The sequence below is a fragment of the Thermococcus kodakarensis KOD1 genome, assembly GCF_000009965.1.
Lineage (GTDB): Archaea > Methanobacteriota_B > Thermococci > Thermococcales > Thermococcaceae > Thermococcus > Thermococcus kodakarensis.
In genome coordinates, this window is record NC_006624.1 from 1,049,106 (window position 1) to 1,102,132 (window position 53,027).

Annotated in this window: 69 protein-coding genes and 1 tRNA gene (2 of these 70 cut by a window edge); 29 read left to right on the forward strand and 41 right to left on the reverse strand. The window is 52.2% G+C overall.

Features of this window, described 5'->3' with window-relative positions:
- Positions 1-439, forward strand: partial view of a hypothetical protein gene (locus TK_RS05875; RefSeq protein WP_011250143.1) — the end only. 443 nt of this gene lie to the left of the window's left edge; 439 of the gene's 882 nt are visible here — the last part of the coding sequence; the start codon falls outside the window, past its left edge; its stop codon occupies positions 437-439.
- Here the strand turns inward: TK_RS05875 and pyrG are convergent.
- From pyrG to TK_RS05890, 3 genes are all read right to left on the reverse strand, one after another.
- On the reverse strand, positions 436-2,037 hold the full coding sequence (pyrG, locus tag TK_RS05880; protein WP_011250144.1) for a glutamine hydrolyzing CTP synthase: 1,602 nt from the start codon (positions 2,035-2,037) through the stop codon (positions 436-438). The genes TK_RS05875 and pyrG overlap by 4 nt on opposite strands.
- 109 nt (positions 2,038-2,146) lie before the next feature.
- Complete coding sequence (locus TK_RS05885; protein ID WP_011250145.1) at positions 2,147-2,542, reverse strand: DUF555 domain-containing protein; 396 nt, start codon at positions 2,540-2,542, stop codon at positions 2,147-2,149.
- Positions 2,543-2,547: 5 nt separating this feature from the next.
- Positions 2,548-2,835: a DUF357 domain-containing protein gene (locus tag TK_RS05890; protein WP_011250146.1), complete on the reverse strand. Its 288-nt coding sequence runs from the start codon at positions 2,833-2,835 to the stop codon at positions 2,548-2,550.
- Positions 2,836-3,040: 205 nt separating this feature from the next.
- On the opposite strand from TK_RS05890, the gene TK_RS05895 reads away from it, so the two are divergent.
- The 6 genes from TK_RS05895 (at position 3,041) to TK_RS05925 (ending at position 7,235) form a co-directional block, all read left to right on the forward strand.
- Positions 3,041-3,541, forward strand: coding sequence for a hypothetical protein (locus TK_RS05895; RefSeq protein ID WP_011250147.1), 501 nt, complete (start codon positions 3,041-3,043; stop codon positions 3,539-3,541).
- Between the two features lie 60 nt (positions 3,542-3,601).
- Positions 3,602-3,862 carry a hypothetical protein gene (locus tag TK_RS05900; RefSeq protein WP_011250148.1) on the forward strand — a complete coding sequence of 87 codons (261 nt, stop codon included), beginning with the start codon at positions 3,602-3,604 and terminating at the stop codon, positions 3,860-3,862.
- A 9-nt stretch (positions 3,863-3,871) separates the two neighbouring features.
- Positions 3,872-4,633, forward strand: a complete 762-nt coding sequence (locus TK_RS05905; RefSeq protein WP_011250149.1) for a 7-carboxy-7-deazaguanine synthase QueE — start codon at positions 3,872-3,874, stop codon at positions 4,631-4,633.
- Positions 4,634-4,791: 158 nt separating this feature from the next.
- The gene (locus TK_RS05910) at positions 4,792-6,114 is read left to right on the forward strand and encodes a RuvB-like helicase (protein ID WP_011250150.1); all 1,323 of its coding nucleotides are present in this window, start codon (positions 4,792-4,794) and stop codon (positions 6,112-6,114) included.
- An 83-nt stretch (positions 6,115-6,197) separates the two neighbouring features.
- Positions 6,198-6,503 (forward strand): hypothetical protein, encoded by a 306-nt coding sequence (locus tag TK_RS05915; protein WP_011250151.1) that lies wholly within the window; start codon positions 6,198-6,200, stop codon positions 6,501-6,503.
- Between the two features lie 42 nt (positions 6,504-6,545).
- Positions 6,546-7,235, forward strand: a complete 690-nt coding sequence (locus TK_RS05925; RefSeq protein WP_011250152.1) for a hypothetical protein — start codon at positions 6,546-6,548, stop codon at positions 7,233-7,235.
- Here the strand turns inward: TK_RS05925 and TK_RS05930 are convergent.
- From TK_RS05930 to TK_RS05940, 3 genes are read right to left on the reverse strand one after another with little or no spacing between them, the layout of a single operon-like run.
- Positions 7,232-8,212, reverse strand: a complete 981-nt coding sequence (locus TK_RS05930) for a PIN domain-containing protein (RefSeq protein WP_011250153.1) — start codon at positions 8,210-8,212, stop codon at positions 7,232-7,234. The two genes, TK_RS05925 and TK_RS05930, sit on opposite strands and share 4 nt — an antisense overlap.
- A complete protein-coding gene (locus TK_RS05935; protein ID WP_011250154.1) occupies positions 8,202-8,675 on the reverse strand; it encodes a DUF1887 family protein in 474 nt (157 codons plus the stop codon). The genes TK_RS05930 and TK_RS05935 overlap by 11 nt, the downstream gene beginning before the upstream one ends.
- Positions 8,672-9,133 (reverse strand): DUF2284 domain-containing protein, encoded by a 462-nt coding sequence (locus TK_RS05940; protein WP_011250155.1) that lies wholly within the window; start codon positions 9,131-9,133, stop codon positions 8,672-8,674. The genes TK_RS05935 and TK_RS05940 overlap by 4 nt, the downstream gene beginning before the upstream one ends.
- A 201-nt stretch (positions 9,134-9,334) precedes the next feature.
- On the opposite strand from TK_RS05940, the gene TK_RS05945 reads away from it, so the two are divergent.
- Positions 9,335-9,883 (forward strand): YbhB/YbcL family Raf kinase inhibitor-like protein, encoded by a 549-nt coding sequence (locus tag TK_RS05945; protein WP_011250156.1) that lies wholly within the window; start codon positions 9,335-9,337, stop codon positions 9,881-9,883.
- Between the two features lie 3 nt (positions 9,884-9,886).
- Here TK_RS05945 and TK_RS05950 read toward each other — a convergent pair whose 3' ends face one another.
- Together TK_RS05950 and TK_RS05955 are read right to left on the reverse strand one after the other, a co-directional pair.
- Positions 9,887-10,138: a hypothetical protein gene (locus TK_RS05950; RefSeq protein ID WP_011250157.1), complete on the reverse strand. Its 252-nt coding sequence runs from the start codon at positions 10,136-10,138 to the stop codon at positions 9,887-9,889.
- Between the two features lie 100 nt (positions 10,139-10,238).
- Complete coding sequence (locus tag TK_RS05955; RefSeq protein ID WP_011250158.1) at positions 10,239-10,703, reverse strand: hypothetical protein; 465 nt, start codon at positions 10,701-10,703, stop codon at positions 10,239-10,241.
- 57 nt (positions 10,704-10,760) lie between these two features.
- Here TK_RS05955 and TK_RS05960 point away from each other — a divergent pair, with 57 nt between their 5' ends.
- Both TK_RS05960 and TK_RS05965 read left to right on the forward strand, forming a co-directional pair.
- Positions 10,761-11,357, forward strand: coding sequence for a glutaredoxin family protein (locus TK_RS05960; protein WP_143598686.1), 597 nt, complete (start codon positions 10,761-10,763; stop codon positions 11,355-11,357).
- Between the two features lie 64 nt (positions 11,358-11,421).
- Positions 11,422-12,150, forward strand: a complete 729-nt coding sequence (locus tag TK_RS05965) for an electron transporter (protein ID WP_011250160.1) — start codon at positions 11,422-11,424, stop codon at positions 12,148-12,150.
- Here TK_RS05965 and TK_RS05970 read toward each other — a convergent pair.
- Positions 12,147-12,608: an Lrp/AsnC family transcriptional regulator gene (locus TK_RS05970; protein ID WP_011250161.1), complete on the reverse strand. Its 462-nt coding sequence runs from the start codon at positions 12,606-12,608 to the stop codon at positions 12,147-12,149. The two genes, TK_RS05965 and TK_RS05970, sit on opposite strands and share 4 nt — an antisense overlap.
- A gap of 121 nt (positions 12,609-12,729) precedes the next feature.
- Here TK_RS05970 and TK_RS05975 point away from each other — a divergent pair, with 121 nt between their 5' ends.
- Positions 12,730-14,061, forward strand: a complete 1,332-nt coding sequence (locus TK_RS05975; protein ID WP_011250162.1) for a leucine/methionine racemase — start codon at positions 12,730-12,732, stop codon at positions 14,059-14,061.
- A gap of 76 nt (positions 14,062-14,137) precedes the next feature.
- The gene (locus TK_RS05980; RefSeq protein WP_011250163.1) at positions 14,138-15,439 is read left to right on the forward strand and encodes a uracil-xanthine permease family protein; all 1,302 of its coding nucleotides are present in this window, start codon (positions 14,138-14,140) and stop codon (positions 15,437-15,439) included.
- A gap of 56 nt (positions 15,440-15,495) precedes the next feature.
- Here TK_RS05980 and TK_RS05985 read toward each other — a convergent pair whose 3' ends face one another.
- From TK_RS05985 to TK_RS06055, 15 genes are all read right to left on the reverse strand, one after another.
- Positions 15,496-16,119 (reverse strand): DUF996 domain-containing protein, encoded by a 624-nt coding sequence (locus TK_RS05985; RefSeq protein WP_011250164.1) that lies wholly within the window; start codon positions 16,117-16,119, stop codon positions 15,496-15,498.
- Positions 16,120-16,209: 90 nt separating this feature from the next.
- A complete protein-coding gene (gene nuoI / locus TK_RS05990) occupies positions 16,210-16,854 on the reverse strand; it encodes an NADH-quinone oxidoreductase subunit NuoI (RefSeq protein WP_048053711.1) in 645 nt (214 codons plus the stop codon).
- Positions 16,855-16,859: 5 nt separating this feature from the next.
- Positions 16,860-18,044 carry an NADH-quinone oxidoreductase subunit D gene (locus TK_RS05995; RefSeq protein WP_011250166.1) on the reverse strand — a complete coding sequence of 395 codons (1,185 nt, stop codon included), beginning with the start codon at positions 18,042-18,044 and terminating at the stop codon, positions 16,860-16,862.
- A gap of 10 nt (positions 18,045-18,054) precedes the next feature.
- A complete protein-coding gene (locus TK_RS06000) occupies positions 18,055-18,642 on the reverse strand; it encodes an NADH-quinone oxidoreductase subunit C (protein WP_048053712.1) in 588 nt (195 codons plus the stop codon).
- A complete protein-coding gene (locus tag TK_RS06005; RefSeq protein ID WP_048053713.1) occupies positions 18,633-19,223 on the reverse strand; it encodes a NuoB/complex I 20 kDa subunit family protein in 591 nt (196 codons plus the stop codon). The genes TK_RS06000 and TK_RS06005 overlap by 10 nt, the downstream gene beginning before the upstream one ends.
- Before the next feature lie 10 nt (positions 19,224-19,233).
- Positions 19,234-20,127: a respiratory chain complex I subunit 1 family protein gene (locus TK_RS06010; RefSeq protein WP_011250169.1), complete on the reverse strand. Its 894-nt coding sequence runs from the start codon at positions 20,125-20,127 to the stop codon at positions 19,234-19,236.
- Positions 20,128-21,978 (reverse strand): proton-conducting transporter membrane subunit, encoded by a 1,851-nt coding sequence (locus TK_RS06015; RefSeq protein WP_011250170.1) that lies wholly within the window; start codon positions 21,976-21,978, stop codon positions 20,128-20,130.
- Positions 21,975-23,462 (reverse strand): proton-conducting transporter membrane subunit, encoded by a 1,488-nt coding sequence (locus tag TK_RS06020; protein WP_011250171.1) that lies wholly within the window; start codon positions 23,460-23,462, stop codon positions 21,975-21,977. The genes TK_RS06015 and TK_RS06020 overlap by 4 nt, the downstream gene beginning before the upstream one ends.
- Positions 23,459-23,803, reverse strand: a complete 345-nt coding sequence (locus TK_RS06025; RefSeq protein ID WP_011250172.1) for an NADH-quinone oxidoreductase subunit K — start codon at positions 23,801-23,803, stop codon at positions 23,459-23,461. Before TK_RS06025 ends, TK_RS06020 begins: the two co-directional genes overlap by 4 nt.
- Positions 23,800-24,507, reverse strand: a complete 708-nt coding sequence (locus TK_RS06030; RefSeq protein WP_048053840.1) for a Na(+)/H(+) antiporter subunit B — start codon at positions 24,505-24,507, stop codon at positions 23,800-23,802. Before TK_RS06030 ends, TK_RS06025 begins: the two co-directional genes overlap by 4 nt.
- A 2-nt stretch (positions 24,508-24,509) precedes the next feature.
- Complete coding sequence (locus TK_RS06035; RefSeq protein WP_011250174.1) at positions 24,510-24,794, reverse strand: DUF4040 domain-containing protein; 285 nt, start codon at positions 24,792-24,794, stop codon at positions 24,510-24,512.
- Entirely contained in the window at positions 24,791-25,183 is a 393-nt protein-coding gene (gene mnhG, locus TK_RS06040; protein ID WP_011250175.1) for a monovalent cation/H(+) antiporter subunit G, read from the reverse strand. Before mnhG ends, TK_RS06035 begins: the two co-directional genes overlap by 4 nt.
- The gene (locus tag TK_RS06045) at positions 25,180-25,434 is read right to left on the reverse strand and encodes a monovalent cation/H+ antiporter complex subunit F (protein WP_011250176.1); all 255 of its coding nucleotides are present in this window, start codon (positions 25,432-25,434) and stop codon (positions 25,180-25,182) included. Before TK_RS06045 ends, mnhG begins: the two co-directional genes overlap by 4 nt.
- The gene (locus tag TK_RS06050) at positions 25,431-25,964 is read right to left on the reverse strand and encodes a Na+/H+ antiporter subunit E (RefSeq protein WP_011250177.1); all 534 of its coding nucleotides are present in this window, start codon (positions 25,962-25,964) and stop codon (positions 25,431-25,433) included. The genes TK_RS06045 and TK_RS06050 overlap by 4 nt, the downstream gene beginning before the upstream one ends.
- 235 nt (positions 25,965-26,199) lie before the next feature.
- Positions 26,200-26,700 carry an ACT domain-containing protein gene (locus TK_RS06055; protein ID WP_011250178.1) on the reverse strand — a complete coding sequence of 167 codons (501 nt, stop codon included), beginning with the start codon at positions 26,698-26,700 and terminating at the stop codon, positions 26,200-26,202.
- Between the two features lie 158 nt (positions 26,701-26,858).
- Between TK_RS06055 and TK_RS06060 the strand changes: the two genes are divergently transcribed.
- A complete protein-coding gene (locus tag TK_RS06060; protein ID WP_011250179.1) occupies positions 26,859-28,118 on the forward strand; it encodes a radical SAM protein in 1,260 nt (419 codons plus the stop codon).
- Between the two features lie 198 nt (positions 28,119-28,316).
- Positions 28,317-28,826: a hypothetical protein gene (locus TK_RS06065; protein WP_143598687.1), complete on the forward strand. Its 510-nt coding sequence runs from the start codon at positions 28,317-28,319 to the stop codon at positions 28,824-28,826.
- 84 nt (positions 28,827-28,910) lie between these two features.
- Here TK_RS06065 and wecB read toward each other — a convergent pair whose 3' ends face one another.
- Positions 28,911-30,044, reverse strand: a complete 1,134-nt coding sequence (wecB, locus tag TK_RS06070; RefSeq protein ID WP_011250181.1) for a non-hydrolyzing UDP-N-acetylglucosamine 2-epimerase — start codon at positions 30,042-30,044, stop codon at positions 28,911-28,913.
- Positions 30,041-31,249, reverse strand: a complete 1,209-nt coding sequence (locus tag TK_RS06075; protein ID WP_232500641.1) for a UDP-N-acetyl-D-mannosamine dehydrogenase — start codon at positions 31,247-31,249, stop codon at positions 30,041-30,043. The genes wecB and TK_RS06075 overlap by 4 nt, the downstream gene beginning before the upstream one ends.
- Before the next feature lie 349 nt (positions 31,250-31,598).
- On the opposite strand from TK_RS06075, the gene TK_RS06080 reads away from it, so the two are divergent.
- Positions 31,599-32,702, forward strand: coding sequence for a DUF354 domain-containing protein (locus TK_RS06080; RefSeq protein WP_011250183.1), 1,104 nt, complete (start codon positions 31,599-31,601; stop codon positions 32,700-32,702).
- Here the strand turns inward: TK_RS06080 and TK_RS06085 are convergent.
- Both TK_RS06085 and TK_RS06090 read right to left on the reverse strand, forming a co-directional pair.
- On the reverse strand, positions 32,649-33,197 hold the full coding sequence (locus TK_RS06085) for a stage II sporulation protein M (RefSeq protein ID WP_011250184.1): 549 nt from the start codon (positions 33,195-33,197) through the stop codon (positions 32,649-32,651). The two genes, TK_RS06080 and TK_RS06085, sit on opposite strands and share 54 nt — an antisense overlap.
- A 5-nt stretch (positions 33,198-33,202) precedes the next feature.
- Positions 33,203-33,481, reverse strand: coding sequence for a lipoate protein ligase C-terminal domain-containing protein (locus tag TK_RS06090; protein ID WP_011250185.1), 279 nt, complete (start codon positions 33,479-33,481; stop codon positions 33,203-33,205).
- Positions 33,482-33,550: 69 nt separating this feature from the next.
- On the opposite strand from TK_RS06090, the gene TK_RS06095 reads away from it, so the two are divergent.
- Entirely contained in the window at positions 33,551-35,479 is a 1,929-nt protein-coding gene (locus TK_RS06095) for an arginine--tRNA ligase (RefSeq protein ID WP_011250186.1), read from the forward strand.
- Here TK_RS06095 and TK_RS06100 read toward each other — a convergent pair whose 3' ends face one another.
- Positions 35,480-36,556 carry an AAA family ATPase gene (locus TK_RS06100; RefSeq protein ID WP_011250187.1) on the reverse strand — a complete coding sequence of 359 codons (1,077 nt, stop codon included), beginning with the start codon at positions 36,554-36,556 and terminating at the stop codon, positions 35,480-35,482.
- 103 nt (positions 36,557-36,659) lie between these two features.
- Here TK_RS06100 and TK_RS06105 point away from each other — a divergent pair, with 103 nt between their 5' ends.
- The 3 genes from TK_RS06105 to TK_RS12350 all read left to right on the forward strand — a co-directional run bounded on the left by TK_RS06105 (position 36,660) and on the right by TK_RS12350 (position 38,094).
- Positions 36,660-37,538, forward strand: coding sequence for a dihydrodipicolinate synthase family protein (locus TK_RS06105; protein ID WP_011250188.1), 879 nt, complete (start codon positions 36,660-36,662; stop codon positions 37,536-37,538).
- A 63-nt stretch (positions 37,539-37,601) separates the two neighbouring features.
- Positions 37,602-37,826 carry a DUF5646 family protein gene (locus TK_RS06110; protein ID WP_011250189.1) on the forward strand — a complete coding sequence of 75 codons (225 nt, stop codon included), beginning with the start codon at positions 37,602-37,604 and terminating at the stop codon, positions 37,824-37,826.
- A gap of 160 nt (positions 37,827-37,986) precedes the next feature.
- The gene (locus TK_RS12350; protein WP_394295120.1) at positions 37,987-38,094 is read left to right on the forward strand and encodes a type II toxin-antitoxin system RelE family toxin; all 108 of its coding nucleotides are present in this window, start codon (positions 37,987-37,989) and stop codon (positions 38,092-38,094) included.
- A 1-nt stretch (position 38,095) separates the two neighbouring features.
- On the opposite strand, the gene prf1 is transcribed toward TK_RS12350, so the two are convergent.
- The 7 genes from prf1 to TK_RS12330 form a co-directional block, all read right to left on the reverse strand.
- Positions 38,096-39,343, reverse strand: a complete 1,248-nt coding sequence (gene prf1, locus TK_RS06115) for a peptide chain release factor aRF-1 (protein WP_011250190.1) — start codon at positions 39,341-39,343, stop codon at positions 38,096-38,098.
- Positions 39,344-39,407: 64 nt separating this feature from the next.
- The gene (locus TK_RS06120; protein ID WP_011250191.1) at positions 39,408-39,644 is read right to left on the reverse strand and encodes a pro-sigmaK processing inhibitor BofA family protein; all 237 of its coding nucleotides are present in this window, start codon (positions 39,642-39,644) and stop codon (positions 39,408-39,410) included.
- Positions 39,645-39,654: 10 nt separating this feature from the next.
- Entirely contained in the window at positions 39,655-40,215 is a 561-nt protein-coding gene (locus TK_RS06125; RefSeq protein ID WP_011250192.1) for a hypothetical protein, read from the reverse strand.
- A 108-nt stretch (positions 40,216-40,323) separates the two neighbouring features.
- Positions 40,324-40,719, reverse strand: a complete 396-nt coding sequence (locus tag TK_RS06130) for a type II toxin-antitoxin system PemK/MazF family toxin (protein ID WP_011250193.1) — start codon at positions 40,717-40,719, stop codon at positions 40,324-40,326.
- A 29-nt stretch (positions 40,720-40,748) separates the two neighbouring features.
- On the reverse strand, positions 40,749-41,375 hold the full coding sequence (locus TK_RS06135; RefSeq protein ID WP_143598689.1) for a hypothetical protein: 627 nt from the start codon (positions 41,373-41,375) through the stop codon (positions 40,749-40,751).
- A gap of 150 nt (positions 41,376-41,525) precedes the next feature.
- On the reverse strand, positions 41,526-41,921 hold the full coding sequence (locus TK_RS06140) for a hypothetical protein (protein ID WP_011250195.1): 396 nt from the start codon (positions 41,919-41,921) through the stop codon (positions 41,526-41,528).
- A 36-nt stretch (positions 41,922-41,957) separates the two neighbouring features.
- Entirely contained in the window at positions 41,958-42,365 is a 408-nt protein-coding gene (locus tag TK_RS12330; protein ID WP_011250196.1) for a class III signal peptide-containing protein, read from the reverse strand.
- A gap of 120 nt (positions 42,366-42,485) precedes the next feature.
- On the opposite strand from TK_RS12330, the gene TK_RS06150 reads away from it, so the two are divergent.
- Positions 42,486-43,037, forward strand: a complete 552-nt coding sequence (locus TK_RS06150) for a hypothetical protein (RefSeq protein WP_011250197.1) — start codon at positions 42,486-42,488, stop codon at positions 43,035-43,037.
- A gap of 8 nt (positions 43,038-43,045) precedes the next feature.
- On the opposite strand, the gene TK_RS06155 is transcribed toward TK_RS06150, so the two are convergent.
- The 3 genes from TK_RS06155 to TK_RS06165 are packed head-to-tail and all read right to left on the reverse strand — an operon-like array spanning position 43,046 to position 45,967.
- Positions 43,046-44,356: a site-2 protease family protein gene (locus TK_RS06155; protein WP_011250198.1), complete on the reverse strand. Its 1,311-nt coding sequence runs from the start codon at positions 44,354-44,356 to the stop codon at positions 43,046-43,048.
- A gap of 39 nt (positions 44,357-44,395) precedes the next feature.
- A complete protein-coding gene (locus TK_RS06160) occupies positions 44,396-44,797 on the reverse strand; it encodes a DUF126 domain-containing protein (protein ID WP_011250199.1) in 402 nt (133 codons plus the stop codon).
- Positions 44,798-44,806: 9 nt separating this feature from the next.
- On the reverse strand, positions 44,807-45,967 hold the full coding sequence (locus TK_RS06165) for an aconitase X catalytic domain-containing protein (RefSeq protein ID WP_011250200.1): 1,161 nt from the start codon (positions 45,965-45,967) through the stop codon (positions 44,807-44,809).
- 93 nt (positions 45,968-46,060) lie between these two features.
- On the opposite strand from TK_RS06165, the gene TK_RS06170 reads away from it, so the two are divergent.
- From TK_RS06170 to TK_RS06210, 9 genes are all read left to right on the forward strand, one after another.
- Positions 46,061-46,138: transfer RNA gene (locus TK_RS06170), tRNA-Met, on the forward strand.
- A 102-nt stretch (positions 46,139-46,240) separates the two neighbouring features.
- On the forward strand, positions 46,241-47,155 hold the full coding sequence (locus TK_RS06175; RefSeq protein ID WP_011250201.1) for an LAGLIDADG family homing endonuclease: 915 nt from the start codon (positions 46,241-46,243) through the stop codon (positions 47,153-47,155).
- A gap of 68 nt (positions 47,156-47,223) precedes the next feature.
- Positions 47,224-47,679, forward strand: a complete 456-nt coding sequence (locus TK_RS06180) for a 30S ribosomal protein S15 (protein ID WP_011250202.1) — start codon at positions 47,224-47,226, stop codon at positions 47,677-47,679.
- Positions 47,680-47,709: 30 nt separating this feature from the next.
- Entirely contained in the window at positions 47,710-49,143 is a 1,434-nt protein-coding gene (locus TK_RS06185) for a DHHA1 domain-containing protein (protein ID WP_011250203.1), read from the forward strand.
- Entirely contained in the window at positions 49,121-49,378 is a 258-nt protein-coding gene (locus TK_RS06190; protein ID WP_011250204.1) for a KEOPS complex subunit Pcc1, read from the forward strand. The genes TK_RS06185 and TK_RS06190 overlap by 23 nt, the downstream gene beginning before the upstream one ends.
- A gap of 15 nt (positions 49,379-49,393) precedes the next feature.
- Positions 49,394-49,996 (forward strand): 30S ribosomal protein S3ae, encoded by a 603-nt coding sequence (locus TK_RS06195; protein ID WP_011250205.1) that lies wholly within the window; start codon positions 49,394-49,396, stop codon positions 49,994-49,996.
- A 63-nt stretch (positions 49,997-50,059) separates the two neighbouring features.
- Positions 50,060-50,326 carry a hypothetical protein gene (locus TK_RS06200; protein WP_232500564.1) on the forward strand — a complete coding sequence of 89 codons (267 nt, stop codon included), beginning with the start codon at positions 50,060-50,062 and terminating at the stop codon, positions 50,324-50,326.
- Positions 50,323-50,748, forward strand: coding sequence for a type II toxin-antitoxin system VapC family toxin (locus TK_RS06205; RefSeq protein ID WP_011250207.1), 426 nt, complete (start codon positions 50,323-50,325; stop codon positions 50,746-50,748). Before TK_RS06200 ends, TK_RS06205 begins: the two co-directional genes overlap by 4 nt.
- 15 nt (positions 50,749-50,763) lie before the next feature.
- Positions 50,764-51,831 carry an SPOUT family RNA methylase gene (locus TK_RS06210; protein WP_011250208.1) on the forward strand — a complete coding sequence of 356 codons (1,068 nt, stop codon included), beginning with the start codon at positions 50,764-50,766 and terminating at the stop codon, positions 51,829-51,831.
- A gap of 81 nt (positions 51,832-51,912) precedes the next feature.
- On the opposite strand, the gene TK_RS06215 is transcribed toward TK_RS06210, so the two are convergent.
- Both TK_RS06215 and TK_RS06220 read right to left on the reverse strand, forming a co-directional pair.
- Positions 51,913-52,632: a DUF92 domain-containing protein gene (locus TK_RS06215; RefSeq protein WP_048053841.1), complete on the reverse strand. Its 720-nt coding sequence runs from the start codon at positions 52,630-52,632 to the stop codon at positions 51,913-51,915.
- A 75-nt stretch (positions 52,633-52,707) separates the two neighbouring features.
- Positions 52,708-53,027, reverse strand: partial view of an Lrp/AsnC family transcriptional regulator gene (locus TK_RS06220; protein ID WP_048053714.1) — the 3' portion only. Its footprint extends 130 nt past the window's final position; 320 of the gene's 450 nt are visible here — the last part of the coding sequence; its start codon lies beyond the right edge, outside the window — the gene reads right to left on this strand; it ends in the stop codon at positions 52,708-52,710.

Consider the following 53,027-nt stretch of genomic DNA (forward strand, 5'->3'; position numbering starts at 1 on the left):
CGGTATCGGCCTCCTGACCCTTCCTGCGGGCGGTATTCTGGTGCTTATAGGAATAGGCCTCATCATACTCACTGCGGCAATGCTGACTACCATGTCGGTGCTCGCAGTTCCGCTGTACGCTGACAGAGAAGACCTCGGAGCCGCGTTTGAAGCCTTTGGAGCCGTCCTAAAAAACCTTCCATCCAGCGTGGGCTTCGGATTTCTCCTTTGGATCGGCGTTTTGGTGATAGGTCTCATATCGGGTACGGTTTCCCTCGTATCACTGGCGTTCCCTGAGAATATTGCCGGTTATGTGTCGGCCTTTCTGGGTGCGCCCTTTGAGGCGGTTGTGTATGAGCTGTTGTGGATAGGCGGCGTCGAGTTCTACAGGGAGCTTAAGAGAAAAGAGGAGCTGAAAAAATTCGAAGAAGAAATGAAGGAACTCGGAATTGAGCTTTAGCTTCCATACTTCTTTTTCTTTGCCGCTTCAACGAGACCCCTGAAGACTGGAGCTGGCCTCATCGGTCTCGACTTGAACTCCGGATGGAACTGGGTGGCTATGAAGTAGCTGTGTCCCGGAAGTTCGAGTATCTCCATCCTTCTCTCGTCGTCTCCGGCTATGCCGCTGAAGACAAGCCCAGCCTCCTCGAACTTCTCAACGTAGTCCGGGTTAACCTCCCAGCGGTGGCGGTGCCTTTCGTAGACTATCTCCCTGCCGTAAAGCCTTCTCGCGAGGGTGTTCGGCTTGATGTGGACTGGATATGCCCCAAGCCTCATGGTGCCGCCGAGCCTGTCAAGGTCCCTCTGCTCCGGCATCAGGTCAACAACCGGATAGGGTGTCTGAGGGTCTATCTCAGTTGAATGTGCCCCCTCAAGTCCGAGGACGTTGCGGGCGAACTCAACAACGGTAAGCTGGAAGCCGAAGCAGATGCCGAGGAACGGGATGTTATTTTCTCTCGCGTACCTTATCGCCATCATCTTGCCCTCTGTACCCCTAGCCCCGAAGCCTCCGGGCACGATTATCCCATCAACGCCCTCAAGGAGCTTAACTCCCTGCCTCTCAACGTCTTCGGCCTCAATCCACCTTATCTTTACCTTGACGTCGTTCGCCACGCTGGAGTGCTTCAGCGCCTCCTTGATGCTCAGGTAGGAGTCAGCCAGCTTGACGTACTTGCCGACTATCGCTATCTCGACCGTGTCGGTGAGGGACTTGTACTTCTCCACCATCTCGCGCCAGGCTTCCAAGTCGGGTTCTCTCTCGGGAAGGCCGAGCCTCCTGGCGAGGTAAGCGGGCAGGCCCTCCTTTTCGAGCATCAGAGGGACTTCATAAGTATCTTCGACATCGTAGGCGCTTATGACGGCCTCTTCTGGGACGTTGGTGAACAGGCTTATCTTCCTCCTCGCTGAATCTTCCAGCGGATCCTCTGAGCGGGCCACAATGGCGTCAGGCTGTATTCCGAGAGAGCGCAGCTCCTTGACGCTGTGCTGGGTTGGCTTTGTCTTCTGCTCGCCGACGACCCTCAGCCTGGGGACGTAGGTAACGTGGACGAAGGCGACGTTCTCCCTGCCCTCCTCTATCTGCATCTGTCTAGCTGCCTCAAGGAAGGGCATGCTCTCGATGTCGCCGACCGTTCCACCTATCTCGACCACAACAACGTCGTAGTCCCTGGCTATTCTCCTTATGCGCTCCTTGATCTCGTTGGTTATGTGCGGTATGACCTGGACAGTGGCTCCGAGGTACTCTCCTTTACGCTCCTTCTCGATGACTGCAGAATAGACCTTTCCGGTGGTTATGTTGTGGTCGAAGCTCAAACTGGTGTCCAAAAAGCGCTCGTAGTTGCCGAGGTCGAGGTCAACCTCTCCCCCGTCGTCGAGGACGAAGACTTCACCGTGCTGGTAGGGGTTCATCGTCCCCGCGTCGTAGTTGAGGTAGGGGTCTATCTTGATGTTCGTCGTCCTGAAGCCGCGAGCCTTGAAGAGCATGCCTATAGAAGCGCTGGTGATGCCCTTTCCGAGACCGCTAACAACACCACCCGTGACAAATATGAACTTCGTCATGGCAAAACCTCCACCGGTTATGTCGGTGGTTGATTGGGGAGTGCTTAAAAGTTTTTGTTTGCGATATGGAGACACCACATTAAAAAGTACAAAAAAGTTAACTACGATGTCAAACGTCCTCCCCGTTCAGCTCCTCCGCCTCGATCCCGTTTTCTCCGTCGTGTTCAAGCTCTCTTATCTCAAACACCTTCAGGGGCACTTTCTTTAGGGCCTTACCCACAACGGCCTTGGCAATCCTCTCAGCGTGCTCGATGCTCTGGGCGTTGTAGACCTTGAGCGTCAAGTACATCCCGACGAGGCCGACGCTTCCTATGACGAAGGCGCTCTCGAAGTGCGCCCCGCAGACCGGACACTGGGAGTAGCCTATTTCCACCCGCACAAAGTCGAGCTTCTCCTTGTTGAGGGCCTTGGTGACTTTGCTCACTGCGACGTTTATAGCGTCTTCGCTCGTCTCAACGTCCTTTACGATTATCGGTGCCTCAAGAACGACCACGTAGTCTCCCATTTCCATCACCCAAAGGCGAAAAGCCTGTCGTCTTCACCCTTAAACACTCCGAGCCTCACTCCAGCGTCAATAAACCCGTGGGCATAATTGAGAGCGGCGAAAGCGGTCACGTAGTCGCCCTTCTCGTAGTAGTACTTGGCGTCCTCAAAATAGCTCCTCGCCATGGTTAAAAAGTCGCGGGCGACGCTCATAAGAAGGCTCTTCTCGTGGACGGCTATTTCAAGCCTCTCAAGGGCCTCTTCGGTTATTTTGAAATACTTCTGGAGCTTCTCATCCGTTATCTCGCGCCCCACCGGTCTCGCCTCGTCAGACCTTTTACAAGTCTCTTATAAACCTTACTTCAAAGGGGGGCAGTAGGGATGTCGCCCCCCTGGGGGTCCCGACGTCATCGCAACCCAATACTCGTCGGGCACTTGGGGTTATCGCGCGACCAAATAAAAGGCTTGCCCATTCCAAACCCTTATAACCCCTCCAGCCCTTCTCCCACCGGTGCGAGGTATGGCTGGAACAGTGAGCAGGATAGTCCACTTTGAGGATGAGGAGAAGTTTATAGACGACATTGACTTTGCCCTTGAGCGCTTTTCATACTTGGCGAGCAGATACGGCCACAATCCCATCAAAGGCGTCGTCCTGTGGGACTACATAGCTATAGAGGACAATGAAGATGTCAAGGTCTTCCGCGTCGGCGAGTTCCCCTTCGTGGAGGGTATGCTTAAGCTCGACCTCGAAAAGATACGGACGCTTGAGGGATACTTTGACGAGATGGAGAGCAAGTGGGACGAGCTGACGGTTGAGGAGATAAACGCCTACGTGGAAATGATGAACGAGGCATTGGGCGAGAGGAGGGTCTTTTACGATGCATACTCCCTCGGCCTCGACAGGAACACGGCGTACATAATCATAGACATACACGCGCTCCACTACCTTGCTGGAATCCTCGAGGGCGAGGAAAAGGAGCTTTTAGATGAGGCCGCTGAAGTCCTGCTCAGGTACATTTGATTGCCTAATTATGTAATTACGTAATTGTTGGATTAAACAACTAAAGCTTTGGTGGTCGCCATGCTGTTCAAGAAGAGGGGCGTCTTTACCGAGGAAGACGCCAAAAAAGTCGTGGAGTGGATGGGCGCCCATCCCGAGGAGAAGGAGCTCATAGTGATGGCAGAGGTCGTTGAAAACACCGCGAAGAGAAGGTTATGGGACTTTGCCAGGGCGGTGAAGCTCATGGCCGACATGACCGGTGAGGAAAGGGAAGTGAGAGTGGAAATACTTGAGGGGTTCGTCAGCGAAAAGGTAAAGGGAATTGACGTTGAGGAGCTGTGAGGTGTCAGAATGAGGGTGATAATGGCCGAGGTCTTCAACAGCTGGCAGGGAGAAGGAGGGAGCGTCGAAGGCTCTGCCTTCGGAAGGAGGCAGATTTTCGTCCGCTTCGCCGGCTGCGACCTTCATTGTGCCTGGTGCGACTCAAGGGAATACATAGATGCCTCACGAGTTTCCAGCTGGAGGTACGAGGTCAAGCCCTTCACGGGGCGATTTGAATACAGGCCGAACCCAGCGAGCGTTGAAGAAGTGGTTGAAGCTGTTCTCAGGCTCGATACTGGGGATATACACTCGATAAGCTATACCGGCGGAGAGCCGACGCTCCAGGTGAAGCCTCTAATGGCCCTGATGGAGAGGATGAAAGAGCTCGGCTTCGACAACTTCCTAGAGACCCATGGCGGCCTTCCAGAGCTGATTAGAGATGTAGCACCGCTGACGGACTACGCGAGCGTCGACATAAAGGACGAGAGCGCGAAGGCAACGGAAGACTGGAAAGGCCTCGTCCTCAGAGAAGTTGAGAGCATCAGAATCCTGAAGGAAGCTGGAGCGAAGACCTACGCAAAGCTCGTCGTTACCAGCGAGACGAAAGTAGAGAACGTTCAGTGGTACGCCTCACTTCTAAAGGGCCTCGCTCCTCTCGTCATCCAGCCGAGGGAACCCATAGAGGTTTCTCAGGCAAAGCTCATGGAGTTCTACCGTGAGGCGGCAAGGATAATGGGCAGGAAGAACGTCGGTCTCAGCTTCCAGGTTCACAAGTACCTGAACGTGCTTTGAGAGAGTTTTTAAGGCCCCCAACCAAACCCTTCCGGCAATGATGAGATTGGCCTTTGGGGTCATGGATGCCCGGGATCGACGGCCTGAGCCTCCGTCAAATTTTTAAGCCCCCCTCTTTTAGTAACCTTCGGTATTCTAAAGGAGCTGGGGGTGAGAAAATGCCAGTGATCGAGGAGGTGGCCACCAAGAGCTTCGAGAGGATTGGAATGCACTCCCACATAAGGGGCCTTGGCCTCGACGAGAACGGAAAGGCGAAGTTCATGGCCGACGGAATGGTCGGACAGATAAAGGCAAGGGAAGCGGCCGGAATAGCCGTTGAGCTCATAAAGCGCGGCAAGCTCGCGGGAAAGGGAATCCTTCTCGTTGGCCCAACCGGAAGCGGTAAGACGGCGATAGCCATGGGAATCGCGAGGGAGCTCGGTGAGGACGTCCCCTTCGTCCAGATAGCGGGCAGTGAGATCTACTCCGCGGAGGTCAACAAGACGGAGTTCCTCAAGCAGGCCATGAGGAGGGCTATAGGCGTCAGGATAAGCGAGGAGAGAAAGGTCTACGAGGGCGAGGTAAAGTCCATCGAGGTCAGGAAGACGAGGCACCCCTTCAACCCGTACGTCGAGATTCCGGAGAGCGTCATCATAACCCTCCGCACGAAGGACGACGAGAAGACGATAAGGGCGGGAAGGGAGATAGCCTACCAGCTCATGGAGATGGGCGTCGAAGAGGGCGACGTTATCCAGATAGACGCTGAGACAGGTAGAATATCGAAGGTAGGAACCACGAAGGAGGAAGAGGGGCTCTTCTTCAAGAAAAAGGTCAACCTTCCGAGCGGGCCAGTTCTGAAAATCAAGGAGTTCACCTACACGGTCACCCTACACGACCTCGACGTTGCCAACGCCAGGGGCAACATCTTCGGTCTGCTCTTCAGCACCGGTGCGGAGATAAGCGATGAAGTGAGGCAGAGAGTTGATGAGACCGTTAAGAAGTGGATCGAGGAGGGCAGGGCCACACTCGTTCCCGGTGTTCTGTTCATAGACGAGGTTCACATGCTCGACATCGAGGCGTTCTCGTTCCTCGCCAGGGCCATGGAGAGCGAGCTCGCGCCGATACTAATCCTGGCTACCAACCGGGGCAGAACGAAAATAAGGGGCACCGACATCGAGGCGCCACACGGAATCCCGATTGACATGCTCGACAGGCTCCTCATAATCAACACCGAGCCGTACAAGAAGGAGGAGATCAGGGAGATAGTCAAGATAAGGGCGAAGGAGGAGAAGATAGAGGTCAGCGAGGAGGCGATAGAGTACCTCGCGGAGCTTGGGGAAAAGACCAGCCTAAGGTATGCAGTCCAGCTTCTCGCACCGGCGAGCGTTTTAGCTAAGGGTGGCAGGGTCGAGAAGGAGCACGTCGAGAGGGCCAAGGAGTACTTCGCCGACATAAAGAGGAGCATCCAGTTCGTTGAGAAGCTTGAGGGCATGCTGCAGTGAGTTTCCTCCTCTCCTTTTATGGTTTTTAGCCAGGCAGAAGAATTTTTATAAGGAGTTACGTTTTAACTCTGTCCGGTGGTAGTATGAGGCGGCTCTATTACGCGCTTCCCTTCTTGCTCATCGCGACGGGTTATGTGCTCTGGAACGTCAGAATAACACCCGGAATAATAGCACTCTTCAACTGGCTGACGTTTTTCCTGGAGCTTAGGTACGGCGGAGAATCAAAAGAAGGGGAAGAGCTTGTTACTATGAGCATAGCCGTGAGTTCTTTACTTGGGCTTGGCAAGGGTACTCTAGCGTCCATTGGTGAGTTTCTAGCGCTCTTCACATTCATACTCGAGCTTACAGCCCTGATGATTAAAGTCAGAACTCCATCAAGGGCCAGGTGACGCCAAAAACTTTTTATGGCCTAATTGTTACTTCAGTATGAGATGATAACAATGCGGACTAAAGATTGGAAGTCAATAAGCGGGACAATCCTCGTACTCATTGCGGTAGCTTTAGTGGTAATCTCGGCGGGATGTTCAAAAGGCCCGAACACCGAAAACACACCCACGAGCACGAGTGTTGAGAACACAAGTATGTCCTCTACCCAAGACAGCACACTCATGTTGAAACTCAACGGCACGTTCTCGGGCCAGCTTAGCGTTCCAGCATCACTAGCCGAGGAAGTCAGGGAGTACTTCGAGAAGAGCAACACCACCCTGTACTCCTTCGAAGTTGAAGTTGTGAATGATAACGGCAAGCCCCAGGCGAGCATTACACTGTATCTCCTGAAAATCGTGCCGCCGTTTGAGCCGAAAGACTTTGAAGTTCTCATTAATGGCAAACCCGTTTCCAGAGAAACATACGTACCTGTCTACGAGGATGTTCCCGTGGTCATTGAGTACTCTGGAAAACAGTACCCCAGACAGTTGACTGCAAAAGTCAAAGAGAAGTCCCGTGCAAGGTTCACAGCCAAAAAGTCCGAACTTGATAAGCATCCCGGCGAGACCATTAAACTAGGAACAGTGGAGGGTTTTGCCCTGCTCGCTCACGTGAACGATGCCGGGAACTACACCTTCATAGTTAAGGGGAGAAACGGCGAAGAGCTTGCAACAGGCGGACTTGTTGTTGGTTAACCTTCCATAATTTTCTCCAGCTTCCTGCACAGGTTCAGATGGAAGAGAAACTCCCTTTGAAGCTCCCCATTCCTGAAGATAAGCTTGAGCTCGTTCAGCCTCTTCTTCCCTCCGAACTCGCCGTAAACCAGTGTCCCGTTCACCTCAACCAGCCCCAAAACCGCCGCGAGGTTGAAGATGAGCGTCCTGAGCTGGTAGGCGGAGACCTCGTGGGTGCCGAGCCTTGCAGTTGGATATTCAAAGTAGAAGTATTCGAGACCCTCTATTCTAGCAACGTCGGTTATGGCAAGGTCGGCCGTCAGAAAGACCACCATCGCCGGGCTCATCTCGTCGTAGTGCTTGAGGGTCTTCACTATGCGCTCGTCGTTGTTGTGACCCTCTCCGTAGCGCTCAACAACGATTATCCTATCCCTCAGGGCCTCAAACTCCTTTAGGGCTATGTACGCGGCTTTTCTGGCCTTCTTCGTCCTCCTGTTGCTCAGCTCACGCAGGAGATGGCCGTTTTTGACTGTGCTCATAATCTCGTGAAGGTAGTTTGAGCGGTACTTGTAGTTCATGGCGCTCTCTATCTCGTTTTTGACGTCCTCGGCGACGACGATCTGGTATCCATCGAGGGGACGATAGTTGGATATAAAGCGGTGGTAGAATATGTTGGTGTCGGGAGAGAACACAACACCTTTTCTAAGGATACGGTACAGCTCCAGCATTTCCTTAAAGTCCTCTATGTTGTCGTACGTGATCACTCCCGAGGAGATAAACGCCTCGTAGAAGTCGGAGTATGAAGGCAGTTCTGGGTGCCTGACATGGAAGTCCCGCTTTTCAGCCTGGACTTCCAGCAGATAGCCCCTCTCTGTGGGGCTGGCTGTAAAGAGAAGCGTGCCGTAGATTGGAAAACTCACCCGGATTTTTTCCCGTTCTTGGAGGAGGTTGATGAGTATCTGAAGTTCGGGCTTTTCGATAACCACTTCACCCGCCATTTCCGTCACCCAGGAAGTTCTTGAGAACCTGCATGTGCGTTGGGAGCATCATGTAAGGCCTGTTCGGGAACTGGACGTCGAGAAGGGCCATGTAGAGTATCTCCCTAACGTTCGACTCCCGGCTGTGGATTATCGCGGCGGCAACCAGCGCCTTCCTCCCGGAGGTCATGTTGAGGACGATGTCGCCGTCCTTCTCCTTCAGCTTGGAGAAGAGGTTTTTCAGAACCTTATCTGCCTCCTTGAAGTCGTCATCTGGTATGACGAGGGTCTTCACTTCGGGAGAGAAGCCGTATGCCTCTGAGATCGTCTTTATTGCCTCCGTTATTTTCGGCAGGCTGTGGGAGTATCTCCTTTCGGTTACGATATAAACTTCCTTTGGGCGTTCTCCCCTCATAACGGAGGCGTAGTATGTGTTCACCAGCGCCCAGGGCGTTCTCCCGAGCAGAGCTATGTGGACGCTCATTCGACCATCACCATCCCGTAGAGGACGCTTTCCGAGAAGTCTATCTCAACCAGTGAGCTTATCTCAATTCCAATAGCGTCTATGCTCGGCCTCACCTTCTCAGGCATCCTGCATGGCTCACCGTGCTCAAATGGACAGTCGTCGCAGAGGTTGCAGTTGCCTGGGAAAAGGGCCATTGCGTAGAGCTTCCCCTGTTTAAAGAGCTCTGCTTCCTTCTTCAAAAGCCACAGGAGAACCTTCCTCTTCTCGTTTTCGAAGTCGTTCATATCGACCTCAAACTTCACGAGAAGGGCTTTTTTGAAGGATCTGACCCACTCTTTTGCTTCCTTCCAGTCGGGGGCGTATGGCGGACAGCTCGGCCTCTTTCCGTACATCGGACAGGTCCTGCACTTCCAGACAGGCCTCGGTGAGACGGTTATCTTCTCCGCCGGAATTTCCTTCTCCCACACCACGCGCATCGTGCTCACAAAAAGATGTTAGGACGAAGAAGGTTAAAACGTTTCCCCGTCGGATTTCCAACAGTTGATTATTTCTCGGTGCAACTATCCTTTGAGATGCCACTAACTACGGAAACTTCACCCCAGCTCGACTTTGGCATATCCCTTCAGAATTTTGACCTTTTCCAAAACCTTTTTACCCTCAATGACGTAACTAAAACCATGAAGAGGCCGCTCCCGTTACTGCTGGCCTTGCTGGTTGCCACTGCAGGGTGCATGTCCGAAGGGGGTGTAAAGATGGAAAAGACCCTTGAGGTGGGCTCCGTCTTCCACGACGGGGAGTTCATACCGAAGGAATACACCTGTGAGGGCGACGATACGAACCCGCCGATTTACATCGGCAACATCCCGGCCGAGGCCAAAAGTTTGGTCATTATCGTAGATGACCCCGACGCGCCAGCTGGAACCTTTACCCACTGGATAGCCTGGAACATACCGCCCGTTGGGGAGATACCTTCATGGGTGCCTAGGAAACCCGAAACCGACGAGCCGTTCCACATCGTCCAGGGAAAGAACGACTTCGGGAGGATAGGATACAACGGCCCCTGCCCGCCGAGGGGACACGGGGTTCACCACTACCACTTCAAGGTCTACGCCCTTGACACGGAACTTAAACTCGAACCCGGCTCCTCAAGAAAAGAGTTAGAAAAGGCCATGGAAGGCCACGTGATAGCCTGGGGAGAGGTCGTTGGGCTCTACGAGAGGAAGTGAGGTTTACTTTTCCATAAGCTTAACCACGAGGTTTATGGCGCTCTGGAAAGCCGAGAGGAAGTTCAGCGTGAAGAATATCCAGTCGCCTATTATCCAGGAGTATATCGTCAGCAGGGTCGCCGCCGTGACGTAAATCACTATGAACTTCATGTTGAGGGGGCACTTCCTCGTTTTTACCGTTTCCCATGTCTGGGGAACCCACGCGCTCACCAGCAGGAGCATTCCAAGAAGTCCGATTATCTCTCCGCCGTTCATTTTTCTCACCGGGCCCAGAAAAGGAAAGCCCTAAAAAAGCCTTGTGGAGGGATTCTTGTAAAATTCATCCAGCCAAATGTGAATCTTTGAAAAAAGAAAGTTAAAGCTTGTTCGCGAGCCTTGAGGTCGCCCAGGTCTTAACGTCCTCATCGAGGATGTTCTCTATTATCTCCATGGCCTGTGCAACCTCACCTTTCTCGGCCAGCTTCAGGGCAACCTCCGCCTCGACCTTTGCCCTGTTCGATAAGTCGGAAATGTACTCGGCTATTTTCAGGGCGTCGTCAACCATTCCCAGCTCAAGGAGGTCAAAGGCCAGCCCCATCAGCGTCTTGGTGCTCTCGTTCTGGCCGGTGACGTTCATAGCGGCCTCTATTGCCCTGGTGAGTGCTTTAGAATAATCCTCTCCAGCTTTGACGAGCTCGACAACAATCTGGTTCAGGGCCATTGACTTGACCTTGTTATCTGGAATCTTTTCAACGAGTTCAAGGGCCTCATCAAACCTGTGGGACTTTACGAGCTTCATGACCCCATCGTAAAGTGCCCGAGAGCGGTACCATTCCTGCATGGGAGTCCCCCACAATTATTAACGCCCAAAGTTTATAACGTCTTTCCCGAGCTAATAATGGTGGTAAACGTGAAAAAAACTGGAATACTGCTGATGCTCCTGGTCTTGGTGGGGTTTGCCTCCGCCTGTCTGAGTTCTGATTCAAATACCTCCAGCCAGACGTCCACAGAATCTCCAAAATACGTGGACGTGAATGGAACGAGAATTTACCTGGATCAGATACATTTTTACATGTACGGTATGAAGACCTGTCCTCACTGCAGGCATATGAAAGAGTGGATTCCTGAAGAATTTGGGGCAGATTCACTCACGTATTATGAGCTTGTAAATGACGAGACTAACTCAGAGCTTTTTGGACAGCTTGCACAGCTAACAGGCATAACCGGTGTTCCCGCTATCGCAATAACTTACAACGGTACTATACAGGCAATATTTGAGGGGGAGTTCAACGTCTCTGCAACACCTGAGATTGTTGCAACTGCTATGAATGCAAATGGAGTTATCCTTTTCATTGGGGGTGAATGGTATCTTTTGGCCCGGGATAATCCAAGGTCAGAGACGCTCATCGATGCCCTTCAGACGATTTTCGTAGAGCACGAAAGCGTCGATGTTCAGAGCGTTCTGACAAAGCTGAAGTCTAACTCAACGGGTTGAAACCTCTTGTTCTCAACTTTTTGTTTTAGAAATCCAGAAAAAGGACCGTTCCGAGCATACCATCATGAGGGGAGAAATTAAACTGCTGTCAGTAATCCTAGTGCTGTCCTTCGGAATCAGCGCACTTGCTCTATACCTGCTGGGAATCCCCTGGTTCATCCCCCAGTTCTATGCCCTATCAATGAGCGACTCCATAAACCCCTGTACCTTTGTAATATACACAATGCTCCTGATAGCGCTGTCAGTTAGAAAAGTTGAGAAGAAGCAGCTTTACATCGTTGGCTCCGCGTTCATCCTGGCCGTCTACATCTCATACTACCTTCTCGGAGTCGGTCTCCTGTACCTTGGACAGTACATCCCCCTCTGGTTCGCGGGCTTCCTGGCAATAGCGTTTGGAGTTTACACCATTGTTACCGGTATCATGGAAAAGTCGAGGATAGCTGACAAGAAGGGCATTAGGAAGAAGATGTTCAGTACAGAGGCAACTTTTATGAGCTCTTTCTTCCTCGGTGTCGTGGTCTCGACCACGCTACTTCCGTGCTCCGCGGGAAGTTATCTCGTCTATGCAACGATTATATCCCACGGCAGCAGGGCGCTCGCCTTCCTTCTCCTGGCCCTCTACAACGTAATTTTCGTCCTGCCGTTGGTGCTCATCCTGCTCACTATGGGAAGCATCTCGGAGAGCAAGCGCTTCTCCCAGGCCCTCGTCAGGCACAGCAGGGAGCTTTCGGTCGTCGCTGGAATACTCCTGATAGGAATTGGAGTGTGGGTTCTCATGGGGGGCTCGGTTTAGAACACCCTCGCGTAGCCCCACTTCCTGACACTGGTCAGTATTGAGGTCTCCGTGCTCTTTATCCCATCTATGCTCCCCAGCTTCTCGATTAAGAAGTCTTCAAGCTCCTTCAAATCCCTAACTGTGACCTGCATCAGTATGTCGTGAGCCCCCGTGGCAATACCGAGAACATCCACCTCTGGGAGCTTGCTCAGTCTCTCTACAGCCTCCTTCACCTTACCCGGCTCGGCATCGACCGCTATGAAAGCCACTATTGAATAGCCTGCCTTAAACGGGTTTATGAGGGCCGCAAACTTTCGTATAACTCCTTTTTCTACGAGCCTCTTGACCCTGAGCCTGACGGTGGATTCCGGAACTCCTATTCTCCGCGCAATCTCGGAGTAGCTCGCCCGTCCGTCCTCCTGGAGGATACGGAGTATTGACCTGTCGAGTGCATCAAGCTCTTCTGTATTCGCCATTATTTGCCCACCATTTTGACTAATTTAGCATTTAGTTCATAAGTATTTCTACTAAATTCGCAATTTTTAGGCGAAAATGCTATTAGTTTCAAACGCATATAACAGTTAGGTGAGAACCGGCATGACTCCTGAAGAGGTCGTTGAGAGGTATTCACAGGTCATCTCCCGGGCGTCCCACGTTACGTACGTGCCCATTGTTCCGTCCCGGGCCGAAAACGCCCTCGTGTGGGACATTGAAGGGAGGGCATACATAGACTTCCTTGCAGATGCCGCCGTCCAGAACGTTGGACACAACAACCCCAGGGTTGTTGAGGCTGTGAAGAAAACTGCCGATAGATTGCTCCACTTCACGTTCATTTATGGGTTCCCGGTCGAGCCTCTTCTTCTCGCCGAGAAGTTAAGGGAGATAGCGCCGCTCGAGGGGGCAAAGGTCGCCTTTGGCCTGAGCGGGAGCGACGCAAACGACGGTGCGATAAAGTTCGCCAGGGCCTACACTGGCAGGCGTTCGATCATCGGATATCTTAGGAGCTATTACGGTTCCACCTACGGTGCAATGAGCGTTACAGGCCTCGACTTCGAAGTGCGCTCAAAGGTGGGACAGCTCAGCGATGTCCACTTCATACCTTTTCCAAACTGCTATCGCTGTCCGTTTGGCAAAGAACCGGGAAAATGCAGGATGGAATGCGTCTCCTTCCTAAAGGAAAAATTTGAGGGAGAAGTGCACGCCGAAGGAACTGCCGCGCTGATAGCGGAGGCAATTCAGGGCGACGCGGGAATGGTGGTGCCACCTGAAAACTACTTCAAGAAACTCAAAAGGATACTTGATGAACACGGCATACTGCTCGTCGTTGATGAGGTTCAGAGCGGTCTGGGAAGGACTGGAAAGTGGTTCGCCATAGAGCACTTCGGCGTCGAGCCCGAGATCATAACACTCGCAAAGCCCCTGGGCGGCGGACTTCCCATAAGCGCAATAGTCGGTAGAGGGGAGATAATGGACTCGTTACCCCCACTGGGACATGCGTTCACGATGTCGGGCAACCCGGTTGCGAGCGCCGCCGCTCTGGCAGTAATCGAGGAGATAGAAGAGAAAGAGCTGCTCAAAAGGGCTCAAATACTTGGAGAGAGGGCAAAGAGAAGACTGGAGAAAATGAAAAAGAAACACGAGCTGATAGGTGATGTCCGCGGACTGGGCCTCATGTTGGGTGTTGACCTCGTGAAGGATAGGGAAACAAAGGAAAGGGCATACGATGAGGCCAAAAAGGTTGTCTGGAGGGCCTACGAGCTGGGCCTGATTGTGGCCTTTCTCCAGGGCAACGTCCTTAGGATTGAACCACCTCTGACCATCGAGGAAGAAGTGCTTGATGAGGGATTAGACAAGCTCGAGGAGGCAATAGAGGACGTTGAAGAAGGTCGCGTACCTGATGAAGTCATTGAGAAAGTGCAGGGATGGTAATTAACAATTTCCTGTTTATTCTTACCTCATCCGAAAACTTTTTAAACAAAAACCAACACAGCCCGAGCGGGCTTTAATGGAGAATGTCGAAGTTGTTGAGAAGCCGGTTCTGAAAGTTGGAATAGAGGAAAAGGTCGAGCCTGCGAAGGCTTTCGTTTTTGGGCTTCAGCACGTCCTTGCAATGTTCGGAGCCACAGTTACAGTGCCGCTGGTCGTCGGCGGAGCAGTTGGGCTCAGCGGAGACCAGATAGCCATGATGATACAGGCGGTTCTTTTAGCTATGGGCATAGCGACGCTCCTTCAGACTATCATCGGAACCCGCTACCCAATAGTCCAGGGATCGAGCTTCGCCTTCATTCCCGGGCTGATATCGATAGGTTCGACCATCGGCATGGCTGCCGTTCAAGGTGCACTGATAGTCGGCGGACTGATAGAAGGGCTTGTGGGCTGGCTCGGCATCATAGGTAAGGTCAGAAAACTTTTCACGCCGCTCGTCACTGGGGTAACAATAACCCTCATAGGCTTCAGCCTCGCCAACGTCGCGCTGATGAACTTCTTCAACGCGTACGCAGACCCGAACGGCACAAACGTCTGGAAGGCAGTGCTCGTAGCCACGGTCACGTTCCTCACGACCGTCTTCGTGGCACTCAAAGCGAAGGGAAGCCTAAAGGCCATGCCTGTGGTCGTGGGCGCGGCTGTAGGATACTTAATCAGCATTCCACTCGGGCTTACCAACTTCAGCCTCATCGAGAGCCTTCCTATGCTCAGCATCCCCAAGCCGTTTCCATGGGGAGCGCCTGTCTTTGATACAGCTGCAATAGCCATACTGCTCTTCGCATTCATGGTCAGCATAATCGAGAGCGTCGGTGACTACCACGCCATAGCGACCGTAACGGGCGCGGAGATAACGGAGAAGCACATCGGAAGGGGCATAGGAACAGAAGGGCTGGCGTGCTCGATAGCTGGCTTTCTCGGTGCCTGCGGAACAACGAGCTATTCCGAGAATATAGGTGTAGTCGCTTTAACGAAAGTGGGTAGCAGGCACGTGGTTCAGGTTGGGGCTATAATACTGATATTCCTCTCCCTGTTCCCGAAGTTCGCGGGATTGCTCGCCTCGATGCCGGCTCCGGTGCTCGGCGGCCTGACCCTGGCACTCTACGGGATGATAAGCGTCACTGGCCTTAGGCTGATAAAGGAAAAGGTGGAGTTCACTGACAGGAACGTCCTCATTCTAGCAGCGGCGCTGATAGCGGGCCTCGGCGCACCCCAGCTCCCAGAGAGTCTGTTCCACGCTCTACCAAGAATACTCTCCAGCATACTCGAGTCCGGGATGGCCGTTGGGGCGATAACGGCGATAATTCTTGAGAGAATTCTCTAATCCTTTTCTTCTTTTGCATCTTTACCACTCTAAAAGCCAAAAAGGAATGAAAAACCTCAATAAACAACTATCCGAGTATCGTACTCTGGCTTCTGGCCTTTCGGCTCCAGTTCATCCGGAAGCTTTGAGAAGGCAATTATCTGGAATACTTGTGCTATCAGGAGCAGAAGGACGCCAACGAGGATTATCAGGGTTATAGCGCCCCATTTGAGAAACGTTGCGACCTGGTTGAACTCCTCAACGCCGGTTATTTCGTAGGTCGCGCGCCAGGCCTGAATCTGAAGGTACACCGCCAGAATCACGACCAAAAGTATCAGAAGCACTCCAGATATCGCCATTATTAGCCCGGAGATACCCAGATGGTTGTGGATATTCCTGAAAGCTATCATTGAATTGGACACAAAAAATACGCCCACCACAAGAAGGACCAGTGCCAAAACCATTCCTATTATGATAACGACCGTGGAGTAGAGGTAGTATCTGAATGGTCTGTCGTCATTGAGCTTGGTGCTGATGCCGTGGAGTGCCAGGAGAACAAGGATAAACCCAATGAATGAAACCAAGTTCGAGAAAGCAACAACCGGCCATGTTTTAATTGCTCCGTCACCCAAACCTCCCAGCAGAGTTAGAATCGAGCCGAGGAGGCCGAGTGTCTTTTCGGTTCTTAAATCAACGGGCATAATACCACCGGTATTAATACGATGCTTGGCTTAAAAATACTATCGCCAGAAGTTGTAAGAATAGAGGCCGCGGAAAAGAAAATGGGGAAGTCACTCCTTCTTCTCCTCAGCCTTGGGCCCTTCCTTTTTCTCCGCGGGTTTGGCCGCGGGCTTCGCCGGCGGCTTCGGCGGCCGGAGGCCGTAGCCGAGTATCTTGAACTGTATCGTTGAGCCGTCGCGGAGGTAGTAGGTTACCTCCCTCGTCTCTTTGTTGAACTTTATCCTCTCAACCGGGAAGCGGTAGTCGTTGAACTTCTCGTTGAGCTCTCTAACCTTGTCGGGGTGGATCGGGACCCAGTCGTAAAGCTCCAGATCTTCTTCAAGGCCGCCAGTGGTCAAGTAGTAGTTCTCGCTGAAGCCGAGCGCTCCCGTCGGACAGACGTCAACGCAGAACTGGCAGAAAGTACACCTGCCGTAGTCCACCTTCGGGTGAGGCCTGGTGGCGATGTGGCCGTTCACTTCTATCCAAGTCATCTCTATTGCCCTTGCCGGGCATATCTGGCCGCAGAAGTTACAGCCCACACACTTCTTCCAGTCGAGTGTGTGGAAGCCCCTGTACTTTGGTGCCGGCTCTATCTTCTCGTAGGGTATCTTTATTGTGACGGGCTTCTTGAAGAGGTACTTGATGCCCATCCAGGGCTTGATGAAGGACTTCTTGAGCTTGACCTTTTCCTCACCAACGACTCTCGCGGGCATCTTCATCACCTGTCTATGTCCGGCGGACAGTTGTCAAGGGTCTTCAATATGACCGGGACATCAGCGAGGCGCGCTCCCTTCAGGAGCTCTTCAAGTACCGTAACACCGTGGCTCTGGCTTGGCCCCCTGACGTGGACGCGGTAGGGCTTGTGTGTTCCGTCGCTGACAACGAAGGCCCCAAAGTCGCCCTTGGTGCTCTCTACGTGGGCGTAGGCCTCCCCAGCTGGAGGCTTGAACCTCGGGAGGGCCTTAAGGCGGGCGTCCTGAACCATGTAAGGCCCGCTCGGCGGCCCCATGTCGAGGAGCTGTTCGAGTATGTAGAGGTCCTGCTCCATCTCGTACCTTCTGACGAGAACCCTCGCGAGGCTGTCCCCTTCCTTGAGGACTGGAACCTCGAAGTCGAGCTGGTCGTAGAGGTAGTACGGGTCGTCCTTCCTGACGTCGTAGGGAACGCCGACTGCTCTGAGGTTCGGCCCGGTTACCGCGTGCTTAAGGGCGAACTTCTTGTCCATAACACCGACTCCCTCAGTCCTCTCGAACATGATGTAGTTGTCAAAGAGTATCTCGTCGAAATCCTTGAGCTTGCCCTTTAGGTACTCGACGGTGTCCCTGAGCTGGCGGAGCCACTTGTCTCCAGGTATGTCCCTCCTCACGCCGCCTGGAACGGTGTAGATGTGGTAGACTCTGCCTCCGGTGAGTTCTTCGTACAGACGCATGAACCTCTCACGGTAGGCTGCCGCCCACTGGCCGGCGGTGTAGAGGCCTATCTCGTTTCCAAAGCCCATTATCCAGAACATCCATGCGCTGAGCCTTGCCATTTCCAAGACGACCGTCCTTATCCAGATGGCCCTCTCTGGAACCTCCCAGCCGACGATCTCGTCAACGGCCATTGAGTAGATGTTCTCTGGGACATCGCTCTCGGGAACACAGATACGGAGGAGCAGGGCGATGTTGGTGAAGTATGGCCTCTGCTCGGCGAGCTTCTCAAAACCCCTGTGGAGGAAGCCTGGATTGACTATAGCTTTCTCGACCCTGTTGCCGTCCATCTTCAGGATTATGCTGAAGTTCTCCGTTGCCATGTGCTGTGGACCAAAGAACAGCTCGTAGGTGTCCTTGTCTATCGGGTGCAGGTACATGTCGTGGGCCTTCGCCTCTTCCCTAAGCTCTCTCGGAACTTCCAAATTAGCCATGATCATCACCTCATATCACGTAGTTAGTCTTGCTCTCGTCATACCTATCGAAGTCCTCACCGTAGATTTCCTTCACGTAGGAGAGCATGTTGAAGTCCTTCCTGAGCGGGTGCTTCTCGTACTCCCTCGGCTCCAGGATGAACGGCCCAAGTCTCGGATTGCCCTCGAAGATTATTCCGAAGAACTCATGTGCCTCCCTCTCGTAGGTCTCAGCAACCGGCCAGATGTCCATGACCGTCGGGAGCTTCGCCTCGTCCCTTGGAACCCTTGTCTTCACGAACGCGTGAACGCTCTCGCTTACGCTCCAGAGCTGGTAGTTGACCTCGAACTGGCCCTCCTTGAGCCAGTCCACGACGCTTATCTGCATGAGCATCTCGAACTTCTCGCTTGCTAGCTCAAGGAATTCGTGTATTCTATCCGCTGGAACGATGAACTTGATGCGTCTCTCGCGGATTACCTCTCCCTCGGCGTAGGGGGCCTTTTCAAGGAGCGCCTTCACGAGCTTTCCTTCCTTTGTGTCCGGAAGGGTCGGCTTCTCCTCCACGGTTGCCTCCTCCTGAACCTTCTCCTCGACTTTGGGCTTCTCGTTCATATCCATGCGAGCCACCTCCTTGCATCCTTCTCACGCCATCCTTCGCCGAACAGCTCATCCTGGTTCTTCTTGTACCACTCGTAGTTCTCCTTGTACCTCTTCCAGCCGTCGGCTTCACCGTTCTCAATCTTGCGCATTATCTCCATTATTCCGTCCATGACAGCTTCCGGCCGCGGCATGCAGCCGGCTATGGCAACGTCAATCGGTATGTACTTGTCGAGCTGTTTAACCACGTTGTAGGAGTCCCAGTAGACGCCACCGTTTATCGGACAGGAGCCGTGGGCGAGTACGTACTTCGGATCCTGCATCATCTCGTAGGTTATGATTATCCTCTTGAGTGTCTTCGGCGTGACGTAGCCCGTGATGAGGAAGAGGTCTGCCATCCTGGGGGCTGGGTTGGGCATTATTCCGAAACGCTCGAAGTCGTACCTGGCGGTGGCTAACGGCGGCATCTCGATACCGCCACAGCCGGTACAGAAGGCCACTATCCAGAGGCTCTTCTTTCTAGCCCACCTGAAGAGGGGCTCGAAGAGCTGGAACTCCTTCAGTTCGTAGTGTATTACATCACCGTTCTGCATCTCGCTCATCACCATCACCTCACATCGTCAGGAGGACGGCTATTATTCCGATTATCGTGGGCCACTTCCAGAAGAACTTCGCCGCTTGGTCAATGGTGAACCTCGGGTAGATGCTGGCTATGAAAATCGATATGAACAGCACTGCAATCTGCTTGATGAGGAGTTCGAGGAGGTTGCTCGCTCCACCGAGGAACAGCACAGCGAAGAACGCTGTTTCAGCAAAGAGCTGAACTGCGTGCTGGGTGAAGAGCAGTGCCGCGTGCTTTCCACCGTACTCAACCATCGGACCCATGGAGATTTCCGCCGGTGCTGGAATGATGTCAAACGGCTCGAGACCTAGCATTGCCTGGAAGACTATGTCAAAGACTATCAGCGCTAGGAGCAGTGCTGGGACCGTTATGCTCCATCCATGGGCCTGCTGGAGAGCAACTATATCGTTCAGCTTGAAGGTTCCCCAGTGCTGGATGAGGGCTATCAGAGCTAGGCCGTATGGGAGCTGCATGGCAACCATTGTGAGGAGTCCACGCTGGACACCGACCGCTGAATACGGGTTTCCTGAGCTCATTGCACCGAGCATTATTCCGAGCATCGGGACCTCAAGGAGGTAGGCAACGACGATGAGGTCTGCGTTGGTGCTGAACAGCTGGAAGTTGGCTATTGGTATGAAGAGGAGCGCTGCTATGCTGGCTCCGAGGGCAAACACGGGGCCGAAGTCATAGATGAAGCCGTGGCTGACGCTCTCCTTCTTGCCGAGCAGTTTAAGGGTGTCTATGATGGGCTGGTATATCGGGGGTCCAACCCTTCTCTGTATCCTCGCCATCGCCTTTCTCTCGATACCCATGAAGATGAAGCCCATGAAAGTCGCGTAGATGAGTATCCCAATCGTCTCAAGTATGAGCTTCCAGTCTATCATTCACAGCACCCCCCAGAGAGCCAGGATTACGAGTACTATGGCCAGATACCATGAGTAGGCCTGCACGTTCCCGTTGTAGAACCCTTCCCTCAGTGTGTCAGCGAAGTCCTCGCTGAGCTGGGCAATCCTCTCGTAGAATTTGTCGAAGCTGTACCTGAGCCAGAACGCTAAGGCTTCTTTGAGCGGAAGGTAGAAGTTCCTCCTTATGCTGAGGTTGAATTCCTCGGTTACGGGGTTACCCGACTGGTATGTGTTGGTAACCGGTATTCTCCTTGCCTTCGCGCCGTAGAGGTAGATGAGACCAGCTATGGCCAGGCCAACCACGAGCAGGAGGGCAACGGTCAGGGCGTTGTAGGTTCCGGTCTGAGTAACGAGCTTGTAGTAGTTGCCGCCCACGACCTCTCCACCGAGGGCCTTGTTGAGGTAGTTCGTGACAAGTCCCGGAGCTATTCCGAAGACGATGTTCGGGATTGCTAGTATTGCCATCGCTATGAGGAGCGGTAGCGGGGCTTCCTTCACATCTTCAAGGTCGCTGGGCCTCTGGCCGAACCACACCGCGTAGAGGAACCTGACGACGTAGGCAAAGGCCAGCGCGCTTCCGAGGAATATGGCTCCAGCTACAAGGGGCATGTGGGCGCTGATAGCGGCCTCGTAGATTAGCCACTTGCTGGCGAAACCAGCCATCGGCGGTATTCCTGCGAGGCTGAGGACTGCTATGAGTCCCATCGCGAAGGTAAAGGGCATCTTCTCAGCTAATCCGCCGAAGTCCTTGAACTGAGTCTTGCCTGTCTGGAGGATTATAGCGGCTGTGACGAGCCAGAAGAGACCCTTGAAGACGGCGTGGCTGAGGACGTGGAAGAGACCTCCAGCGAAGCCAAGCCCCGTGCCAAGTCCGAAGGCGAGGAGGATGTAGCCAACCTGACCGACTGACGAGTACGCGAAGAGCTTCCTTATGTCCTCCTGCAGAACGGCTAAGAAGCTGGCGACGACGACCGTTATAGCTCCTATCCACGCTATTATGTACGCAAAGGTGAGGTGGCCGTGGAAGGTTCCGAGGGCGTAGTAGAGCTTGGCACCCATCAGGATGTAGAGGAGCAGGAATCCATAGGCCCCTGCCTTGCTGAGGGCGCCGCTGAAGAAGGTCGTGTAGCTCTGGTCGGTCTCGCTGTAAGCTCCTGGTGCCCAGACGTGGAGCGGCCAGGCACCAGCCTTAACGCCGAACGCCGTGAGGAACAGAACGAAGATTAGAGCGGTCTCACCCTTGCTGATTGAGCCGAGCATCGCGTCCATGTAGAGGGCCTGCCTTATTGAGTCAAAGTCGAGGGCCCCTGTCTTAGCGTAGATAAGCGCTATTGCCAGAAGCATAGCGTAGGCTCCGATAACGCTCAGCACGAAGTACTTGAGGGACTCGTGCCTGTTCCTCTTGAGAACCATCATGAAGCTGGCGAAGGTCATAAGCTCCCAGAGCAGGAAGAAGCTGACGAAGTCCCAGCTGAGGAAGACGCCAAGGACTCCAGTGTAGCTCATAAGGGCGAAGAGCCAGTCGTAGCCGTTCTTGCTTGTTGAGACCATGCCGAATGCCATAGCCAGGCCGACTAGGGAAGCTATGGCGGCAAAGTACCAGTTCAGCATTCCCAGAGTGAAGGTTACCTTAAACCCGCTCACGGTCATCTGGTAAGTTATCGGGTTGTTCGGATTGTTGACGATAGTCGGGTAGAGCTTGGCGAGGAACGCCAATGGAGTGGCTGCACCGATGACTCCGATAAGCTCGCGGACTCCCTTCACGTTAATCAGCCAGGCGAGCACTCCAGCAAGGAGAGGAGTAAAGAGGATAATCGGTATTTCGTTCATGCTCCCACCCCCATTAGAGGAACGTTCTTGATGTAGTTGGCCACGTTAAAGATGTCCTGACCGGCCTTTTGGACGATAGTCCAGACGTCGTTCGGGTAAACGCCTATGACTATTATCAATGCAGCGAGGAAGATTGCTATGACGCCTATGGCGAAGTTCTCCCTGACCCTCTCGCCGCCTTCGACGAACCATATCGTATGGATCAGCCTGAGGTAATAAACCGCCTCGACGACGCTGGCACCGAGGATGAGGGCGACGCTCCAGGAGTAGCCAGCCTCGACACCGGCGAGGAGTATCCTGACCTTGCTCCAGAAGATGTTGAAGAGCGGTATTCCGACGGCGGCGAGGGAACCTATGGTGAGTGTTAAAGCCGTTAAAGGCATCCTCTTGCCGAGTCCCTGGAAGTTCTCGATGGTGGTCCCGCCGAGGGCAACGCCGACGTATCCGACCGTGAGGAAGAGAAGGGCCTTAACGATGGCGTGGTTGACCATGTGAAAGACTCCCGCGTCAACGCCTGCCTGAGTGCCGAGGGCGAGGGCAAAGGCAATCATTCCCACCTGACTGATCGAGGAGTAGGCTATCATCCTCTTGACGTCCTTCTGTCTCAGTGCCGAGAACTCGGCAACGACTACTGTCAAGGTGGCCATTATTATGACCAGCTTAAGGACGCCGCTCCATCCGTTTGCGTTCTGGAGTATGTAGAGGAGCCTTGCTATCGCGTAGAGGCCAGCTTTGACGACGAAGGCTGAGAACATAACGGTTATCGGGTGCGGTGCGGCCTGGTAGGCATCCGGCGCCCAGGCATTGAGCGGGAACAGTTCAGCCTCGACTGCCAGGCCGAAGATTATCAGTGCGAGGCCGACCTGTGCAACAGTCGGGTCAATAGCTCCCGCAAGCTGAGCGAGGTGAGCCATGTTGAGGGTTCCAGTCGCCCCATAGATGAGGGCAACGCCGATGAGGAAGAAGCTTGAGCCTATTCCACCGAGGACGATGTACTTCATTGAGGCTTCAGCCGCTTCGCCGGTCTTGTTGTAGGCGGTGAGGGCGTAGGCAGTTATTGAGGTTATCTCCATGAAGACGAACAGGTTGAAGAGGTCTCCCGTCGCTATCATTCCCGTCGCACCGAGCATCAGCAGGAGGAAGAGCATGGCGTACTTGTCAACCGGTTCGACGGTGACTGCTCTGAAGCTGAAGAACGCCATGAAGAAGCTGATTACTGCTATTATGAACACGAAGAGCGCCGCAAAGTGGCCGATGTAAAGGTTAATGCCGACTGGCGGCTTCCAGCCACCTGCCATGACTATTATCGGCTTCCCTGTGGAATAGACCTCGTTTGCCACCCAGCCGGCTATTGCAGTCTGGAGTGCGGTGATGAGCACTAGGTAGCCCATCACGGCCTTCCTTCCAAGTCCCTTTATCAGCGGGACGAAGAATGCGCTGATGAGCGGTAAAGCTATGAGGAGTGAAGCGTACTGACCGTTCATCCTCTCAACCTCCTTATTTCCTCAACGTTAAGGGTTCCGTACTTCTCATAGATCAAAATGGCAGCGCTAAGGGCCATAGCAGTTGTGGCAACACCGATAACTATTGCCGTGAGGACGAGAGCCTGCGGGATTGGGTCAACGGCCTGGTTCCACTTTATTCCCTCGCTCAGAATGGGTGCGCTCTTCCCTGAGACGTAGCCAACGCTTATCAGGAGAAGGTTGACGCCGGTCTCCATGATGCTCAGGCTGATGAGTATCTTCATGAGGTTCTTCTTGACGAGGACCCCGTAGAGGCCTATGAGGACGAGTGCTATCGCGCCGAAGTAGTAGACTGAAATCATTCTCTCACCTCCTCCTTGAGCATGTTGTCAACGATACCGCTGAGCTCCGTTCCGACCTTGATGCCGATTATCGTGTAGATTATCGGTATGAAGCCGCCGCTGAAGAGTCTGCCGATGTTGTCAGTGCCCCAGTGCCAGGTCTGCCATATCCAGTCGAAGAGGAAGTAGCCGCCGATTGCAAGCCCGATGAGGCCGACGAGGACGTAGCTCATTCCAGCTAGACCTTCGACCTTTTCAAAGGCCTTGTGGGGAATCTCGTAGATCGTGAACGCCATGTACAGCAGCAAGAATGCCGTGGCTATCGTCGCTCCACCTGGGAAACCTCCACCAGGGGTGAGGTGTCCGTGGATGAATATGTAGGCACCGAACATGACTATGAACGGGAAGAGAAGCTCCGCACCAGTTGTGAGGACGACGGAACCCTCGACCTTAGCTGTTCTCTCCCTCTTCTTCCTCCAGAGAAGGGCAGCGACACCAGTCGAGGCTATGAAGAGAACGGTGACCTCACCGAGGGTATCGAAACCACGGTAGTTAACGACTATCGCCGTTACCGCGTTAACGGCTCCCGTCTGTTCCTTAACGTGCTGGAGGTAGTAATGGCCAACGAGCATCTTGTCCTCGCCGAATGGGACTCCAGCGAGGCCCTGGGCCAGCCAGTAGCCAACTATCAGGAGTGTGATTATCGCGAGCGACCTCTTGAGTATGCTCACCATCTCACCCACCACCCTGGCTTCTCCTCTTCCTCAGTCTCAAAGCGCTGGGTTCTCTTAACGGCGAAGATAACTATAGCGCCGCTCAGTGCGGCACCTATGGCAGCTTCGGTCATTGCCACATCGGGAGCCTGAAGCATGAAGAACAGGATCGACGCGAACAGGCTCACCGCGGCCATACCGACTGCTGCAGCAAGCAGATCCCTCCACTCAACTGCGAGTATTGCCGATATGATCATGAGGGCAACTACTATGTATTCAATACAGGTTATACAGTTCATTCCTCACCACCCTCCTTTGAGGCTTCGGTTTCGGCTTTTTCCTTGGCCTCCAGGTGCTCGCGGTACTTGTCAACCACACTGCCCTGCCAAAGCGGGATTCCGCTCTTGTAGGCTGCTCTGATAAGCGCGTGGGCGCTTATCGGGTTGGTCAGCAGAAGGAAGAGCGCTATGACGACGCTCTTGGTGAACCAAGACCACGAGAGGCCGTCGCCAACCGCCCAGAGGCCGACTCCCACCATGACGCCGAGGGATCCGAGGGTGGCGCTCTTCGTTGATGTCTGCATCCTGTTGTAAACGTCTGGCATTCTGATGAGACCCAGGGCTGAGAGGAAGTAGAAGAACGTTCCAATTAAAACCAGAGCTTCACCAAGTGCTGAGAGCACGTTCATAGACCTCCCTCCATGTAGCGTGCGAACGCTATGACACCGCCGAAGGCCAGGATTGCATAAACCAGAGCAACGTCGAGGAAGATGATGCGCTTGTAGTAGAGCGCGAAGAGCACCATCAGTCCCGTTGTTATCGTGGTCATGATGTCCACTGCCACCAGCCTGTCGGGGGTCGTTGGGCCGACCATGAAGCGGTACATGCTGAGCAGTGTTGCTATCGCTATGAGTGCCAGATAAACACCTATCCCTATCATCCGAAGATCACCTTCAGGAATTTTTCAAAGGGTCTTGTGATGTTCTCGGAGGCCTTCTCAACGTGAACCTCCTCGCTTTCAGCGTGGAGAACCTCGTCCGGAACCCATATCCAGTGGATGAAGTAGTCGTCCCCATCGACGTCGAGGGTTATCGTACCCGGCGTGAGGGTTATTGAGTTTGCCAGTGAGAGTTTCCCAGGGTTTGTTTTGAGGATGGTCTTGCAGTGAACTATCCCCGGCCTTATCGGCCTCTTGGGGTGGAGAACCCTGTAGGCAACGTCTAAGTTTGCCATGATCATCGCCCACAGGAAGTAGGGAGCGTAGGCTATCGCGTAGGCGACCCTCTTCGGATGGAGGTTCGCCAGTCCTCTCGTTGTGAATATTGGGTATGTTATCGCCGCCACTATCGCTGAGAGAACGAAGCCGAAGATAAGCTCCTGCTGGTCGAGGCTTGCCGTCAGTGCCAGCCATATTAAAAACAGGATTATCAGGGTGTATAGGTACCTGCTAATCTTACTCGCTTCCTCCATTCATCAACCCTCCAGAGAGTCTCAGCAGTTCTGGACTGCTAACCGAGGGTTTCTAACGATACCTTATAAACGTTATCTGCAAAGAACAAAGGTTTAGAACTTTTGGTTAAAATGGAGGTATCTAATTTGTCCAGCAGTCCAAAAAAGCGGGCATCAAAGTCCCTTCCCGTCGAAAAGCCCCAAAATCTTCTAAAAATCTTAGTAATGAGAATAGGAAAAGAAGCAGAAACTTCGACTAATATATGGATATTCTCTTGACACCTTCGAGCTTGGAGAGCTCGTTTATTAAGTCTCCCGGTATGGGCCTCTCAGTGATTATCGTAAGGGTAGCCTCAGGGTAGAGTTCAGGATCTTCTGCGACTACCTGTATGATGTTTATGTCATGCTCCGCTATCTTCTGGGCTATCTTCGCGAGTATTCCCACTGCCCTCGGTTCGGGTTCTATCTCGATGACGCCGTAGCCAACGTGCCTGCCGACGTACTTCATGTGGACGGTCGGCTCGAGGTTCGTGTATATGTCCCTCAGCTCGGGAACTTTGAGAATCATTCCAACGGTCTCTTTAACGACTCTCCTGTCAACATCGAGGGCCTTGGCTATCTTGGTGTACGGGACTTCAATGTCCCCGGCCTTTATCTTCATATCATCGGAGACCCTAAGACCATACTTCAGGAGGGTTTTCGCTATGAGTTTCCTCACAGGATATTCGTCAAAGTAGTGCTCGATCCTTCCCCACATCCTGCATCACCCACTTAAGTTCACCACTATACTTTTTGCATCATTGATATTAAAATGTTTCCATGTCCGCATAATGACAATCTCAGGGGTTTAAAAATTTTGAGGATGGATAAAACCTCCATCGTCGAGTTTTTAAAAGCGGATGAAAACCCGTGGACATGATTGAAGTCTCACTGCCCCACGTGACCTTTGAAGATGTCGGCGATAGCATAAGGCTGGTATGGAGAGAGACACTTTACGCGGACTTCGACAAAAAAGAGCTGATCAGAGTAATCAAGCGTAAGTACCGCGTAAAGCCCGAGTTAATTATAAAAGATGGGAGACTTTTCATTGACACTGATTATCCTGGAATTGAAAAGTACATTGCAATCTACATTCAGAACAATCTAGGAGCCCTTCTCAGGAACAGATACACCAAACGGAAAGTTCTTTACATCCACGAGGGCCTCGATGTCCCTCTCCTCGGCTACAACGCCTTTGGCCTGATCGACAGGGGAACTAACCTGATTCAGGTCAGGGGAGTGAGCGGCTGCAATCTCAGCTGCGTTTTCTGTTCCGTTGACGAGGGTCCCTATTCAAGAACAAGGAAGCTCGACTACGTTGTTGACATAGACTATCTGATGAAGTGGTTTGATGAGGTTGCCCGGATAAAAGGAAAGGGCCTTGAGGCCCACCTCGACGGTCAGGGCGAACCTCTCATATATCCCTTCCGTGTAGAGCTCGTCCAGGCCCTCCGCGAGCACCCAAACGTCTCGGTTATTTCAATGCAGAGCAACGGGACGCTCCTGAACGACAAGCTGGTTGAGGAGCTGGCCGAGGCTGGCCTCGACAGGGTAAACCTCTCGATCCATTCCCTCGACCCAGACAAGGCGAAAATGCTGATGGGCAGGAAAGACTACGATCTCCAGCACGTCCTCGACATGGCGGAGGCCCTTGTGAACGCAGGAATAGACGTTCTCATTGCACCCGTTATCATTTTCGGGGTGAACGACAACGAGGCTGAGGCCTTCATAGAGTTCGCCAGAAAGATCGGCGCCGGAAAGCGCTGGCCCGCGCTGGGCTTCCAGAACTACGTTCCCTACAAGTTCGGTCGAAACCCTGTCATAGCCAAGGTCAAGCCCTTCAAGGAATTCTATGCCTGGCTTAGGGCCCTTGAAGAAAAGACTGGAATGAAGCCCCTCGTTCTAAAGCCCGAACACTTCGGGATGGAGAAGAGGGAGTTCATTCCCCTTGCATTCAGACCGGGAGAGGTCGTTAAGGCAGAGGTAGTTCTCCCAGGCAGGATAGAGGGAGAGATGATAGCAAAAGCCAGAAACAGACTCATCGAAGTCATAAATACCAGAGCGGAAGTTGGGGACAGGATAAGGGTTAGAATAGTGAGAACCAGGCATGGAATATACATCGGGACCCCCGTGTAGTTCAAGATGCTCCAACATTCCAGACAAGATTTGTAACATTGTGAGCAATCCAAACTAATTGGGCGAACATTTGTAAAATTTCCAATAAAATACCTTTCTAATAGCATAATCCTTAAATACGATGAAAAGTTTAACTACAATTGGGGGAGGGGAATGAAAAGGGCCATAATTTCGATAGTTATGTTAATTTTGCTCATAATGGTGTACACTAACGTAATGTCTGCACTTGGTTCTATCTCCAACGTGCTCAACGGAATCACCGACCCCCTCCAAGACCCGGACAAGCTCGTCAACGGCATCAATGTGGGGAAAAACAACATGCCCCAGTTAAACCCCGCTGGCAACCAGATAGAATATCTAGCGGAGAACACACCGCTTCCAGGATCGGGGGTGTATACTGTAGATCAGATGAACGAGAGTCTCCTCAGGGAAGTCCTAGACCCAACCGACTGGTACGTGGGAAACACCTCCCTCAGCTCAGACTACGCGTACAGAGTGTACAACGACACTCTGAAGGTCGTGAAGAACTCGACCGAAACATCGAAGTCAATAATAGAGAAGTTTCTTGGGGTCTTCAAAATCGGCACAGACAACAACGAAACTCAAAATGGACTTGGACAACTACTGGAGGATGCCCTGGAAAAAGTTCAGAACATCACCGAATCAACCGAGGACTACATCAACTCCGTATTTGGAGATAAACAGTGATCGCCGTACATTACTTCCCCATCTATACTGCTTAAGAGTATTGCCATGAAAGGTTAGTTCTTGAAAAGCGATGAAAAAGAATAATCAGATGAAGCGGGAGCTTTTAACTTTCAGCTCCCCTTTTTCATATAGCCCAACCAGGATTTTTGCAATCTTCTCTCCGGCTTTTCCGTCCCCGAACGGGTTAGGTGCCTTTGCCATTTTCTCATAGAAGTCTCTGTCCTCAATCAGCCTTTGCAGGTAGCGGAGAACCCTCTCCCTTTCAAGGCCCACTAAGATATTGCCCCCAGCTTTGACTGTTTCCGGCCTTTCAGTATTGTAACGGAGGGTCAGGCAGGGCACGTCGAGAATTATCGCCTCCTCCTGAACACCTCCCGAGTCGGTCATTACGGCGAAGGCGTTCTTCTCCAGCCTCAGAAAGTCGAGGTAACCGAGCGGTTTGGTGAGTATAAGGTTCTCTATCGAGGCAACCCGTTCCCAGAGACCAAACCTCTTGAGCCTGCCCTCTGTCCTCGGATGGATAGGGTAAACGGCCATCATCGGAAGACTTTCGAGGATTTCAACAAGCCTGGTAAGGTTCTCCCAGCTGTCGGTGTTCTCGGCGCGGTGGGCCGTTATGAGGATGTACTCTTTGGGCTTAAGGTCAAGCCTCTCGAGGACGTCGCTCTTTTTCTCCGCCACCAGGGAGTTCTGGAGTACGGCGTCAACTATTGTATTCCCCACAACATAGACGTTTTCCGTTATGCCCTCCCGCTCGAGGTTTTTCCTGGCTTCTTCGGTCGGAGGGAACAGGACTTCGCTCGCATGGTCAGCTAGGATTCTGTTTATCTCCTCGGGCATCGTCCGATCAAAGCTCCTCAGCCCAGCCTCAACGTGGGCGACGGGTATCTTCAGCTTCACGCTCGCCAGAGCACCCGCTAGAACGGTGTTGGTGTCGCCCTGTACTAAAGTAACGTCGGGTCTCTCCTCCATCAAGACTTTCTCGATTTTAATCATGGCCTTCCCCGTCTGCTCCGCCTGAGTTCCAGAGCCTACTTCGAGGTGGTAGTCTATCGGCGGAAGCTCAAGTTCCTCAAGGAAAATCCTACTCATCTCGTAGTCGTAGTGCTGGCCGGTATGAATGAGCAACGGCTTAATTCCCATTTCAAGGAAAGCCCTTACGACGGGGGCCAGCTTGATGATTTCGGGCCTGGTCCCAAACACAAGGGCGGGTTTCAATATTCACCCCTCCCTATGCCCTTAAAGAGGAAGCCTCTCGGAGGTTTGTCTATGATGTGTCTGCCGTCTATCAGAATCTTCGTCCTCATAAGCTTCCCAAGCTCCTCCCAGTTGAGGTTCTTAAAGGCCGTGTGGTCAGTGGCGATAACCGCCGCGTCGGCACCCCTCAGAGCCTCCTCCAGGCTTTCAGCGCTTCCCCCAACAAACGGGTCATAGCTTCTGACTTCCCTGACGTCGTCCTTTATGGCGTCTATAAAAGCTATGGCAGGGGAGTTCCTCGTGTCGTCGCTGTTTCCCTTGTAAGCCAGCCCAAGGACGGCAACCACGGCCTCTTCAGGTGGAACGTTAAGCTGCTTAAACGCAGAAAACAGAAGGTCTTTCGTGAAGAGCGGCATTGAGTCGTTTATCTCCCTGGCGGTTCTTATGAGGCCAAAATCTTCCTTAGCCGGCCAGAGGAGAAGGTGGGGATCCTTAGGAAGGCAGTGGCCGCCGACACCGATTCCCGGAAGGTGAATGTTCACGCGCGGGTGTGTATTGGCCAGTTCTATCGCCTCAAAGACGTTTACCCCGTACTGGTGGGCGAGGAAGGCGAACTCGTTCGCCAAGGCAATGTTCACATCGCGGAAGGTGTTCTCCATGAGCTTCACGACCTCGCTAACGGTGGAACTTGTCTTGAAAGTCTGCCCCTTCACAAAGGAGCGGTAGAGCTTTTCAGCTATCTCTGAGCTCTCTGGGGTTATCCCGCCAAAGATTCTGGAGTTATAGACAAGTTCCTTGAATATCCTGCCAGGCATAACCCTCTCGGGCGCGTGCACCATGTAGAAATCCTCGCCTGCCTTGAATCCCCTTATCTCCTCGATGAGCTTCGCCATTTTGACAGTCGTCAGCGGGGGGACTGTGCTCTCTATCACGACAAGGGAACCCTTTTTCATCCGCTCTGCGACTGTTCTGACCGCGCTTTCAAGGTAGCTCAGGTCGGGGGTTTTGTCTTCCTTTAGGGGGGTCTGGACGCAGATTATATAGGCGTCTTTGTTCCTTATCTCCTCAGGGTCAGAAGTCGCCCGCAGGTTGCCGCTTGAGACGGCCTTCTTCAGGAGTTCGTCTATTTCGGGCTCTATTATGTGAGCTTTTCCAGAGTTTATGCTCCTAACAACGTCTTCTCGTATCTCATAACCAGTGACCCTAAACCCTGCATTCGCGAACATTATCGCAGTCGGCAGCCCAATGTATCCGAGCCCGATTACGGCTATTTCCTTCACATCTACCACCGGGGGGAGCTATCCTGGACGGAATAAAAGCCTTTTCCAGCCAACGGTTGTGAAAATGTTTTAGGGTGTGATAAGTTAGTTAGAAATGCCAGCCTCTCAAAAACCTGAGCGGATTTTGGGTGTAGTTGAAGGAAGACATTTAACAGCCAATTTCATCCAAAGAAAGGGTTAGAAAGCTTTTTCAATCAAAAGCAAGAGTTGAGGACACAGAAAAAAACGCCTTCACAACGGTTTTTTGGAAACCCTTATAATGGACAGATGCGTCCAGTTATTGGATGGTGGTAGAATGAAGGTCTGGGTGGATATAACCAACGCGCCTCACGCTCACTTTTTCAAGGGCTTGATACGGGAGCTTGAGAAGTCCGGCTATGAGATTATAATCACCACGAGGGAGTTTGACGGCCTGACCGGAATTCTCGATATGCTCGGCTTTGACTACTACGTCGTCGGGAAGCACGGAGGGGCTACTCTTGAAGGAAAACTTCTGGCAAGCTCGGAGAGGGTTTACAAACTCAGCAAGCTCATAATAGAGGAAAAGCCCGACCTGGCGATTTACAAGCACTCCGCAGAAGCTCCAAGGGTTGCATTTGGCCTCCAGGTACCCAGCATAGGCTTCATTGACAACGAGACCGCGATTGGTCAGAACAAGCTCATAGCCCCGTTCACAAAACTGCTCCTGTATCCAAGAGCTATTGATGCCTATGAGCTGATCAAGTGCGGTGCAGACCCGAACGGCATGAGGCCCGTTAACGGATTCTCCGAGCTAGCCCACCTCTACGGCTTTAAGCCCGAGAGAAAGGTTCTGAAAGAGCTTGGGGTGAAGCGCAACGGGTACATCGTTATGCGCACCGAACCCATAAAGGCCAACTACTTCAACGGCGACATAAAGAGCATTCTTGAGGACGTCATACCCCTTCTTCCAGACATCCCAATAGTCCTGTTCCCGAGAACTGAAGAGCAGAGGAAGCGCTTTGAGCGCTTTGACAACGTCATAATGCCAGAAAAGCCCGTGGACAGCTTGAGCCTTCTTTACTACGCCAGACTGATGATAGGAGCAGGGGGAACGATGAACAGGGAGGCAATAGCCCTCGGGACTCCAACGATCTCCACTTACCCTGGAAAACTGCTCGCCGTTACCAAGTGGCTCGTTGAGCTTGGGGTAAAGTTCCACTCAACGGATCCCCTGGAAGTTGCCACAGTGGCGGAAAGGATGATAGAAATGAACGGCAGTTACAGGAACTACATCCGGAGCGTTGTTTCGGGGCTTGAGAACCCAATGGAGGTAATCCTGAAGGAGATAGAAACATATGAAACCGAGGGAACTTTCCTCGTCTCATCAGAGGCCGGCAACGTTGGGAGTTATGTAAGCCTCGATAAACGCAGCGATTAAGAGCATCAGCAAAACCACAATGTAAAGCCTCAAGGCCTGGAGGGCACCCTCTTTGAGGCCTTTTCCCTTATCTTCTGACTCCATAATCCTGCGGTACCAGCACATACCTGCCGCTCCGGCCAGGAGTATCGCGGGGATTTCTACAATCCCGTGTGGCACAAGGCCCAAAATGAGAGTTTTTACTGGGATTCCTTCTTCCTTGAGCACGCCGACGACAAGTCCGACTATGAACCCGTTGGCAAATATCACAAAACCAGAACCAACACCAAAAAAGAGACCCGCCACAACCACCAGAAGCGCAACCCTGGCGTTGTTGAGGAATATCCACACAAAATTTCTGAACGGGTTCTCGGAGATACTTCCAAACTGTCTGGCAAGCCGCTCCATATATTCGAAGGCCATTCCCGGCTGGAACCTCACGTATGCCAGACCCGCAGCTATGCCAGCGAAGAGTGCCAACAGTAGATAGAGGAAATACCTGCCAATTCTCCCCACGGGTTTCACCCTTCGAGGGCCTTCTTCAACGCTATCTTGAAGTCCTCGACGTTTATATAAGGCATCTCGACGTCAAGCCTCATGGCAAAGAACTCGTCTATTATCCCCTCCAGCTCTTCGAGCTTGTGCCCTTCAAGCCTGCTTTCAAGTTCATGAACAGTCTCCTCGGGATGAATGAAGAAATCTCCCGTTATCCTGACGTTTTCAGCCCTTCCATCCCTTTCGTCGAACTCTATCCTTATGAGGCCCTTCTTAGCTTTGTGCTCACCTACGTGGTGCTTCATACCCATCCCCTTAGTAAGCTCGCGGGAGAAGTTTTTAAAGGTTGGGTTGTAGTTGGGCCGGTGGTGAGGATGGTTTACAAAGAAGTTCAGGAAAGGGTAAGGCTCGCACTGCGTCAAGCTCTTGATGAAATGCTCCATGAGGCTGGAAAGGAATGGGACGGTGAGATAACCTTTGATGACACCCCCAGCATCGAGCTGGGCGACTTTGGAACGGCAGTGTCCTTCCAGCTGGCCAGGGTATTCAGGAAGGCGCCGAAGTTTATAGCCGAGGAACTCGTTGGGAGAGTGAAGGAAAAGCTCCCAGAAGAAATAAGGGACGTTAAAGCCGTGAACGGCTACATAAACTTCTACCTCGACTACGAGTTCTTTGGAAAGGCCCTTGTGAGGGAAATACTCGAGAAGGGCGAGAAGTACGGCGAGAGTGAACTCGGGAGTGGAAAGAAGGTCATAGTTGAGCACACTTCTGTGAACCCGACAAAGCCGCTCCACATGGGGCACGCGAGGAACGCCGTTCTCGGCGACACGATGGCGAGGATAATGAGGAAGCTCGGCTACACCGTCGAGGTTCAGAACTACATTGACGATCTCGGCGTTCAGTTCGCCCAGGTTCTATGGGGCTACCTAAACCTGAAGGAGGAATTTGAGAGGATTGAAGCGGAGCTACGCGAGAAGGGCCTGAAGGAGGACTTCATAGACCATGTAATGGGCCTGCTCTACGTTGAGGTCAACAAGAAACTTGAGGAGAACCCAGAGGTTGATAAGGAAGTCCGCGAGCTGATGAAGAAGCTCGAAGAGGGCGACAACGAGATAGCCGAGGTTGGAAGGAAGCTCGCCGAGCGCGTTGTCAGGGCGCAGATGCTCACCACTTACCGCATGGGGATAACCTACGACCTCCTCAGCTGGGAGAGCGACATAATGAAGAGCGGGATCTTCGGCGAGGCCTACGGGCTGATAGAGAAGAACGAGAACTTCTTCTGGGCGACGGAGGGCAAGTACAAGGGAGCCTTCGTGATGGACTTAAGAAAGCTCTTCCCTGATATGAAGAACCCGTTCCTCGTTCTGAGGAGGAGCGACGGGACGGCAACCTATACCGGCAAGGACATAGCCTACCACCTCTGGAAGTTTGGCAAGGTCAAAGCCGACATGCTCTACAAGCTCTGGGACAGGGTTGAGGACCACGAGACCTGGACGACGGCTCCCGACGGAAAGGAGATGCCCGGAAAGTTCGGAAGGGCTGATATAGTAATCAACGTCATCGGCGCCGAGCAGAAGCACCCGCAGATGGCGATAAAGTACGCGCTCCAGCTCCTTGGCTTTGAGGATGCGGCTGAAAACTTCCACCACCTGGCCTACGAGCACGTGGTAAGACCTGAAGGCTCGTTCTCCGGAAGGAAGGGAACGTGGGTCGGCTTCACCGTCGATGAAGTCCTCAACGAGGCCGTCCAGAGGGCAAGGGAGCTTGTCGAGCAGAAGAACCCGAACCTGAGCGATGAGGAGAAAGATGAGATAGCCGAGGCTGTTGGCGTTGGGGCAGTCCGCTACAACCTCGTCAAGTACAGCCCGGACAAGGTAATCACCTTCCGCTGGGAAGATGTCCTCAACTTCGAGGGAGACAGCGCCCCGTACCTCCAGTACGCCCATGCAAGGTGTGCCTCTATCCTCAGGAAGGCCGAAGAGAGCGGAGTGGAGACTGACTGGAATGCCCTGCTTGAGAAGGCGGACTTCTCAAAGCTGACAAACAGGGAGAAGGAGCTGATAAAGTTCCTCGCGAAGTTCCCGGAGGTTCTGGAGAGCGCTGGCAGGGACGTCAAGCCCCATCTCGTTCCAGCTTATCTCAACGAACTGGCCTCGCTCTTCAACAGGTTCTACATGGACCACCCAGTGCTCAAGGCCGAGGAGGGAATAAGAGAGGAGCGCCTGCTCCTCGTCTTGGCTGTAAAGCAGGTTCTCAGGAACGGACTTGATGTTCTCGGAATAAAGGCGCCGGAGAGGATGTGATCAGTCCTCTTTAATCACTTTTTCCACAACCGGGTCTATAATGTGGTAGCGGCCGTTTTCCTTCTTTATCCAACCCATTTTCTCCAGGTTCACGAGAAGGCTGTTGAGGCGTGCGTTGGTTATCGGACCGCCTTTGGCCTCAACATAGTCCTTTATCTGAGACCACCTTGAAAGTCCAATTGAGATCGCCTTTAAAATCAAAGCGTAGCGGGGGGAGCGCTTCTCCAACTCAAAGAGCTCCTCCTTTATCATGGCCTTTGCCCTGTTCATGGTTGTCTCTATAGCTTTCTCAAAGCTTCCCTTCTTCCAGTAGTTGAATCCGAACTCAACGAGCCATCCGGGGATACCATCGAGCTCGTCAACAGCTCTTCTTATCTCATCTTCAGGAACTTTAACTCCAACTTCTGCAAATCCCCTCCTCAAGAATTCCTCTGAGAGCTCTCTGGGAAACGCCCTTATCTCGATCTCCTCTGATATTCTGCCGTAGAGGGGGCTGGAATAGTCGTCAATTCCAACAAAGTCGTGGAGGAGGCCCACTTCGGAACCTGTGAACACGAAGCTGATGTTTGGGAGTGAATCGTAGGCATAAGCTACTCCTGCGAGGAAGTCTTTACCCCCTCGTGAACCAAAGAAACGGAGGTACTGAGCCTCGTCGAAGGCAATGACGACTTTCTTTCCAGTCTTTCTTCCGAACTGCTCCAGCCTATCCAGAACATCAACCCAGGTTGATTCCCTGGGTTTTAAGTGAAGGCCTAGGAGGTTTATCTCCTCCACCTTAATCCCCCTAAGGAAACCAACCCTGCCCTTCCCGAGGAGTATCCTGGTTATCTCGTCAACGAGCATAGCTGAGCTTATACTGCCGCTACCAGCGGAATAGAGGCGGCGGGTGTCCATGTAAATTCCAATACCGGAGTACTCGTTCAGGGCGACCTTCAGCAGAGAACTTTTCCCCACTCGTCTAATTCCGATGATGAGGCTTATCGGATATTCGTTCATTCCGTTAAGTATACTTTCAAGTTCTTTCTCCCTGTCAAAGATTTCCTCCCTTCTTTCTTTAGGTCTTGGATCAAACAGCATTAGGTATCGCCCCCGATACTAAGTATCGGTACCGATACTTAAGGTTTTCGTGCAATACCAACACTAAAATACCCTTTTAGACGTACTTTATCCCGGTGATTCCATGCGTGGCGTTATAGTCCCCATTGTCACGCCCTTCAAAGAGGACTATTCAATAGACGTACCAGCTCTCGAAGAGCACCTCGACTACCTCCAGAAGGTCGGGGTTCACGGAATATTCATAAACGCGACTACCGGGGAGTTTACGAGCCTCAGCAAGGAGGAGAGAAGGTTTTTGGCCGAGAAGGGCAGGGAACTTGTAACTTCAGCGTTCTACCTCGTGGGGACGGCATCATCGAACACCCTCGAGGTCATTGAACTTACAAAGCACGCCCAGGATATTGGCGCAGACTACGCCGTGATAGCGCCCCCATACTACTGTCCCCTCACCGAGGAGGCACTATTCAGGCACTACTCAATGATAGCGGAGAAAACCGACATCCCAATCATACTATACAACATCCCCGCCTGTGCGAACTCGCTGAGCGTTCCACTCGTCAAGCGCCTCACCATAGAGTACCCAAGCATTGCCGGCATTAAGGCCACCCTAGACAGCGTGAACTACATAAGGGACATTATTCTCGATGTGAAGGGAGAAAGGAAAGACTTCAGGGTCTTCACTGGCCTCGACCAGCACTTCCTCAACACGCTGATCCTCGGCGGCGATGGCGGAATAATGGCGTGCGCGAACTTTGCACCAGAGCTTCATCTACGCCTCTACAAGGCCTTCAACGAGAAGCGCTTTGAGGAGGCCTTTGAATACTCAAGAAAGCTGGCTAAACTCTCAAAGGTCTATGACATCGCCTCGTCGTTTGGATCGGCTATAAAGCTCGCAATGAGAGTCAGGGGCTTCTCGATAAAACCCGTCCTCAGGCCGCCCTACACTATGGATGGAAAGGAAGTTGAAGAAAAGGTGAGGGCTCTCCTCTTAGAGGTTCTGTAAGCCAAGAAAAAAGTAGTCGAAACATAAAAATACCTCCTGTAGATACCACTAGACGGTGAGAGTATGGAAAGGACTACTGATGCACGCATTGAATATATTCTCTCTGAACTGGAGAGGCTCAAGGTTCACATCCAAAGACTTGAGTCTATGCTCGTTCCCCTTGTGAAGGACGAAGTCCCCGAGGAGGAGCTCAGAGAGATAGAAATGGAAGCGAGAAAGTTCAAGGAGGAAAGCGAGGAATGGATTGATGCCGAAGACCTCGATGAAATCCTGGAGGATGAAGAATGACGTTCAGAGTTAAAATCAGAAAGGAAGTCATAAAAGAGCTAAAGAAAATGCCAAAGCCAATCTCAACAGATTTCTGGAGCTGAAGGACGTTCTTCAGTATGAAGCCGTTCCGAGGGACAGGTTTGATATCGCAAAGCTGAAGGGTTCCGATGATCTGGATATATACAGAGTTAGACTCGGTGAATACCGGGTTATCTACTCAGTAAACTGGGAAGAGAGAGTTATACTAATCCATCGGCTTAAAAGAAGAGGGGAAGCGTATAAATAGCTCACTGAATCTTGTACCTCAAAATCGCTCCGAGACCTCCAAAGGCCTTGTAGAACTGCTGGCCTTCCTCGGTATCGAGGGAGATGATCTCGACGTCCGCCCCGCTCTCCTCTGCCATCTTTATAAGCTCCTCCGCTACGTCCCACTTCTCGAAGGTTATGTTCTGGCTTCCGCACTTGGGACAGTGAGTTAACTGCTTCTTGTAAACATGGAACTCCCCCTCGCTCATTGTCTTGAGCTCCTCCCAGCCGCAGTTGTTGCACTTCGCCCTGACGCGAACCTTGTCGTAGCCCTCGCTGATTAGGAGCTTGTCAACGGCGCCGAGCTCAAGGGCCTTCCTAACTTCCTTCTCACCGTAGGTTATCATTCCCGTGTCCTTGACGAGGTGCTTGAAGAACTCCTGGATGAGCTGACGCTCCTTAACTGCCTCATGGTCTTTGAGGATGTCGCTGGCCTTCTCAACAAGCTCCCTTAGACCGTACTCACCGTGGTAGCTGATGTCAACAACGCCGATGACCTTCTTCCTGAGCTCGTGGTGGAGGTAATCTCCCTCAACGAACTCCTCCTTCGTCGGACCAGGACCGCCTATGATTATGCCCCTGAGCTCACCCTTCTCAAGGAGGGGCAGGAAAGCCTTGTTGGCGTGCTCCCCAATCCTCTTCATGAACTCGTGGGTCTCCTGCTCCCTGATGCGCTCGTAACGCCTCGCCGACTGACCACCGGCGCGGGTCTTTCCGGGGACGTTGGAGGTAAGCTCGTCTATGACCTCGATTCTCTTCCCACGGAGGAGACCTATAGTCGCCTCGTTCTTCTCGACGGTTATAAGGCCGTAGGCGTCCTTAACGCGGAGCATCTCCTCAAGGGGCTCGGTAACGAAGGTCTGGTCACATCGATATAGCCTGACGTTGAGCGGCTCGGGTGGAACGATAGCCCAGAGCTTTATGTCGCTCACACCTTCCTGCTCGCTCACGTTTCCGACGAAGAGAGCCAGGCCGTTCTCGGGGGTCTGTTTGTAGAGCTTGAGATGCTGCATCGCTCTTTCGAGTGCACCAAGGACGTTCTTTCGAGTTGACTTGCTCTTGATGTTCTGAGCGGTCCCGTACTCCTCCCTAAGCTGCTGCATGACCTTGTTTATGTCATAGCCGGCCGGGATGTAGAGACTGACGAGCTCGGTTGCGCGGCCTCGATAGCTCTTCAGCTCCTCGACCTTCTTCTTGAGTTCGTACATCTCGGCAGACTTGTGAGACATGAGCATCACCCCTAACTTCTCTCGCTGAAATAGGCACGAAAAGGGCCTTTATAAAGGTTTGGAGCTACAGAAGGGAGAGCAGGATTACTATGAAAACACCCGGGATTCCACCGATTGCCACTATGAGAAGGTTCAAGAGGTTAAGCTGGACGTGAGTGACGCCGAGGAAGTTGAGGAGGCCGATTATCAGCAGGCCAGCTATCGTGTTCAGGGCGAGCCACTTGATTATTGCCAGGGTCAGCTTGATGAGGATCCATCCAACTGCTATAAGAAGGAAAAGAAGAACTAAAAGCTCCAGCATTTTTCCCACCTCAGAGCTTTTCAAGAGCTTCCTTTGCTATATCTCCGAGCTTGACCCACTTCTTGCCCTCGAAGGGAAGTATCACTTTGTCCTCGACGTCCACGAACTCCCGGACCTTCTCTGACAGCTCGCGCAGGCCGAGTTCCCCTATGATCATGAGGGCGAATCCCTTCTGGTTTTTGTCCCCTGTTTCGAGCTGCTTCCCAAGTTCCTCAACAATCCAGGCCCTGTATTTGTCGAGAAGCTCCGGATAGGTTTTGACGATAGCATAAGCCAGCGTCATCGCGTTCTCCCTGACGTAGGGGTTTCTAGATTCCGTAAGGCCAAGGATTTTCCTGAAGGTATCCTCGTTAAAATGACCCTTGACAACATCAGGGTTGCTTTCCACGAGGTTCGTTATCGTTAGCAGGGCATCTCCAACAACACCCGGGTTGTTCGAGGAGAGAAGTTCAAAGAGGGCCTCCCTGATCTTCTTGTCCTTTACTGCCTCCTGGAGAAGGAGTTCGAACTGGCTCTCCTCCAGCATCTTTTGAACCTTACCCTTCTTGGAGCCGAATGAGAGGAACGCCATCGCCACCACCTTAAGGGGATTTGGAGAAAGGAGATTTAAAGGTTTATCTTTTCTTTTTGAAAGCTTTGCCCTTCAAGGCGAGCGAGCTTAGTGTTTGAGGTTCGGGGATTAAAAGAGGCTGTGGATGTTGGATAGTAGTTGTTTGAGTGTCGGCCGGTCGAGTTTTCCGATTAGCTTTCCGTTTAGAACGATGTCCTTGGGAAGGGTGAACAATTTGAACGGCTTGATGATGCTTATGTTCCTCAGCCTTCCCGTTCCAGGCACTAGGTTAGAGTTGGAGATTATTATCACCCTCCTTTTGAGTTCAGGAGGTAGGCTTAGTATTCGGTAGTCTTTGTGGCGGGATACCTGGCAAACTATAACGTCCAAGTTATCTGAGTTGAATTTATTCTCTGAGACAATTATGACAGGCCTTATTTTGTCTTTTAAAACGAATTTTTGGCTGTTACCCTGGAGTTCATAGTAAGGAAACGGTGCCGTCCATATTTCACCTTGTTCCAGCATGTTTCATCCTCCTCTGGCTTCAAAGAAAGTCAGTCTTCCAGAAGTTCGTCAATGAAGTAGTCGTCTATTGTCCTTGGTTCGGGATTTAGGGACTTTATTTTCTCCGCGACGATTTTGAAGTCTTTTTCAAGTTCAGCTAGGTCTCTTTCCTCTTCGACGATTTTCAGCACTCTCAGAAGCAGGAGGAGGAAGTATCCGATTAGTTCTTCTATGGTGTTGAAATCCCTGTTTTCCACCATTATCCCAAGGAGGTTCGCCTCCAGGGACAAGAATTTGTCGAGGATTTCAAACTGCTTAACTTCCTCTTCGGTTAGGTTGTCCTTGCTTAATGCCTTTTCCCATAGTTTTCTGTTCGATTCGTTCACCTGAGCCTGAAGTTCCACAATCTCGGGGATTAAGATATTGAGCACTTCCTCTTTGACTTCTTCTGGGTTTATGTAGCTGTTTTCCGCGGCCTCCATGAGTTCGTCCAAGAAGGGGGATGTTTCAGATAGGATAATGTTGTTGATATCCCCTATTGCTCTTTCGTAGGATTCTTTAGTTGCCTCCTCGGGAGTGATCTGTAGAAGTTTTTGCAGGATTTCATCGGAGTTTTCATCTATTTGCGCCCGTATTTTCCCAAATACGTCTGATAACGATGTGATGTCTGTGAACATGAGAAGAGGAACGTCTCTGAAAAACCTTTGCCAGAATGTATAGTACTCTCTCGCCGCTTGGGCGCACACAAGGATCACCCTCAATAGTTTCTGTCTCCAATGGGTGGTATCAACGCAATGCTTAAATAAGTTTTGCAGTTATCCAGCTCCCTAGCTTCCCAGCGCGCAGATTATTACCTTGCACGCCTCATCGTTGCCGTCCATGCAGTCGTCATAAATCTGTCCCATGTTCTTGCCGTTCACGTCGTAGTTGATCACACCGGAATAATCGCCTGAGTAGGAAGTCCCCTGGACTGTGCAGGTGGTCTTTCCGTTCGAGGTCGAGAGGGAGACGGCCTTGGATTTGATGTCTTTCCAGGTTCCCGTGGCGTTGAGCTGAACGACGATGTACTGGGCGGAGTTCTGGAGGGAAAGAGTGCCAACCTGCTCGCCAGTTTGAAGTGTCTTTGGAAGATAACCAGAATTGTATGCAAAAAGAGCGGCGAATATCATAGCAAACGCAAGGATGAACATGAACATATACTCAATAGAAGCCTGAGCACGCATCGCTATCACCAAAGAAAAGAGAAAAGAGTCATGGGATCAGCCAAGATCAATTAAGATATAGCAATACTTCTCATCCCCAGCCATACAGTTGTCATAGACCTTCTTGAGAGTCAAATCGTTGCTGATTACTGATTTGTATGTATCTGCATGAGTAGCCGTTGCGTTAACTAGGGGAGTAGAACTATCCGGTTTTATAACAAGAGTCTTGTTTCCATTGTCACCCCAGGTCACTATATAGTTGTCATTCCAAGCGTTTCTGCTTATAAGGTTGCTCTTGGCAAGCTCAGCCTGGGCCTGAAGCTGGGCAATGTTACCCTGTTCCTGTGCCTGGCTTCCACTGTTGCTCACGTACCTCACAGCTATCAGGATTATAACCAGGGCGGCCGCGATCATGAAGAGGTACTCGATGGCACCCTGGCCCTTCCTCCTATTGAGTCTGAACATTCCTCAACACCTCCGAAGGGTTACTTCATTCCATTTTTCAATCCAAAAACCCTTATATAGCTTTCTACCCAAATTTGAGGGTGAGGCCTTCAATATTGTGTAATCAGCAGGGGTGGTGGCATGAGGTTGCTTAATTTCCAGCATGAATCTGCAAGTATCGAGGATTGTACAAGCACTGTGGTTGAATTATCAAATAAGGCCCTCCAATCAACCCACGGATTCATATCATCCGCAAAGATTTCCCTGAGCTTTGGAGCTTTTATGAACCTTGGAGTTACGGTGCTCATAGACGACGAGAAAGATATGTTAAAGGGCATCATTGCGGAACATTCAACTGGTAAGAACAGGGCCGATGCCCTCAACAAAGCCCTAGAGATTCTCAACTCGAAGCTGCCGAAGAACGCTGAGGTTGTGGACTTCGAGGTCGGCACCTACGTAACCCCCGTTACGAGGAGGGCCTACGGCGTCGCTGTTGCCGTTTACAACGCCCCCACTGAGCAGAAACCCTTCGAGGAGTTCACAATGGAAGAAAGGCGGAGACTCATCGCACGGGTTCTCAAGGAGTTCAACTACAACCCGAAGGTGCTGAACATCTCGGAGCTCGCCAGAATGTTCGGAGTGTCGAGGGACTCGATATACTACGACATCCAGCAGATACTAAAGGAAAAATAATTGAAAGGCTAAGCCGTCCAGAGCGGCCTCGGAGTTGCTGTAATCACGAATATCACAAGCGCCGTTAGTGCTAGAACTATTCTGCCCTTCGAGATAGGACTAACCTCGTCGAGAGCCCCCGGGTTGCCAGCGGAGCCTATGAAGATTATCAGTATGGCCCATATCAGCCAGCCGCTCCAGAGGTAGCTCATCCCGACGAGGAGCAGAGCTGCGGCGTAGGTTATCATCTTATGCGCCTTCTCGCTGATAAACGCCCTAAGGATGTGGCCGCCGTCGAGCTGGGCGACGGGGATTAGGTTGAGGAAGGTAACCAGTATTCCGACCCAGCCAGCTATGGCTACTGGATGAAGGAAAATCACGTAATCGCCCTGTACGTTGAGCACCAGCCTTTGGAGGGCCTCAAAGAGCAGGTTGGTTCCGAAGTAGAGACCGCCCTCCGTTGATGGCACCATGCTCATGGGCACCAGCACGGATAGCTTCAGACCGAGCACTGTAACTGGCACGGCGACGAGGAAGCCCGCTATCGGCCCGCTGACGCCGAGGTCTATGGCGGCGTTTCTGGTAGGGAGCGGTGACTTCACCCTTATCACGGCTCCCAACGTCCCGAGGATGTTTGGGAAAGGTATGAAGTACGGCATCGTCGCTTTAACGCCGTGGTAGGTGGCCGCTATCTTGTGGCCGAGTTCGTGGGTGCCTATTATGGCCATCACGCTGACCGAGAAGGAGAGCGCAATTATATACGGGTTTCTAAGGCCTGGAAGGCCGTAGTGTTCAAGGGTGGCGATGTAGTTGAGCGCCAGGTAGTAGCCGGCGAAGAACGTCGAGAGTACTGTAAGCACGAGGAAAAGCCAGGGGAGCCACGGATTGTCCGGGGGTATCTTTCCAGCGGGAAAGACGAAGAGCACGATTCTGCCGTCCCTCTTCTTAAGGGCCGCCCAGTAGCCGAGGTTCTCAAGCTCCCTGAGAACCCTCTCAAAGTTTTTTTCGTAGATGTCGAGAACCTCAAAGACCGCCACGTGCCCATCAAAGCCGTAAAACCTCAGAGAGTAGAACTCATTCAGCTTTGCCTCGACCTCTGGGGGAAGACCGTGAGGCGATTCTCTCGGGACTTCAACCCCGGGAGAAACTCCACTCCCCTCGGGAGCTGGGACTTCCTCCCTCCCAGAACGGACGTTCGGAGATTCTACACCGCTTACAGCATAGCCCACTAGTATCATGTCGCCGCCGCACTTGGGACAGGCCCTCTCAATCACGGGTTCGGTGGAATCCAGAACTTCCCTGTGGCCGCAGTTTACGCACTCGTATATTCCCCTCGGCATTTTCACTTCCCAAAAGAAATTGGGGAGAAAGTTAAAAACCTACTCCCCATCCTCAAGGATTTCGACCTCTCCGCTGTCGGCATCGACGCGGACTTTCATCCCGGTCTTGAGCTTTGAGACATCCACACCGTCAACCATTGGAATGTCTGATATAATCGCGCCCGTGGCAACTATAGTCTCGGCTTCTCCGACGATTATAGCCTTCGGGGCTTTGTTGTTCTTTTTGAGGGCGTAGATGACGTAGGAACCAACCGTGGAGCCCTTGCCCCTCGGGAAGACGAGGATTTTTCCCGCTATGCTCTGACCCCTGATGTCGCTCTCGGCGTCAGTCACGATGCCCGTCTCGGGATCAACGCCGCCGAGAAAGGAGAGGGGCTTCCTGGAGACTATAACTTCTCCCTCCGCTTTGCCCCCAACGATCTTCCTGCCCTTGAGCTTCATGTTACCACCTCACGGAGCCTCCTTTATCAGGTTCTCAACGTCGTCAAGCCGTACGCTGAAGCCGAAGGAACGGAAGTAGAAGGCCGACTTTCCGCTGTTCGTGGCTATCCCCCTGTACCATCCCTTTATCGGCGAGACGACGAAACATGAATCGGGTATGATTTTCCCGTTGTAGCGTTCGATTATCTCAGTATAACCCAGGGCATCCGCCAAAGCCTTCACGGCCCTGCTGGCGGTTATGAAGAGGGGTATCTTGAGGGGCTTCCCGCGCATTCTCAGGAGTTCTGCTATTTCCTTGACCTCTGGCAGGGAAGCGTGCGGACAGCCAATCAGGATCATGTCTATATCACTCCAATCGTCCTGGAAGGATTCTCTAACGGCTTTAAGGTCAGAGTCCTCAACGGTTATCGTTTCCAGTTTGTCAGTTATAGCCTCCCTGTACTCAGGGGTCTCTCCCTCAACGTGGTAGAGGGCTATCGAGCCGGTAGCCCCCATCGCGGCGCCGAGCTCCTTGAGGAACTCGGTCTTTTCAGGCTTTAGGTTTTTGAAGTAGGGGACGTCGTTTCCGAGGGTCTTGCCGACGTGGTAGCCGAGAACCGAGTAGTCTGCGAAGGTCTTTACCTTAGCTTTAACGTCAACGATAACCGTTGCCTTCCTGTTCTCATCGAGGTGGAGGCCGTAGTTTGGAGTTTTGCCGACGATGGCAGCGGCGAGGCTTGAAGGTCCACCTTCCCTATTTGTCCTCGCTCCAAGTATGGAGTTGGCGAAGCTGACCGCTGAACTCTCGCTCCAGGCTATATGGTCCCCGAACTTGGGGAGGTTTGCGCCGTAGTACGGGGTGCAGGTAGATGTGACCTCAATGCCCATCTTTCTGTAAAGCTCAAGGACTTCCATCTGCTTTTCCATGAACTCGTCGTCGCCTATTCCCGCCGGATTGAGGGTTGTGTAAACACTGACCTTCGCTCCAGCCTCTACAAAGTCCCTCAGGAACTCGATTCCAGCATCACCGATGTTCTTGTAGGAGACTCCCGCCACCTGGGCGCTCTTTATCGGAATGAGCCTGTCAGCACCGTAGATGTCGCCGAGGGCAACGAGTATCTCCATCGCCTTCTGGAGGGCGTAGCCGTACTCTCCCGCTAAAATTAGCTCCTCCTCCTTCGTCAGGTACATTCTACCACCGGCATAATTTGACCTGGAAAAGTTATAAAACCGCCTCCGCAAAATTTATAAACCCTCCACTGTTCACTAACTAACGGGTCGAGCAGCGGGGTGGGGCAGCTAGGAGTGCCCGCCGGGCTCATAACCCGGAGGTCCGAGGTTCAAATCCTCGCCCCGCTACCAGTCTATTTTTGTGCATTTCTTCTGGTATTTGTTCCCCCATGATGTTTATTGTTCAGCATAATTTTCGAAAAGTTTATACATACATCTTGCTAAGTAGTAATAATGAGAAGGTTGCGAGATTTATCAGTATTCGAACTCAAAGAGATTATGGACTATGCAAGAACTCTCCGTTCAGAGGGGCTTAGTTATTCAGCCATCTCATCAAAGATCGCTGAGGCATACGATGTTAGCGTTTCCCGACCTACCATCAGTAGATGGTGCAAGGGAACACACGACCCATTCAACAAAATAAACGATGTGAATTTGAGCCCGTCCCCAGCTCTCTCGTACGTGATTGGTGTTTATCTGGGAGACGGAAGCATTCATAACAAGGATAACGGAAAATACCGAATAAAGCTCAAGGTTGTAGACAGGGAATTTGCTGAGGCGTTTTACAATGCTCTGAAGACGCTGGGATTGCATCCCGTCTTTGGATTTGAAAACGATTCCACGAGAGTTAATCGTTTTTATGTTGAAGGCTCCAGCAAGGCTTTGTATGGATTTTTGAAAAATCCCATTGAATTCCTATTTGAGGTAGCAGAGTTGTATCCTGCGGAGTTTTTGAGGGGTTTCTTTGACAGTGAAGGTTTTCCGGTGGTCTCTGCTGGTAAAAGATTTAGAGTTTATGTGGAGGCTGTGAACTCGAATCTGAAACTGCTCGAATTTTCAAGGAAGTTGCTCGAGACAAAATTCAAGATAACATCCGCGATATTCAAGATGTATTCTAAAGGTCAGAGGGTTGTTATACGAGGACGGGAGTATAAATCAAATGTGGATATGTTTGGCCTGCGAATAACCAGATTAATGGACATTAAACGGTTCCACGAGGAAATTGGATTCACTGCAGAAAGAAAAACTCAAAAACTGCAGTATGCGCTCTCTCTTCTGGAATGCTGTCCCAACGATGCCACTATGCGTTGGAAGGAGAGATACATTAAAGTTGGTAGGGAGTATCGGGAGCGGGGCAAACCTTTTTAAACTCATTCCGCAACGCCGATGCGAAGGGGCGGCTGGCGGGAGCTGGCCGTCACCGGGAGGTGTATGATATGGCGAGGATACACGCGAGAAAGAGGGGTAAGTCTGGTTCAAAGAGGCCACCGAGGACCGCTCCGCCGGCTTGGGTCGAGTACACGGCGGAGGAGGTCGAGGCTCTGGTTGTCAAGCTCAGGAAGGAAGGCTACAGCACGGCCATGATAGGCACGATTCTCCGCGACCAGTACGGCATTCCGAGCGTCAAGCTGATAACCGGCAAGAAGATAACCAAGATACTCGAAGAGAACGGCCTCGCTCCGGAGATTCCAGAGGACCTCATGTTCCTCATTAGGAGGGCCGTCAACCTCAGGAAGCACCTCGAGCAGCACCCGAAGGACAAGCACTCAAGGAGGGGCCTTCAGCTCATCGAGAGCAAGATCAGGAGGCTCGTCAAGTACTACCGCAGGACTGGCAAGCTCCCAGCCAAGTGGCGCTACGACCCAGAGCAGGCCAAGCTCCTGGTCCGCTGATCCCTTTCCTTCTTCTTCCGGTGATGCCGCGTGGATAAGGAGGCTTTTTTGGAGCGCGTTAGGGAAGGGGCCGAGCTAATTAAGATGCATATCGAGTTAGGTCACACGATAAGGCTCATCTCCCACAGGGACGCTGACGGCATCACGGCAGGTGCGATTCTTGCGAAGGCCGTTGCGAGGGAAGGGGGAACCTTCCAGCTCAGCATCGTCAAGCAGGTGAGCGAGGAGCTTATAGACCAGCTGGCGAGGGAAAAGAGAGAAATCTACGTTTTCAGCGACCTCGGAAGCGGCTCAATTGAACTCATCGAAGAAAAGCTGAACTTTGCCACCGTCGTCGTTGCCGACCACCACCCACCCGAGAAGGACTCGTTCTCAACGGACTCCCACGTCCTTGTTAATCCGGTTCCATTCGGAGCAAACAGCGTTAGGGACTTGAGCGGCTCTGGGGTGGCCTACTTCGTCGCAAGGGAGATGAACAGAAAGAACAGGGACATGGCCTACGTAGCCATCGTCGGCGCCGTTGGGGATATGCAGGAGATAGACGGGACTTTTCACGGACTCAACCTTGAAATCATAGAGGACGGAAAGGAGCTGGGTATTCTCGAAGTCAGGAAAGAACTCAGGCTCTTTGGAAGGGAGAGCAGGCCGCTCTATCAGATGCTCGCCTACGCTACCAATCCTGAAATCCCGGAGATAACGGGAGACGAGAGGAAGGCAATAGAATGGCTCCGCGCCAAAGGCTTTGACCCTGAAATGAAGTACTGGCAGCTGAGGGAAGAGGAAAAGAGAAAGCTCCACGAGGCCCTCCTCGTCCACATGATAAAGCACGGAGCACCGAAGGAAGCAATAGACAGGCTCATTGGTGACGTTGTCATAAGCCCGCTCTACCCTGAGGGGGACGTAAGACATGAGGCGAGGGAGTTCGCAACGCTCCTCAACGCCACAGGAAGGCTGAACGCCGGAACGCTGGGAGTTGCTATCTGCCTGGGCGACGAGGAAGCCTACAAAGTTGCCAGAAAGATGCTCGACGACTACAAAAAAGAGCAGATAGAGGCGAGGAAGTTCATAATCCAGAACTGGAACATGGTCGAAGAGGGGGAGCACGCCTACGTCTTTTACGCTGGCAAGAACATACGGGACACTCTCGTTGGAATAGCAGCCAACATGGCCATCAACGCGGGTCTGGCTGACCCAGAGAAACCCGTGGTAGTTCTAGCCGACAGCGACGAGGACGAGAACCTGGTAAAAGGCTCTGCCAGAACCACGGAGAAGGCACTGGAGAAGGGCTACCACCTTGGGGAAGCGTTGAAAGAGGTTGCCGAAAAACTTGGCGGCGAGGGCGGTGGACACGCCATAGCCGCGGGCATACGCTTCCCGAAGAACAGGATAGACGAGTTCATTAAGCTCTTCAACGAAGCCCTCGGGAGGCAGGTGAAGGGCGGTGGAAGTGAAGGCGAGGGTTGAGATAGTCTGGCACTACGGCGATGATGCCAAGGCGAGGGCAATAGCTGAAGCAATCCAGGTGGACAACGAGAGCATGCCCGAGGAACTAAAGAAAAGTTTAAATGTGCAAACCCGATGGGTTGATGGAGACGTCATAACAAAGGTTAAATACTCGGGTGAGATTGACACCCTCATCAAAGCGCTCGATGATATTGTGTTTTCGGTCAAAATCGCCGAAGATAGCGTAGAGGTGTGAACTGGAGGTGTTAAGATGGCAAGAGGTAACCCAAGGAAGAGGGCCGCTGCGGCTAAGGATAAGTGGAAGATGAAAGAGTGGTACATCGTTTACGCTCCCGACTTCTTTGGGAGCAAGGAGATAGGCCTCACTCCCGCTGACGACCCTGAGAAGGTTATAGGCAGGGTTATTGAAACGACTCTGAAGGACCTCACCGGCGACTTCACCAAGGGCCACGTCAAGCTCTACTTCCAGGTCTACGACGTCAAGGGTCAGAACGCCTACACCAAGTTCAAGGGCCACACCCTCGCGAGGAGCTACATAAGGTCCCTCGTCAGGAGGAGGACCACCAGGGTTGATGGAATATTCAACATCACCACCAAGGACGGCTACAAGCTCCGCGTCATGGGCATGGTCATCGCCTACAGGAGGATTCAGACCAGCCAGGAGAGGGCTATCAGGAAGATCATCCAGGACATCATCTACAAGAAGGCCGAGGAGCTCAACTTCGCTGACTTCGTTCTCCAGTCTGTCAACGGTCAGATAGCCAGCGAGATAGCGAAGGAAGCGAGGAAGATATACCCGATCAAGCGCGCCGAGGTCAGGAAGATAAAGGTTCTCGCCGAGCCTTCCGCCTGAAGGCTTTTTCAATTCTCTTTTGGTTCTATTCTCGGAAACGTTATATGCTTCCATGCCGTATTCATGTTGGGTGATAGGGTCATGGGATCTGCCACAAAGCACATTCAAGCCGAGATAGATGAGAGGCTCTACCTCATGCTGAAGTCCATTTCCATCCGAACTGGAAAACCGCTCAAAGAACTTTTGCAGGAGGCGATTGAGAAGTACGTCGAGATTGAAGAGAAAGAGCTTAAACAAAAGGCGAAAAACGACCCCATCTGGAAAATCGTTGGAAAGGGGGAGCTTGAGGAGAACGCCAGCGAAGACGAGGAGTGGGGGCTTACCGAATGAAAAGGCCGGTGCCAGAAGTTATCTACCTTGACACGAGTGCGCTCATAGCCCTCTTCAACAGAAATGACAAGAACCATGAAAGGGCTGTATCTTACCTGAGGGAGGCCCTCGAGTCCGGGAACCTCTTTCTCCTCTCAAGGCCAGTGCTCATGGAGTACTTAAACGGCCTATCCAAGAGGTATGGAAAGGAGATCGCTAAGGAAAACTACGATGCCCTAACCTCGAGTAGCTTCGTGTACATTGAGAACGAAACGGAGGCAGATTGGAGAAAGGCTTGGGAGTTCTTCTTTAAGTATCGCGACCAGAGGGGTATTGACCTCTTCGATTCCCTCAGCTTTGCGATCATGGAAAGGCTCGGCCTGAAAACAGCTTTCACGTTTGACTCTGACTTTGAGGTTCATGGGTTTAGGACTGTACCATAACCGGGAGGTGATACCTTGAAGTTTCTCGTCAAGACTCAGAGGGGCATGGAGTCCGTTGCTGGGAACTACATCCGAGAAGCCCTTCCCAACGCTGAAGTCTGGGCTTCTCCCATGGGTTATTCGGGTCTTGTAATAGTTGAAACCAACGATGAGAACGCGGAGGAGAAAATCCTTGAGATACCTGAAGTGGAGCGCGTTATACCCGTCCTCGTCGAGACGAATGCGGAGCTGAAGGAGATAGAGAAAGCCGCCGATGAAATAGCCAGTCTCATAAGTAAAGATGAAACCTTCGCCGTCAAGACCAAGAGGCGCGGAAAGCACGACTTTTCGAGCATCGATGTCAACCGCGTTTTAGGTGCGAGGATCAAGGAGATAACCGATGCGGACGTGAACCTGAGCTGGCCCGACAAGGTGGTCCAGGTTGAGATAATAGGGGATAGGGCGTATATCTCGGTTCTTCCAGGGGAGGAATACCGAAAATACACTCCAGACAAGTTCGACGCCAGGAAGCTCTTTTCCAAGGTTACCCTTGTCCAGATGCCCTACTGGGGCGATTACAAGGCCTGCAGGAAGTTCGGTGAGAAGATCGGCAGGGCGGCCCAGGCCTTTGAGGTCAAAGAACTCATCATAGCACCTAAGGAGAAAATGGACGCCTACGAGCTGATGGAGTTTCTCAGGGGCATCAAGATAGGACAAGAAAGCAGGTACCAGATACAGAGGGAGGCCTATCCCTGGAAGGTTGAGAAGGTTCCCGTGTCTGTGTGGGATCTCTACCAGGTCGTTAGGGACAAGAGAAGGAACAAAAGACTCCTGATAATCACTGATCCTAAGGGGCCTACTTTAGCAGAGGTCAAAGAGAAACTGGCAAAGGACATGCACTACGCCAAGGAAGTAGTCATATTCATTGGTTCGCGGGAAGGCATCCCGAGGGGCCTCTTCAGGTTTGCCGATTACGTGGTTGACCTAGCACCTTACATGACGTTTGCGACCGAGCACGGCATACCAGCGACGCTGGTCTCCCTCTGGGAGGTTTATGAAGAGTTCCTCAGGAAGAGTGAAGAAAAAGCCGAGGACTCTTCCTGATCTTTTTATCTAAATCGGCGTCAGACCCTAAGGTCGTCCTCACCGCTCGGGAATCCGCCGTAGTCATCATCCGCCGGAGTCTTATAACATCTCAAGAGCGTAGAAGAGAGCAGCACCGATTAGACCGCCAAGAAGGCTTGCCAGAAAGTTAGTGGAGTTGTTGTCAGTGATTCCCTTCTCCTCAAGGGTCGCTCCAATGAGACTGTCCAGATTCACGCCAACGAAACCGCCAATTGTGACTGCGAGTAACATTTTCCAGGTGTGAGTGGTCAGCGGGAGAGCGAAGGGGGCTATCATCAAAGCACCGATGAGGGCTATAACCTCACCCTGGACTGATACGGCACCATTCGTTCCGGGATTAACGGGTTTCAAGTTGGTTATTAGCCTAGGCTTCCTACCGAGGACTTTTCCAAGCTCGCTCGCGAGAGTATCTCCGTTCACCGTGGCTATTGAGGCAAAAGTTGCCGCCCAGAAGATATCTTCTTTAACAGCAGCTTCCACCAGGAGAAAGATCAGCACAGCCAGACCGTTTCCGAGAACGTTGCCGATGCTTCTTGTGCCGTTGTTTGACTGGGCGAGGCCTTTCTTAACTTTTTCTCCATACCGATACTTCGTGGCCAGAACTCCGAGGATAAGGAAGGTCAAAAGTGCCAGAAACGTCCACGTTCCACCAAGCACAAGAACACCTAAGCCCAAAAGGGCCGCGGCTATCGAGCCCTTGGCATCTAAGGCTCGGGAGCGATATGCCAGGACCCCGAGGAGGAGCACCGTGATTATATCAGCAATGATGTTCAAAGTCATCACCGTCATCTTGGTAGTGCTCTGAAGAAGGTTTATTACTTTTTCCCCATTTTGAAAATAGAAGGAGAACAGAGACTAGAGGGTCTCAAATTTGATTGTCTCAGTGATGAACGTTACGTCCATGTGGTCTATCGCGGGAACTTTCTTGGATATCTCAGAGATTATCCTTTCAAGCTCCCTCATGTCCTTGGGCCCAATTACGTGGATCACAAGGTTGTGGGAGCCAAGTGCACGCTGGATCACCTTGACGTGTTCGTCTTCCTTAAGGGCCTCTATGGCATCCTTGACATTTGCACCGGGCTTCAGAGTAATACCGAGGACAACGTGAACGTAACCGAGAGCATCATAATCGGGTATCACGGTGTACTTTAAAATTACACCGCTCTGCTCAAGGC

Coding starts and splice junctions, on each gene's coding strand:
- pyrG (WP_011250144.1), bottom strand. CDS start 2,037: ATGACGAAGTTCATATTTGTCACGGGTGGTGTTGTTAGCGGTCTCGGA.
- TK_RS05885 (WP_011250145.1), bottom strand. CDS start 2,542: ATGGGAGACTACGTGGTCGTTCTTGAGGCACCGATAATCGTAAAGGAC.
- TK_RS05895 (WP_011250147.1), top strand. CDS start 3,041: ATGGCTGGAACAGTGAGCAGGATAGTCCACTTTGAGGATGAGGAGAAG.
- TK_RS05900 (WP_011250148.1), top strand. CDS start 3,602: ATGCTGTTCAAGAAGAGGGGCGTCTTTACCGAGGAAGACGCCAAAAAA.
- TK_RS05905 (WP_011250149.1), top strand. CDS start 3,872: ATGAGGGTGATAATGGCCGAGGTCTTCAACAGCTGGCAGGGAGAAGGA.
- TK_RS05910 (WP_011250150.1), top strand. CDS start 4,792: ATGCCAGTGATCGAGGAGGTGGCCACCAAGAGCTTCGAGAGGATTGGA.
- TK_RS05915 (WP_011250151.1), top strand. CDS start 6,198: ATGAGGCGGCTCTATTACGCGCTTCCCTTCTTGCTCATCGCGACGGGT.
- TK_RS05925 (WP_011250152.1), top strand. CDS start 6,546: ATGATAACAATGCGGACTAAAGATTGGAAGTCAATAAGCGGGACAATC.
- TK_RS05930 (WP_011250153.1), bottom strand. CDS start 8,212: ATGGCGGGTGAAGTGGTTATCGAAAAGCCCGAACTTCAGATACTCATC.
- TK_RS05935 (WP_011250154.1), bottom strand. CDS start 8,675: ATGAGCGTCCACATAGCTCTGCTCGGGAGAACGCCCTGGGCGCTGGTG.
- TK_RS05940 (WP_011250155.1), bottom strand. CDS start 9,133: ATGCGCGTGGTGTGGGAGAAGGAAATTCCGGCGGAGAAGATAACCGTC.
- TK_RS05945 (WP_011250156.1), top strand. CDS start 9,335: ATGAAGAGGCCGCTCCCGTTACTGCTGGCCTTGCTGGTTGCCACTGCA.
- TK_RS05950 (WP_011250157.1), bottom strand. CDS start 10,138: ATGAACGGCGGAGAGATAATCGGACTTCTTGGAATGCTCCTGCTGGTG.
- TK_RS05955 (WP_011250158.1), bottom strand. CDS start 10,703: ATGCAGGAATGGTACCGCTCTCGGGCACTTTACGATGGGGTCATGAAG.
- TK_RS05960 (WP_143598686.1), top strand. CDS start 10,761: ATGGTGGTAAACGTGAAAAAAACTGGAATACTGCTGATGCTCCTGGTC.
- TK_RS05965 (WP_011250160.1), top strand. CDS start 11,422: ATGAGGGGAGAAATTAAACTGCTGTCAGTAATCCTAGTGCTGTCCTTC.
- TK_RS05970 (WP_011250161.1), bottom strand. CDS start 12,608: ATGGCGAATACAGAAGAGCTTGATGCACTCGACAGGTCAATACTCCGT.
- TK_RS05975 (WP_011250162.1), top strand. CDS start 12,730: ATGACTCCTGAAGAGGTCGTTGAGAGGTATTCACAGGTCATCTCCCGG.
- TK_RS05980 (WP_011250163.1), top strand. CDS start 14,138: ATGGAGAATGTCGAAGTTGTTGAGAAGCCGGTTCTGAAAGTTGGAATA.
- TK_RS05985 (WP_011250164.1), bottom strand. CDS start 16,119: ATGCCCGTTGATTTAAGAACCGAAAAGACACTCGGCCTCCTCGGCTCG.
- nuoI (WP_048053711.1), bottom strand. CDS start 16,854: ATGCCCGCGAGAGTCGTTGGTGAGGAAAAGGTCAAGCTCAAGAAGTCC.
- TK_RS05995 (WP_011250166.1), bottom strand. CDS start 18,044: ATGGCTAATTTGGAAGTTCCGAGAGAGCTTAGGGAAGAGGCGAAGGCC.
- TK_RS06000 (WP_048053712.1), bottom strand. CDS start 18,642: ATGGATATGAACGAGAAGCCCAAAGTCGAGGAGAAGGTTCAGGAGGAG.
- TK_RS06005 (WP_048053713.1), bottom strand. CDS start 19,223: ATGAGCGAGATGCAGAACGGTGATGTAATACACTACGAACTGAAGGAG.
- TK_RS06010 (WP_011250169.1), bottom strand. CDS start 20,127: ATGATAGACTGGAAGCTCATACTTGAGACGATTGGGATACTCATCTAC.
- TK_RS06015 (WP_011250170.1), bottom strand. CDS start 21,978: ATGAACGAAATACCGATTATCCTCTTTACTCCTCTCCTTGCTGGAGTG.
- TK_RS06020 (WP_011250171.1), bottom strand. CDS start 23,462: ATGAACGGTCAGTACGCTTCACTCCTCATAGCTTTACCGCTCATCAGC.
- TK_RS06025 (WP_011250172.1), bottom strand. CDS start 23,803: ATGATTTCAGTCTACTACTTCGGCGCGATAGCACTCGTCCTCATAGGC.
- TK_RS06035 (WP_011250174.1), bottom strand. CDS start 24,794: ATGAACTGTATAACCTGTATTGAATACATAGTAGTTGCCCTCATGATC.
- mnhG (WP_011250175.1), bottom strand. CDS start 25,183: ATGAACGTGCTCTCAGCACTTGGTGAAGCTCTGGTTTTAATTGGAACG.
- TK_RS06045 (WP_011250176.1), bottom strand. CDS start 25,434: ATGATAGGGATAGGTGTTTATCTGGCACTCATAGCGATAGCAACACTG.
- TK_RS06050 (WP_011250177.1), bottom strand. CDS start 25,964: ATGGAGGAAGCGAGTAAGATTAGCAGGTACCTATACACCCTGATAATC.
- TK_RS06055 (WP_011250178.1), bottom strand. CDS start 26,700: ATGTGGGGAAGGATCGAGCACTACTTTGACGAATATCCTGTGAGGAAA.
- TK_RS06060 (WP_011250179.1), top strand. CDS start 26,859: ATGATTGAAGTCTCACTGCCCCACGTGACCTTTGAAGATGTCGGCGAT.
- TK_RS06065 (WP_143598687.1), top strand. CDS start 28,317: ATGGTGTACACTAACGTAATGTCTGCACTTGGTTCTATCTCCAACGTG.
- TK_RS06075 (WP_232500641.1), bottom strand. CDS start 31,249: ATGTTCGCGAATGCAGGGTTTAGGGTCACTGGTTATGAGATACGAGAA.
- TK_RS06080 (WP_011250183.1), top strand. CDS start 31,599: ATGAAGGTCTGGGTGGATATAACCAACGCGCCTCACGCTCACTTTTTC.
- TK_RS06090 (WP_011250185.1), bottom strand. CDS start 33,481: ATGAAGCACCACGTAGGTGAGCACAAAGCTAAGAAGGGCCTCATAAGG.
- TK_RS06095 (WP_011250186.1), top strand. CDS start 33,551: ATGGTTTACAAAGAAGTTCAGGAAAGGGTAAGGCTCGCACTGCGTCAA.
- TK_RS06100 (WP_011250187.1), bottom strand. CDS start 36,556: ATGCTGTTTGATCCAAGACCTAAAGAAAGAAGGGAGGAAATCTTTGAC.
- TK_RS06105 (WP_011250188.1), top strand. CDS start 36,660: ATGCGTGGCGTTATAGTCCCCATTGTCACGCCCTTCAAAGAGGACTAT.
- TK_RS06110 (WP_011250189.1), top strand. CDS start 37,602: ATGGAAAGGACTACTGATGCACGCATTGAATATATTCTCTCTGAACTG.
- prf1 (WP_011250190.1), bottom strand. CDS start 39,343: ATGTCTCACAAGTCTGCCGAGATGTACGAACTCAAGAAGAAGGTCGAG.
- TK_RS06120 (WP_011250191.1), bottom strand. CDS start 39,644: ATGCTGGAGCTTTTAGTTCTTCTTTTCCTTCTTATAGCAGTTGGATGG.
- TK_RS06125 (WP_011250192.1), bottom strand. CDS start 40,215: ATGGCGTTCCTCTCATTCGGCTCCAAGAAGGGTAAGGTTCAAAAGATG.
- TK_RS06130 (WP_011250193.1), bottom strand. CDS start 40,719: ATGCTGGAACAAGGTGAAATATGGACGGCACCGTTTCCTTACTATGAA.
- TK_RS06135 (WP_143598689.1), bottom strand. CDS start 41,375: ATGTTCACAGACATCACATCGTTATCAGACGTATTTGGGAAAATACGG.
- TK_RS06140 (WP_011250195.1), bottom strand. CDS start 41,921: ATGCGTGCTCAGGCTTCTATTGAGTATATGTTCATGTTCATCCTTGCG.
- TK_RS12330 (WP_011250196.1), bottom strand. CDS start 42,365: ATGTTCAGACTCAATAGGAGGAAGGGCCAGGGTGCCATCGAGTACCTC.
- TK_RS06150 (WP_011250197.1), top strand. CDS start 42,486: ATGAGGTTGCTTAATTTCCAGCATGAATCTGCAAGTATCGAGGATTGT.
- TK_RS06155 (WP_011250198.1), bottom strand. CDS start 44,356: ATGCCGAGGGGAATATACGAGTGCGTAAACTGCGGCCACAGGGAAGTT.
- TK_RS06160 (WP_011250199.1), bottom strand. CDS start 44,797: ATGAAGCTCAAGGGCAGGAAGATCGTTGGGGGCAAAGCGGAGGGAGAA.
- TK_RS06165 (WP_011250200.1), bottom strand. CDS start 45,967: ATGTACCTGACGAAGGAGGAGGAGCTAATTTTAGCGGGAGAGTACGGC.
- TK_RS06175 (WP_011250201.1), top strand. CDS start 46,241: ATGAGAAGGTTGCGAGATTTATCAGTATTCGAACTCAAAGAGATTATG.
- TK_RS06180 (WP_011250202.1), top strand. CDS start 47,224: ATGGCGAGGATACACGCGAGAAAGAGGGGTAAGTCTGGTTCAAAGAGG.
- TK_RS06195 (WP_011250205.1), top strand. CDS start 49,394: ATGGCAAGAGGTAACCCAAGGAAGAGGGCCGCTGCGGCTAAGGATAAG.
- TK_RS06200 (WP_232500564.1), top strand. CDS start 50,060: ATGTTGGGTGATAGGGTCATGGGATCTGCCACAAAGCACATTCAAGCC.
- TK_RS06205 (WP_011250207.1), top strand. CDS start 50,323: ATGAAAAGGCCGGTGCCAGAAGTTATCTACCTTGACACGAGTGCGCTC.
- TK_RS06215 (WP_048053841.1), bottom strand. CDS start 52,632: ATGACTTTGAACATCATTGCTGATATAATCACGGTGCTCCTCCTCGGG.